The sequence below is a fragment of the Lentzea aerocolonigenes genome (assembly GCF_000955955.1).
GTDB lineage: Bacteria > Actinomycetota > Actinomycetes > Mycobacteriales > Pseudonocardiaceae > Lentzea > Lentzea aerocolonigenes_A.
This window is the reverse complement of record NZ_JYJG01000207.1, coordinates 1-41,842: the sequence shown is the minus strand read 5'-3', so window position 1 is coordinate 41,842 and position 41,842 is coordinate 1. Positions and strand designations below refer to the sequence as shown.

The 41,842-nt window shown below is 68.6% G+C and carries 42 protein-coding genes; 26 read left to right on the top strand and 16 right to left on the bottom strand.

All coding sequences use genetic code 11. The features are described 5' to 3' along the window. Positions 1–148 precede the first annotated feature (148 nt). The 3 genes from UK23_RS25915 (at position 149) to UK23_RS25905 (ending at position 2,729) form a co-directional block, all read left to right on the top strand. Entirely contained in the window at positions 149–802 is a 654-nt protein-coding gene (locus tag UK23_RS25915) for a response regulator (protein WP_181320591.1), read from the top strand. Positions 803–872: 70 nt separating this feature from the next. Further along, positions 873–2,123, top strand: a complete 1,251-nt coding sequence (locus UK23_RS25910; protein ID WP_045314234.1) for a ribonuclease D — start codon at positions 873–875, stop codon at positions 2,121–2,123. Positions 2,124–2,246: 123 nt separating this feature from the next. Then, positions 2,247–2,729 carry a GNAT family N-acetyltransferase gene (locus tag UK23_RS25905; RefSeq protein WP_045314233.1) on the top strand — a complete coding sequence of 161 codons (483 nt, stop codon included), beginning with the start codon at positions 2,247–2,249 and terminating at the stop codon, positions 2,727–2,729. A 70-nt stretch (positions 2,730–2,799) separates the two neighbouring features. On the opposite strand, the gene UK23_RS52935 is transcribed toward UK23_RS25905, so the two are convergent. Continuing rightward, the gene (locus UK23_RS52935) at positions 2,800–3,003 is read right to left on the bottom strand and encodes a hypothetical protein (RefSeq protein WP_045314232.1); all 204 of its coding nucleotides are present in this window, start codon (positions 3,001–3,003) and stop codon (positions 2,800–2,802) included. Positions 3,004–3,172: 169 nt separating this feature from the next. On the opposite strand from UK23_RS52935, the gene UK23_RS51910 reads away from it, so the two are divergent. Together UK23_RS51910 and UK23_RS25890 are read left to right on the top strand one after the other, a co-directional pair. Next, entirely contained in the window at positions 3,173–5,038 is a 1,866-nt protein-coding gene (locus UK23_RS51910) for a discoidin domain-containing protein (RefSeq protein ID WP_052685048.1), read from the top strand. Between the two features lie 34 nt (positions 5,039–5,072). Further along, positions 5,073–8,219 (top strand): S8 family serine peptidase, encoded by a 3,147-nt coding sequence (locus tag UK23_RS25890; RefSeq protein WP_082114981.1) that lies wholly within the window; start codon positions 5,073–5,075, stop codon positions 8,217–8,219. A gap of 37 nt (positions 8,220–8,256) precedes the next feature. Here UK23_RS25890 and UK23_RS25885 read toward each other — a convergent pair whose 3' ends face one another. Genes UK23_RS25885 through UK23_RS25870 form a run of 4 tightly spaced genes read right to left on the bottom strand, consistent with a single transcriptional unit; the run spans position 8,257 to position 11,204 of the window. Beyond that, positions 8,257–9,027, bottom strand: coding sequence for a hypothetical protein (locus tag UK23_RS25885; protein WP_045314231.1), 771 nt, complete (start codon positions 9,025–9,027; stop codon positions 8,257–8,259). Further along, positions 9,020–9,523 (bottom strand): RNA polymerase sigma factor, encoded by a 504-nt coding sequence (locus UK23_RS25880; RefSeq protein WP_196777890.1) that lies wholly within the window; start codon positions 9,521–9,523, stop codon positions 9,020–9,022. The genes UK23_RS25885 and UK23_RS25880 overlap by 8 nt, the downstream gene beginning before the upstream one ends. A gap of 41 nt (positions 9,524–9,564) precedes the next feature. Beyond that, entirely contained in the window at positions 9,565–10,518 is a 954-nt protein-coding gene (locus UK23_RS25875; RefSeq protein ID WP_045314230.1) for a sensor histidine kinase, read from the bottom strand. A gap of 17 nt (positions 10,519–10,535) precedes the next feature. Further along, positions 10,536–11,204 (bottom strand): response regulator transcription factor, encoded by a 669-nt coding sequence (locus UK23_RS25870; RefSeq protein ID WP_045314240.1) that lies wholly within the window; start codon positions 11,202–11,204, stop codon positions 10,536–10,538. A 145-nt stretch (positions 11,205–11,349) separates the two neighbouring features. Here UK23_RS25870 and UK23_RS54645 point away from each other — a divergent pair, with 145 nt between their 5' ends. Both UK23_RS54645 and UK23_RS25865 read left to right on the top strand, forming a co-directional pair. Then, positions 11,350–11,475 (top strand): hypothetical protein, encoded by a 126-nt coding sequence (locus UK23_RS54645; RefSeq protein WP_269112309.1) that lies wholly within the window; start codon positions 11,350–11,352, stop codon positions 11,473–11,475. Between the two features lie 62 nt (positions 11,476–11,537). Continuing rightward, complete coding sequence (locus UK23_RS25865; protein ID WP_052685046.1) at positions 11,538–13,220, top strand: ABC transporter ATP-binding protein; 1,683 nt, start codon at positions 11,538–11,540, stop codon at positions 13,218–13,220. A gap of 105 nt (positions 13,221–13,325) precedes the next feature. Here the strand turns inward: UK23_RS25865 and UK23_RS25860 are convergent, their stop codons facing one another. After that, positions 13,326–13,964 carry a MerR family transcriptional regulator gene (locus UK23_RS25860; RefSeq protein WP_045314229.1) on the bottom strand — a complete coding sequence of 213 codons (639 nt, stop codon included), beginning with the start codon at positions 13,962–13,964 and terminating at the stop codon, positions 13,326–13,328. A gap of 62 nt (positions 13,965–14,026) precedes the next feature. Here UK23_RS25860 and UK23_RS25855 point away from each other — a divergent pair, with 62 nt between their 5' ends. From UK23_RS25855 to UK23_RS25835, 5 genes are all read left to right on the top strand, one after another. Beyond that, positions 14,027–14,932, top strand: coding sequence for a hypothetical protein (locus tag UK23_RS25855; RefSeq protein WP_082114978.1), 906 nt, complete (start codon positions 14,027–14,029; stop codon positions 14,930–14,932). Further along, a complete protein-coding gene (locus tag UK23_RS25850) occupies positions 14,929–15,378 on the top strand; it encodes an ABA4-like family protein (RefSeq protein ID WP_045314228.1) in 450 nt (149 codons plus the stop codon). The genes UK23_RS25855 and UK23_RS25850 overlap by 4 nt, the downstream gene beginning before the upstream one ends. Positions 15,379–15,412: 34 nt before the next feature. Then, a complete protein-coding gene (locus tag UK23_RS25845; protein WP_419503901.1) occupies positions 15,413–16,684 on the top strand; it encodes a thiolase family protein in 1,272 nt (423 codons plus the stop codon). After that, complete coding sequence (locus tag UK23_RS25840; protein WP_045314226.1) at positions 16,681–18,789, top strand: 3-hydroxyacyl-CoA dehydrogenase NAD-binding domain-containing protein; 2,109 nt, start codon at positions 16,681–16,683, stop codon at positions 18,787–18,789. The genes UK23_RS25845 and UK23_RS25840 overlap by 4 nt, the downstream gene beginning before the upstream one ends. 94 nt (positions 18,790–18,883) lie before the next feature. Then, on the top strand, positions 18,884–20,035 hold the full coding sequence (locus UK23_RS25835) for a cytochrome P450 (RefSeq protein ID WP_045314225.1): 1,152 nt from the start codon (positions 18,884–18,886) through the stop codon (positions 20,033–20,035). Between the two features lies 1 nt (position 20,036). Here UK23_RS25835 and UK23_RS25830 read toward each other — a convergent pair whose 3' ends face one another. Further along, positions 20,037–20,357, bottom strand: a complete 321-nt coding sequence (locus tag UK23_RS25830; protein WP_045314224.1) for a hypothetical protein — start codon at positions 20,355–20,357, stop codon at positions 20,037–20,039. A gap of 59 nt (positions 20,358–20,416) precedes the next feature. Between UK23_RS25830 and UK23_RS25825 the strand changes: the two genes are divergently transcribed. Further along, positions 20,417–20,935, top strand: coding sequence for an HAD domain-containing protein (locus UK23_RS25825; protein WP_045314223.1), 519 nt, complete (start codon positions 20,417–20,419; stop codon positions 20,933–20,935). A gap of 120 nt (positions 20,936–21,055) precedes the next feature. Here UK23_RS25825 and UK23_RS25820 read toward each other — a convergent pair whose 3' ends face one another. From UK23_RS25820 to UK23_RS25810, 3 genes are all read right to left on the bottom strand, one after another. After that, a complete protein-coding gene (locus UK23_RS25820; RefSeq protein WP_045314222.1) occupies positions 21,056–21,559 on the bottom strand; it encodes a DUF2199 domain-containing protein in 504 nt (167 codons plus the stop codon). Between the two features lie 64 nt (positions 21,560–21,623). Next, entirely contained in the window at positions 21,624–22,034 is a 411-nt protein-coding gene (locus UK23_RS25815; protein ID WP_052685044.1) for a type II toxin-antitoxin system VapC family toxin, read from the bottom strand. Continuing rightward, a complete protein-coding gene (locus tag UK23_RS25810) occupies positions 22,022–22,309 on the bottom strand; it encodes a type II toxin-antitoxin system Phd/YefM family antitoxin (RefSeq protein WP_045314221.1) in 288 nt (95 codons plus the stop codon). Before UK23_RS25810 ends, UK23_RS25815 begins: the two co-directional genes overlap by 13 nt. 72 nt (positions 22,310–22,381) lie before the next feature. On the opposite strand from UK23_RS25810, the gene UK23_RS25805 reads away from it, so the two are divergent. Both UK23_RS25805 and UK23_RS25800 read left to right on the top strand, forming a co-directional pair. Further along, a complete protein-coding gene (locus UK23_RS25805; RefSeq protein WP_045314220.1) occupies positions 22,382–23,101 on the top strand; it encodes a DUF72 domain-containing protein in 720 nt (239 codons plus the stop codon). Then, positions 23,098–24,810, top strand: coding sequence for a glycoside hydrolase family 5 protein (locus tag UK23_RS25800; RefSeq protein WP_045314219.1), 1,713 nt, complete (start codon positions 23,098–23,100; stop codon positions 24,808–24,810). The genes UK23_RS25805 and UK23_RS25800 overlap by 4 nt, the downstream gene beginning before the upstream one ends. Here UK23_RS25800 and UK23_RS25795 read toward each other — a convergent pair. Then, complete coding sequence (locus UK23_RS25795; RefSeq protein ID WP_045314218.1) at positions 24,765–25,499, bottom strand: arylamine N-acetyltransferase family protein; 735 nt, start codon at positions 25,497–25,499, stop codon at positions 24,765–24,767. The two genes, UK23_RS25800 and UK23_RS25795, sit on opposite strands and share 46 nt — an antisense overlap. Before the next feature lie 17 nt (positions 25,500–25,516). Here UK23_RS25795 and UK23_RS25790 point away from each other — a divergent pair, with 17 nt between their 5' ends. The 6 genes from UK23_RS25790 (at position 25,517) to UK23_RS25765 (ending at position 33,107) form a co-directional block, all read left to right on the top strand. Further along, the gene (locus UK23_RS25790; RefSeq protein WP_045314217.1) at positions 25,517–26,326 is read left to right on the top strand and encodes a DUF72 domain-containing protein; all 810 of its coding nucleotides are present in this window, start codon (positions 25,517–25,519) and stop codon (positions 26,324–26,326) included. 41 nt (positions 26,327–26,367) lie between these two features. Continuing rightward, positions 26,368–26,724 (top strand): peptidase inhibitor family I36 protein, encoded by a 357-nt coding sequence (locus UK23_RS25785; RefSeq protein WP_045314216.1) that lies wholly within the window; start codon positions 26,368–26,370, stop codon positions 26,722–26,724. A gap of 119 nt (positions 26,725–26,843) precedes the next feature. Continuing rightward, positions 26,844–29,249 (top strand): AAA family ATPase, encoded by a 2,406-nt coding sequence (locus tag UK23_RS25780; RefSeq protein ID WP_052685043.1) that lies wholly within the window; start codon positions 26,844–26,846, stop codon positions 29,247–29,249. Further along, positions 29,246–29,632, top strand: a complete 387-nt coding sequence (locus UK23_RS25775; RefSeq protein WP_052685042.1) for a hypothetical protein — start codon at positions 29,246–29,248, stop codon at positions 29,630–29,632. Before UK23_RS25780 ends, UK23_RS25775 begins: the two co-directional genes overlap by 4 nt. A gap of 8 nt (positions 29,633–29,640) precedes the next feature. Beyond that, positions 29,641–30,480, top strand: coding sequence for a metallophosphoesterase family protein (locus UK23_RS25770; RefSeq protein WP_045314215.1), 840 nt, complete (start codon positions 29,641–29,643; stop codon positions 30,478–30,480). Further along, a complete protein-coding gene (locus tag UK23_RS25765; RefSeq protein ID WP_045314214.1) occupies positions 30,477–33,107 on the top strand; it encodes an ATP-binding protein in 2,631 nt (876 codons plus the stop codon). Before UK23_RS25770 ends, UK23_RS25765 begins: the two co-directional genes overlap by 4 nt. On the opposite strand, the gene UK23_RS53935 is transcribed toward UK23_RS25765, so the two are convergent. After that, positions 33,097–33,252 (bottom strand): very short patch repair endonuclease, encoded by a 156-nt coding sequence (locus tag UK23_RS53935; RefSeq protein ID WP_231114667.1) that lies wholly within the window; start codon positions 33,250–33,252, stop codon positions 33,097–33,099. The two genes, UK23_RS25765 and UK23_RS53935, sit on opposite strands and share 11 nt — an antisense overlap. A 285-nt stretch (positions 33,253–33,537) precedes the next feature. On the opposite strand from UK23_RS53935, the gene UK23_RS25755 reads away from it, so the two are divergent. Then, positions 33,538–34,170 carry a hypothetical protein gene (locus tag UK23_RS25755; RefSeq protein WP_045314213.1) on the top strand — a complete coding sequence of 211 codons (633 nt, stop codon included), beginning with the start codon at positions 33,538–33,540 and terminating at the stop codon, positions 34,168–34,170. Between the two features lie 3 nt (positions 34,171–34,173). Here the strand turns inward: UK23_RS25755 and UK23_RS25750 are convergent, their stop codons facing one another. Further along, positions 34,174–34,449 (bottom strand): hypothetical protein, encoded by a 276-nt coding sequence (locus UK23_RS25750; protein ID WP_045314212.1) that lies wholly within the window; start codon positions 34,447–34,449, stop codon positions 34,174–34,176. Positions 34,450–34,543: 94 nt separating this feature from the next. On the opposite strand from UK23_RS25750, the gene UK23_RS25745 reads away from it, so the two are divergent. Both UK23_RS25745 and UK23_RS25740 read left to right on the top strand, forming a co-directional pair. Then, entirely contained in the window at positions 34,544–35,437 is an 894-nt protein-coding gene (locus tag UK23_RS25745; protein ID WP_045314211.1) for an XRE family transcriptional regulator, read from the top strand. Between the two features lie 137 nt (positions 35,438–35,574). Then, positions 35,575–36,495 (top strand): hypothetical protein, encoded by a 921-nt coding sequence (locus tag UK23_RS25740; RefSeq protein WP_045314210.1) that lies wholly within the window; start codon positions 35,575–35,577, stop codon positions 36,493–36,495. Here the strand turns inward: UK23_RS25740 and UK23_RS25735 are convergent. Together UK23_RS25735 and UK23_RS25730 are read right to left on the bottom strand one after the other, a co-directional pair. Next, positions 36,488–39,670 (bottom strand): AAA domain-containing protein, encoded by a 3,183-nt coding sequence (locus UK23_RS25735; protein WP_045314209.1) that lies wholly within the window; start codon positions 39,668–39,670, stop codon positions 36,488–36,490. The two genes, UK23_RS25740 and UK23_RS25735, sit on opposite strands and share 8 nt — an antisense overlap. A gap of 78 nt (positions 39,671–39,748) precedes the next feature. Next, complete coding sequence (locus UK23_RS25730) at positions 39,749–40,549, bottom strand: NAD(P)H-binding protein (protein WP_045314208.1); 801 nt, start codon at positions 40,547–40,549, stop codon at positions 39,749–39,751. Between the two features lie 88 nt (positions 40,550–40,637). Here UK23_RS25730 and UK23_RS25725 point away from each other — a divergent pair, with 88 nt between their 5' ends. After that, positions 40,638–40,997 (top strand): nucleotide pyrophosphohydrolase, encoded by a 360-nt coding sequence (locus tag UK23_RS25725; RefSeq protein ID WP_045314207.1) that lies wholly within the window; start codon positions 40,638–40,640, stop codon positions 40,995–40,997. Then, on the top strand, positions 40,994–41,584 hold the full coding sequence (locus UK23_RS25720; protein WP_045314206.1) for a hypothetical protein: 591 nt from the start codon (positions 40,994–40,996) through the stop codon (positions 41,582–41,584). The genes UK23_RS25725 and UK23_RS25720 overlap by 4 nt, the downstream gene beginning before the upstream one ends. Here UK23_RS25720 and UK23_RS25715 read toward each other — a convergent pair. Next, positions 41,581–41,745: a hypothetical protein gene (locus UK23_RS25715; protein ID WP_156213378.1), complete on the bottom strand. Its 165-nt coding sequence runs from the start codon at positions 41,743–41,745 to the stop codon at positions 41,581–41,583. The genes UK23_RS25720 and UK23_RS25715 overlap by 4 nt on opposite strands. Positions 41,746–41,842: the final 97 nt, after the last annotated feature.

Sequence of the window (41,842 nt, the reverse complement as noted above, 5' to 3'; positions counted from 1 at the left end):
CTCGGAATCCCGGCCTAACAAGCCAAAACGACTTTGCCGGGGCCGTGCGGTCGGGGGGCACGACCGACTCCAGGGAGGTAGTGACGTGGCTGCCGTCGGCTTAGGTCAGGCCGTTCGTACCACGCCAGCCGGCTCGTTGCCGGCGAACATGGTCCCGCACCCGCGGGAAGAGCTTTTTTCAGTGCTGGTGGTCGACGACCACCCACTGCTGAGGGAGGCGATATCAGCTCGGCTCACGCAAATGGGAGCCGGCACAGTGCATGAGGCCGCATCGGTGGCAGAGGCTCGGGCGCGGGCACTTGCAACCGGACCTTGCGACCTCGCGATCCTCGATCTGGGCCTGCCGGATGGCACCGGCATCGACCTGGTCACGGAACTCCGTGCCCAGGGCTGGCCCCGCATCGTGGTCCTCGCATCCTCCGACGACCCCTACGCGGTCAGGTCGGCCTTCCAGGCGGGCGCCCAGGCGTACCTCCTGAAGTCCGCCTCTCCGATGGTGGTCACCGACGGGGTGCGCAGGGTTCTCGATGGCGGCGTTTACGCAGATCCGAGCGTGGCACCAGTACTCGCAGCGGGTACTCGGGTGCCGGGCACCGACAACACGCCGCGGGAACTCTCCGCACGTGAGGTCGAGGTGCTCCAGCTGGTCGCCGATGGCCAGAGCAACAAGGAAATCGGCGAGGCTCTGAGCTTGTCCGCGTTGACGGTGAAGTCTCACCTGTCGCGGATCGGCCGGAAGCTGGGCACCGGGGATCGCGCTCAGATGGTCGCGCTGGCCATGCGTGCCGGCGTGATCCGTTAGATACCGGTTTGAAGCACTGAACCGGCCGAGAACACCTGTGAGTGGTGCGATCGTCGTAGGGTCATCCGCTGTGGATGTACCCGCCGACGAGCCAACCGCACCAACCGGACCAGATCCGGTACCGCTGACGGAACCTGCTGATGGGGTCCCGCCCGTGGTCGCCGATCCTGCTGCGCTCCGGCGAGCCGCTGACGCGCTCGCCGGGGCGAAGGGCCCGGTCGCGGTGGACACCGAGCGAGCCTCGGGCTACCGCTACTCACAGCGTGCCTATCTGGTGCAACTGCGCCGGGAAGGCGCCGGCACATGGTTGGTCGACCCGATCGCCCTGGGCGGACGGCTAGACCCGCTGGTGCAGGCGCTGGAAGGCACTGAGTGGGTGTTGCACGCAGCGTCTCAGGACCTGCCGTGCCTCGCCGAACTCGGGCTGCGTCCCGGCGTGCTGTTCGACACCGAGCTGGCGGGCAGGCTGGCTGGGTTCGAACGTGTCGCACTCGGCACGCTGGTGGAACGGCTACTCGGTTACAGGCTCGAGAAGGGGCACGGCGCGGCCGACTGGTCGCGCCGGCCCCTTCCTGCCGATTGGCTGACGTACGCCGCTCTGGACGTGGAGCTGCTCGTGCAGCTGCGCGACGTTCTCGAAACCGAGCTGGAGCGCCAGGGCAAGCTCGCCTGGGCGCTCGAGGAGTTCGAGGCGGTGCGGACGGCGCCGTTGCCGCGCCCCCGTACCGACCCCTGGCGGCGCACGTCGGGCATTCACCGCGTGCGCAACCAGCGTCAACTGGCCCTGGTGCGTTCGTTGTGGGAAGCCCGCGACGCCGTGGCCCGCGAACGCGACATCGCCCCCGGCCGAGTCCTCCCGGACTCCGCCCTGATGGAGGCAGCCGCCCGCAACCCGGCTTCCGAAGCCGAGCTGCTCTCGTTGCCGGTCTTCCGCGGCCGGGCCCAGCGCCGCATGTCCGGCGTCTGGATGAACGCCCTGCGCAAGGGCGCCGATCTGCCCAAGTCGGAGCTCCCGGAACCCGCCGGCCAGCACGACGGCCCACCCCCGCCCAACCGCTGGGCGGACAAGGACCCGGACGCAGCGGCCCGCCTCACCGCGGCCCGCGCGGCCCTGTCGGCGATCGCCGAGGCCAACACCCTCCCGGTGGAGAACCTCCTGCTGCCCGACCTGGTCCGCCGCACCTGCTGGCAACCGCCGGCCGACCTCTCCCCGGAGTCCGTGGCCACCGCGCTGCGCGACGGCGGCGCCCGCTCGTGGCAGGTCGACCTCACCCTGGAAGCCCTCGCGAAGGCCCTGACGGCAACGGCCCCGCCCTCGTAACCGATATATCAGTCTCACGCTGATATCCGATATATCAGTTCCCACAACCCTTGCTGACCTGCCCCTTAGCAATGAGACTTTGGACGACGTCGTCAAAAGACTCATTGCAAGGGGCAGTTCCGCATGATCCGCACCTCTCGGCTGGACCTGCTGCCGCTGCGGGTTGAGCACGTCCCGGAGATGGCTTCGGTGCTCTCCGACCCGGCGCTGCACACGTTCATCGGCGGCACCCCACTCACCCCGGACGCCCTCCGCGTCCGCTACGAACGACTGGTCGCCGGCTCCCCCGACCCCACCGAGCAGTGGCTCAACTGGGTGATCTTGCTGCGCGCCTCGGGCTGTCTTGTCGGCACTGTCCAGGCGACCATCGCCGACTCGACCGCGGAGATCGCTTGGGTGGTCGGCACGCCCTGGCAGGGCCAGGGCATCGCGGGCGAAGCGGCGCGGGGTCTCGTCGACTGGCTCGCCACCCAACCGGTCCACACCGTCGTCGCCCACATCCACCGGGACCACCACGCGTCGGCTGCCGTCGCCACCTCGGCCGGGCTCACCCCGACCCCCGAGGAGCAGGACGGCGAGCTCCGTTGGCAACGCTCATTGCAATGAGTCTTTTGCGGACGAAGTCCAAAGAGTCATTGCTAAGCACCAGGTTGCAGGGCTTGACGAAACCGATATATCAGTTGGCCATCCGGTTGCCGCGACAGCGGCGCGAGGTGCCAGCGGACGTGCGGTGGGCCTGCTGGCTGCCGAGCGACAACACGTACAGCCGCTCGACCGGCAGCAGCTCGCTCAGAGCGGTACCCGCGGAGTGCACGACTTGTTGGATCGCCGCATGCTCGTCGGGAGTGAAGTCGCCGATGACGTGCTCTCGGAGTCCCACGGCACGCGTGTCGTCATGCGTTCCAGCCGTACCCGAAGCCCAGACGTCGCTGGGAAATTCTGGACCGCCGGTCACGTCCATTGAGCGCATTTCAAGCCTGAACAGCGCCGGTAAACTTCCCGGTACCGCCGCCTTGACAACGTTGTCACGACGGATTGGGGCTCGACCGATGCAGAGATCATCACATCGTCGTCAGATTTCCCGGTTCCTCACCGGCTTCGTCTTGATCATCGGCGCCACCGTCGCCACCGCGCCGCACGCGGTGGCGGCGACCAACGTGGCGCTCAACAAGCCCGCCTCCGGATCCGTGAGCTGCGTCGCGGAGGAATCGCCGGCCAAAGCGGTCAACGGCTCCGTGACCGGCGGAAACGCGGACAAGTGGTGTTCGGGCGCGGCCACGAAGTACCTCCAGGTCGACCTCGGCTCACCACTCACCATCAGCCGGTTCGTCCTGAAGCACGCGGGCGCCGGCGACGAAGGCCAAGACCTCAACACCCGCGCCTTCACCATCCAGACGAGCACCAACGCCACGACCTGGACCACCACCACGACCGTCACCGGCAACACCGCCGACGTGTCGACCCATGACATCGCTGCCACCAGCGCGCGGTACGTCCGGCTCAACATCACGCAGGCCGAGCAAGGCGGGTCCGGCACGGCCCGGATCTACGAGTTCGAGGTGTACGACGCGGACGGCGGACAGCCGTCGGGCAACCTCGCTCTCAACCGCCCGGCGACGAGCAGCACGCCGTGCACCGCGAGCGAAGGCCCCGAGAAGGCCGTCAACGGCAGCGTCAGCGGCGGCCTCGCAGACAAGTGGTGTTCGAATGCCGCGACCAAGTTCCTCCAGGTCGACCTGCAGGCGGGCAGGACTGTCGGCGGCGTGATCATCCGCCACGCCGGAGCCGGTGGAGAAGGAGGCAACACCAGCTCGTTCACCGTCCAGACGAGCACCGACGGCACGAACTTCACGACGGCGTCGACCACGACCGGCAACGCCGCCGACGTCACCCGCCACACCTGGACCCAGCGCACCGCCCGCTACGTCAGGCTCAACGTCAGCGACGGCACCGCACGGATCTACGAGTTCGAGGTCTACCTGGATCCGCCGCCGATCGGAGGCGATCCCGGCACGTGCCACCCCGACGCCCCGCCGACCGTGACCGACTACGTCGCCGAGCACACGCCGTTGATGACCAGGGTGTCGTGCAACGCCGACGTCGCCGTGTACTTCGACCCGGAGCTGCTGAGGCTCCCGCCGGCACAGACGGCGTGGGCGACGCCGTTCGTCACGGAGGTCTGGCGCCACTACCGCGAGACCTACGGCAGCTGCGCGGTCAACCGGCCGCTCCCGGCACCGATCGGGCCGAACTGCACAAGGTTCGGCTACCCCAAGCCGTTGCTCGCGTTCTTCCACGAGGGCAAGTACCACGGCGGCACGGTGGTGAACCGGTTCGACGGCTTCGCCGGGTTCCGCAACACGATCGACGTCGGCGACGACGGGTGGAGCATCAACAACGCGGTCCTGCGCGACGTCATCACGCACGAGGAGTGCCACATCGTCGAGGGCGCGAGTCAGGGCGTGCACGAATCCCCCGCGTACGGCGAGATCTGGGGCGACAGCAAGTGGGCCGAGATCTGCCAGTACGACTTCTACCGCAAGTCGGGCCGCACCGACGACGCGAACCGGGTCTTCAACCAGTACATGAACAATCGCGACGACCTGCCGCAGGGCGCGCGCCAGGCGGCGTGGTTCCGCGACTGGTTCCACCCGCTGTACCAGGAGACCGGCAGCACCATGGCGTTCATGGACCGCTTCTTCGGGCTGCTCAACCAGCACTTCCCGAAGCGGCAGGAGAACGACGACCGCAACCTGATCTACACGCGCCGGATGAACGCCGGTGAGTTCGTCCACTTCATGAGTGGCGCCGTGGGCCGCGACCTCAGCGGCATGGCGCAGCAGGCGTTCAACTCCGGGTTCAACCGTGCCCAGTTCGACCAGGCAAAAGTGAATTTCCCGGGCATCACCTACTGAAAGACCAGGTCCTCCTGACGGACATGTCCCCTGTGTGAAACGAATTCTCCCCCTCGCCGTGGCCGGCGTCGTGCTGGCCACGGCGCTCACACCAGCCGCAAACGCTGAAACAGCCCCGAAAACCACCACCCACTGGATCACCCTCGTCACCGGCGACCGGGTCCGCACGGACGACAAGGGCAAGCCCGCCGAGTTCAAGCCGGCTGCGGGCCGTGAGCGCATCCCCGTCTCCACCAGGGAAGACGGCAAGCACTTCTACGCCATCCCCGCCGACACCGAAAGCCTGATCGCGGAAGGCAAACTCGACCAGCGCCTGTTCGACCTCGCCCTGCTGGGCCGCCCCGAGTACACCAAGCACAACGGCCTCCGCGTGCTCGTGTCCACCGACACCGGCCTGCCAGGAGCGCGTTCGTTCAGCAAGATCGGCGTCGACGCCGTCACGGTGACCTCGCCGAGCCTGTGGCAGTCGCTGGAAACCCACCGCTCAGCGCAGCCCACGATCTGGCTCGACGCGGTGCACAAGGCCGAGCTCGACCGCAGCACCGCGCAGATCGGTGCGCCGCAAGCGTGGCAACAAGGGTTCGACGGCAAGGGCGTCAAGATCGCGGTGCTCGACACCGGCGTCGACAACACCCACCCCGACCTCGCCACCCAGGAGATCGCGGAGAAGAACTTCACCGACTCCCCCGACAACTCAGACCGCGTCGGCCACGGCACGCACGTCGCGTCCATCGCCGCCGGCACCGGGGCGAAGTCGGGCGGCAAGTACAAGGGCGTGGCTCCCGGCGCGCGCATCATCGACGGCAAGGTGCTCGGCGACGACGGTTCCGGTTACGAGTCCGGGATCCTCGCGGGCATCGAGTGGGCGGTGGAGCAAGGAGCCGACGTCGTCAACATGAGCCTCGGCGGCGAGGACGGCCCGTTGCTGGACCCGATGGAGATCTTGATCAACAAGCTCTCCCAGGAGACCGGCACGCTGTTCGTCATCGCCTCGGGCAACTCCGGCCCGAACACCGTCGGTTCCCCCGGCAGCGCCGACGCGGCCCTCACCGTCGGCGCCGTCGACCGCGACGACAAGCTGGCGAGCTTCTCCAGCACCGGCCCGCGCGACGGCGACGGCGCGATCAAGCCCGACATCACCGCACCCGGCGTCGGCATCGGTGCCGCCGCCGCGGGCAAGCTCGGCGAGACGCAGCCCAAGCCCGCCGACGGCTACGTCACGCTGAGCGGCACGTCGATGGCCACCCCGCACGTCACGGGTGCCGCGGCGATCCTGGCCCAGGCCCACCCGGACTGGCGCGGCGACCAGCTCAAGGCCGCGCTGATGGCGTCCGCGAAACCGGGTGCCCACAACCCGTTCGAGCAGGGGGCGGGCCGCACGGACGTCGCCAAGGCGATCAAGCAGACCGTCACGAGCGGCTCGGTCTCGTTCGGCACGGCGCTGTGGCCGCACCACGACGACGCCCCGATCACGCGCGATGTCGTGTACCGCAACGAAAGCGACCAGCCGGTCACGCTCGACCTCGCGATGAACACCTCCGCACCGCAAGGCTTCTTCACCCTCAAGGACACGAAGCTGACGGTCCCGGCGCACGGCACCGCGAGCACGAAGATCACCGCTGACACGAAGCTCGGCGGCGACGCGTCCGGCACGTTCAGCGCGTACGTCAACGCGAGCGGCGGCGGCGGCCAAACCGTTGTCACACCGGCAGCTGTGACGCGCGAACCCGAGCGCTACAGCGTCACGGTCAAGATGATCGGCCGCGACGGCAAGCCCGCCGCGGACTGGCGCACCGACCTGCAGGGTGTCACCGGCGACGCGAAGGGCTCGTTCAACCAGCTCGGCACCGGCCTGGAGACGTTGCGCGTGCCCAAGGGCCGCTACCTGCTGAGCGCCCGCCAGTGGGTCGGCCCCGAACAGCCGAACCCCGGCTACAACTGGTTCAACGGCACCAACTTCGAGATCACCGGCGACACCACGATCACGCTGGACGCCCGCCTGGCCAAGCCGGTCGACATCGCGTTGCCGGACAACCCCGCCGAGCGCCACTCGTACGTCAGGGTCGGCCACGAGGTGCCGTCGATGGAGTACGGCTGGGGCCTGCTCGGCCTGCCGCTCAACGTCCTCAGCACCGCGCACGTCGGCCCGGCCGGCAAGCCCGGCGAGATGAACGAGCTGATCGTCGCCTCGTACACCGGCGCCGACCACGACGAGTACCACCTGGCCGACCAGTCCACGACGCTCACGCAGTTCTGGACCGGCTACCGCAAACACCTGAAGGCCAAGGACCTCGTGACGATCGAGGCTTCCGCGGGTGCCACCGCCGAGGGACGAACGGGCTTCCTGCACGCGGAAGCAGCGCTCGGCGACAACCCGGTGTTCGGCGTCGCGTTCGGCTATGCCCTGCCGCACAAACGAAAGCTGCACCTGTACTCCACGAAGCACACCTGGGGCTTTCGCTTCGAGCAGGACCACGGTGACGCCACCGAGGCGTACTGGACCGCCGCCGAGGAGCAGTTCAAACCCGGCAGGACCTACAAGAAAACGTTCAACACCGGCGTTTTCGGTCCCACGTTGTCCGGTGAACGCCGCGTCGGCCTGTTCCGCGACGGCGACATCCTCTTCGGCAGCCTGCCGTTCTTCACCGACGGCCAGGGCCGCCCCGGCGGCTCGGTGGTGGAGTCGGGGTCGACGGTGCTGAAGCTCGGCGACAAGGTGATCGACTCGACCGGCCGGCCGCTCGACCTCGAGACGTTCTTCTCGATGCCCGAGGCCCCCGGCCGGTACGAGCTGACCACCACGGCGAACCGCTCCGGCGTCGCGGCGATCAGCACCTCGGTCACGACGACGTGGGGTTTCAACTCCGCACGCACCGAGAGCCCGACTCAGGTGCCGTTGTCGATGGTCCGGTTCACACCGGAGCTGGCACTCGACGGAACCCTGCCCGCGCACCGGTTCCAGCGCATCCCGCTGTCCGTCCAGGGTGGACAGAACAAGTCGCTGTCCGCGCAGGTGTCCTACGACAAGGGCGCCACGTGGCAGAAGGCGTGGGTCGTGGGCGACTCGATGTTCGTGACCAACCCGGCCAAGGGCGGGAGCGTGTCGCTGCGAGCCACCGCGGTGAGCAAGGGCGGTGACTCGGTCACCCAGACCGTGATCAACGCCTACCTGACGAAGTAGTGCGAAAGGCCCGGCTTCGGCCGGGCCTTTCCTCGTGTCACCGCTTCGGGAACGCCTCGTCGTAGACCGCGCGCAGGCCGGGCTCGTCGAGACCGCTGTACCCGCAGCCCATCACCTCGGCGTCCGCCGCCGCGACGAGGTACTTCCGGCCCACCTCTGGCGCGAACCCGGCGAGCACCGGCGACGCGGTGGTGTTCCTGACCTCGATGACGTCGGCCTCACCGATCCACGCGTGATGCACCTGCAGCGTCACGACGTTGCCCTCGATCTTCAGCGCGGTCGCCTCGAACGCCATGCCCGCGTTCTCGGCGAGGAACCCGGCCTGGGGCTTGGGGCACCGGACGTCGGGATCCTGCGGGCTGTCCGTCAGCACCGCGACCGTGGTCTTGCGGCCCACCGACGCGCTGGGGCTGACCGGTGGCACGGGCACCGACGTGGTCCCCGCGCTGGGACGCGGCCGGCCGCTGGTCGTCGGCTGCCCGTCACCACTGCCGTCCGGCGCCCCGGAGCCGGTGGCGAGACCTGACTGGTTCGACTCCGAGGTCGGCAGCGCGACCCTCCAGTCCGGCGAGTGCCCGGCACCGGTGTTGGCCAGCACGACCACGCCGGCGGCCAGCGCGACAACAGCCGCAGCACCGATCAGCACTGGTACACGCCTTGTATACGACTTGCGCACGACTGGTAGATCGAGCGCGGCACCGGCCACGAGCCGCCTGGCCTCGTCCTCCGGCAACGGGCGCAACGACGCCGCCGGGTCAGCGCGGCGCATGCGGTCGCGCAGATCCCCGTCGCTCACACCGTCACTCATGGCCGCTTCCTTCCTCATCAAGAACGGACTTCATCTTCTTGCGGGCGCGGTGCAGGCGGATGCTGACCGCGTTGGCGCTCATGCCGACGACCTGGGCGATCTCGGCGGGGCCGAGCTCCTCCCAGGCCCAGAGCCGCACCAGCTCGGCGTCGACGGCCGACAACCGCGCGAACGCCCTGGCGAGCTCCGGGTCGGGGTCGTCGCGGGCGGGCGCGTATTCGGGCGGTCTCGCCACCTGCCAGATCCGCACGAGCAGCCTGTCCTGTCTGCGGCGTGCCCGTTCGGCGTTGGCGAGGCAGTTGCGCGCCACGGCATATGCCCAGGCCAGCGGCTCAGCCGGCATCTCGGTCCGGCGCCGCCACGCGACCAGCAGCGTCTCGGACAGCACGTCCTCCGCGGTCGCCGAGTCGGTCCGCCGGGCCAGATATCGGCGCAACGGCTCGATCAGCTCCTGCGCGACGGCCTCGAATCCCGTTCGGCGCGGTTCCACGTCCACCTGCTCCACCTCGGGACATGTCCGGCAGGACTCCCGCTCTTTCACCCAGCGCGCGGAATTTCCACGGTGACCACGAGACCGCCGCCTTCACGGGGTTCCGCGTGCACCCTGCCGCCGTGGGCCTCCACCACCGCACGCACGATGGACAGGCCGAGCCCGGCGCCGTCCGGCCCGGTGCGCTGCCTCGTCCCGCGGTGGAACGGCTCGAACAGCAGGTCCGCGTCGGTCACGGCCTCGCCGGGATTCTCGACGGTCAGCCTGCCCCAGTGCCCGGAAGGCGTGACCCGGACCGACACCGCCCCGCCGGGAGCGTTGTAGCGCACCGCGTTGTCGAGCAGGTTGTGCACGAGCTGCTCCAGCAACAGCTCGTCACCCAGCACCTCCACCGCGGCCGCGCGCACGTCGATCGGGCCGGCGATCTCGCTCGCGACGCGTTCGGCGACGGCGTCGAACCGCACCCGTTCCCGCACCCGCAGCTCCTGCTCGCCGCGCGCGAGGTGGAGCAGACCGTTGATCAGCGCGATGGACCTGTCGTTGCTGCGCAGGAGCTCTTCCCTGGCGCGCCGCACGCGGCCGGGATCCGAGGAGGACAGTCCGACCTGCACCAGCGTCCTGGTCACCGTCAACGGCGTGCGCAGCTCGTGAGAGGCGTTCGCGATGAACCGGCCCTGCGCCGCGAACGCCGCGTCGACCCGCCGCAGCGCCCGTCCGGTGAGCCACCAGCCGAGCAGCCCGGCGACCGCGCCCATCAGCAGGAACGTCAGCACCGACTGCCACAGCAGCCCGGCCAGCGCGTCGTCCCAGGCCTGGTCGCGCGGCACGACCTCGCCGACCGGCTTCGGGCCGTCCTCGGAGATGTACATCCGCGGCGCCACCGCTCGTTCGAGCCGCAGGATGATCGCCCGGTTCGCGAAGTAGATGAACGTGACGACGATCGTGCTGGCGACGAGAAAAAGTCCGATGTGGACGATCGTCAGCCGGGTCCTGAGCGACATTCTTCGCGTTGTCCGTCTCATGTCTGGTCACCGCGCAGCCGGTAGCCGACGCCGGCGATGGTCTCGATGGCGCTCGCGTCGTCGAGCTTCGCGCGCAGGCGGGACATCGTGATGCGCACGGCGTTCGTGAACGGATCGGCGTTCTCGTCCCACACACTCGTGAGCAGCTCTTCGGCGCTGACCACCGCGCCGTTGGCCGCCATCAACGCGTGCAGCACTCCGAACTCCTTGACGGACAACGACAAGAAGCGCCCGTTCTGCGACGCCTGGCGGAGCGCGGTGTTCATCTCGATGCCGCCGTGCCGCATGACGGGCGGCGCCGCGGGAGTGCTCCGGCGGCCCAGGGCGTCGATGCGCGCGACGAGCTCGTCGAAGTCGAACGGCTTGCCGAGGTAGTCGTCCGCGCCGATGCGCAGCCCTTTGACGCGCTCGCGGACGTCGTCCATCGCCGTGAGCATGAGGACCCGCGTGCGCACACCGGACGCGATGAGCTCGCGGCACACGTCGTCGCCGTGCTTTCCGGGCAGATCCCGGTCCAGCACAACGACGTCGTACTCGTTTCCGGCGAGCTTTTCCGTCGCGGTGAGGCCGTCGTGCGCGATGTCGACGGCCATTGCCAGCTGCCGGAGCCCGTCGGCGATGAAGTCCGCCAGAACGGGTTCGTCCTCGGCGATCAGCACGCGCATCGCCACCTCCTCATGGTTTTCTCACCCTCGCACAACAGTTGTTTCACCGGCATAACGACATTGCGAGACGTCGCTGAAACGGGTGGCTGTTTAACGTTTTCCTCGTCGCCATCAACCGCGATGGCCACAACGGAAAGGAACCACCATGGCTGACACCCGCCCCCGCATCGAAGTCGGTCCGCGCACCAACCCGTGCGACGTCATCCCGCGCAGCGTGCCGCGCCAGTGGGTGACGCCGAGGAACCCCGTCGGCGGCACGCCTCGCGACTAGTAGGCCGACTTGGCCTGCGGCGCCTCCACGCCGCGGGCCTTCTCCCTGATAGGAGCCCTCTCGTGCCGGGAACCGCCCTGTCCGCGCGTGCCGTCTTCCGCCGTTTCTGGCCGTTCACCCGTGGCGACCGGCGCTGGCTCGCCGTCAGCAGCGTTCTGCTCGTGGGCGCGGCCGCGTGCGACGCCTACGCGGTCTCACTGTTCGCGAAAATCGTCGACAACGCACTGCGTTCCGGCGACATCTCAGGATTCTGGCGCCCCGCCGCGACGTGGGTCGGCGTCGCCACGCTGTCGAGTTTCCTCGTATTCGGCGGCACCTATCTGACCGAACGAACCGGTGAACGCTTTCTATTGCGCCTGCGCACAAAAGTCTTCGCGCATCTGCACCGCCAGCCGCCCGGTTTCTTCGAAAGCCGCCGCCCCGGCGACCTGATCGCCCGCCTGACCGACGACGTCGACACGGTCGAACGTTTCGTCGGCTCCGGCGTCGTCCAGGTGATCACCGCGCTGTTCAGCGTCGTGTTCTTCGCCGGCTACGCGCTCTACCTGAGCTGGGAGCTGGCCCTCGCCGCGTTCGTGGTCGTCCCGCTGTTCGCGCTCGTGACCCGCAAGTTCGCCCAGCACATCAACCGCCGCTCCCGCGAGCAGCGCGCGTTGAACGGCGACATCACCGCCATCCTCGAAGAGAGCCTCGCGAACGTCACGGTCGTCCAGTCCTGCAACCGCCAGCCGGCCGAGTCCGCCCGCCTTCGATCCGCCGGCCTCCGCATGCTCGCGACGAACCTCTCGATCGCGCGGCTCAGCGGCCTCTACGCCCCGGTCGTGCACCTCGCCCAGACGGTCAGCGTGCTCGCCGTCATCGGCCTGGGCGCCTGGGAGATCGCTTCCGGCCGCATCAGCCTCGGCGGCGTCCTGGCGTTCGCCGCGATCCTCAGTTCCCTCTACGCCCCGGTCCAGCAACTCGGCCAGCTCCGCGTGATGGCCTCCGCCGCCGCCACGGGTTCCGAACGCATCATCGAACTCCTGGACGCCCAGTCACCCCTCGTCGACGGCCCTCGCAGCCTCCCCCGCGCCCGCGGCCTCATCCGCATGCAGTCGGTCGACTTCCGGTATGCAGACACCCAGTCACCGGTGCTAGAGGGTTTCACCATCGAGATCCACCCCGGCGAACTGCTGGCCATCACCGGCGCGTCCGGCGCGGGCAAGTCGACCATCGCGAAACTCCTGCTCCGCTTCTACGACCCGTCGGCCGGCACCATCACGCTGGACGGCGTCGACCTCCGCGACCTGACCCTCGCCTCGCTCCGCTCGAACATCGCCCTCGTCAGCCAGCAGACGCAGATGTTCCACACGACGATCTACGACAACATCGCCTTCGGCTCGCCCAGCGTCACTTATGACAACGTTGTCAACGCAGCCGTCCAAGCCGACGCGCACGACTTCATCACCGCGCTCCCCGAGGGTTACGAGACGATCATCGGCCAGCACGGTCACGGCCTGTCCGGTGGTCAACGCCAGCGCCTCGCCATCGCCCGAGCCGTCGTCGCCGACACCCCGATCCTCGTCCTCGACGAACCCACCGCGAGCCTCGACGCCGCCTCCGCCGACCGTCTCCTGGGCCCGTTGCGCCGCCTCGCCAGCGGCCGCACCACGATCTTGATAACCCACGACCAGCGCCTCACCGCGCACGCCGACCGCGTCCTCACCCTGCTCGCCACTCCCGCCGCCCTGCGGCCCTTGCAATGAGTCTTTTGCGGACGAAGTCCAAAGAGTCATTGCTAAGCAGCAGGTCGCAGGCCCGCGCGTGAGATCGCCGAACTGATATATCGGCCGATATATCAGTTCCGGGAGCTAGTCCGGGGGCCGCTGACCGAACACTTCGCGCGACACCTGACCGTGTGCGAGCCGCCGCACCGCCTTCAGCACGGCGTCGCCGATCAAGGTGCCCACGACCATGCCCTCGATGATGTCGTCGGGTGAGCCGTGCCGCGTGATGTACTCGAGGTCGGCCCGCGCGATGATCTTCAACCCCTCCAGGTAGGGGTCGAGCAGGTTGCGGAAGTCGTCGTGCCCGACCGAGCGTGCCGCGGACAACGCGGTGGCCAGCATGTGCGTGACGTGGCTTTCGGTCACGTCGACGCAGTCGGTCGCGCCCTGCCGCGCGAAGAACTCCTGCACGTCCTTGACGGCGAGCGGGTCCAGCTCGGCCGAGCCCGGCTGGGTGATGGCCTCCTGCACGGTGCCGAGCTTGTTGTGCAGGGAGTCGTCGCGGGTGTCGACGGCGACGAGAACGTCGCGCACCGAGGCGATGGAGAGTCCACCGACGTCGACGAGCGCCCGCACCAGCCGTAGGCGGCGGAGGTGCTCGTCGTCGTAGTGAGCCTGGTTCGGACTGGTCAGCACGCCGGCGGGCAGCAGTCCCTCACGCAGGTAGTACTTGATCGTCGCCACCGGGACGCCACTTCGCTTCGAAAGCTCGCCAACACGCATATGGATAGTGTACCTTTCCGATAGCGGCGAGCACCGCTATCCATTCCACTGAGGGGACTCAGATGCTGAAGACCGCATACAACTGGCACCGGCCGTTAATGCTCTTCACGCTGTCCATGGCCGTACTTACTCCGATCGCCGCACTCGGCATGCTGCTGGACGACCGGATGCTGCTCGACTCGCCCATCTGGTTCAAGCCGTTCAAGTTCGCCGTGTCGTTCACGCTCTACAGCGCCTCGCTGGCGTGGTTCACCAGCCTGCTCGAAGGTCGCCTGCGCAAGATCGCGTGGTGGCTCGGCACCGTGTTCACTGCAGCTGGCGTCGCCGAGATGGTGATCATCACCGTGCAGGTCACCAGGGGCAAGCGCAGCCACTTCAACTTCGAGACACCGCTGGACACGGCACTGTTCGGAGCCATGGGTCTGCTGGCCATGGTCCTGTTCAGCACGAGCCTGGTCATCGCAGTGCTGCTGTTCCGCAAGAAGTTCGGCAACCCCGCCCAGAGCTGGACGATCCGGCTCAGCCTGCTCATCGCGCTCGCCGGCATGAGCGTCGGCTTCCTCATGACGCAGCAGCGCGCCGGCCAGTCCCCCGAGAAGGGCGTGATCGGCAGCCACTCGATCGGCGGACCCGACGGCGGCTCGTACATGCCCTTCACCGGCTGGAGCACCGTGCACGGCGACCTCCGCATCGGCCACTTCATCGGCATGCACGCGGTGCAGATCCTGCCCCTGCTGATCTTCTTCGCCGGCCGCTGGGCCAACGCGCGCCTCGCGTGGGCGCTCAGTGGCGGCTACCTCGGCCTGACCGTCCTCGTCACCTGGCAGGCGTTGCGCGGGCAGTCCCTCATCCAGCCTGACGCACTCACCCTGATCGTCGCCGCCGCTCTCGTCGCCGCCACCGCACTGGGTGTGGTGTGGGCGCGGCAGCCGCAACAGAACAACAACAAGGAGCTCGTGAACGCATGACCGCCACCCTGTTCAGCCTGACGTTCGTGCTGGCCGCGCCGTTCTGGGCACTCATGATCTTCGCGCCTAAGTGGTCGTGGACGAAGCGGATCGCCGAGTCGTACCTGATCATCCTGCCGGTCGTGGCGATCTACGTGCTGTTGATGATCCCCGTGCTGCCGGAGCTGTTGCCGCTGGTCACACGACCGGAACTGCCCGCGCTGGCCCAGTTCATGAGCACCGAGGTGGGCGCGACGCTGGTGTGGGCGCACATGATCGCGTGGGACCTGTTCGTCGGGCGCTGGATGTACCTGGAGGGGCGTCGACTGAACGTCCACCCGCTGGTGATGGCACCCGTTCTGGTGATCACGATCCTGCTGGCCCCGGTCGGGTTGCCGCTGTTCCTGATCGTGCGCAAGGTGTGTGACGCAACCAACAGGGGTGCCGCAGTGGTTACTCACCAGTAACTAGGGTTAGAGTTGGCGTTACCGACCGGTAGGGATGTCGCGCACCCCCTGCCCGGTGGACAGAGTTGTCACCACAAGTGGAGGAGACGCCGTGGCCGCACCAGCAGCGCCGGCACGCGTTCGGAACGTGGTCTTCGTCGACGGCGTCCGTACGCCGTTCGGCAAGGCCGGCCCGAAGGGCATTTTCGCCGAGACCCGTGCCGACGACCTCATCGTGAAGGTCATCCGTGAGCTGCTGCGCAGGCACCCCGAGCTGCCGCCGGAGCGCGTCGACGAGGTCGCCATCGCGGCGACCACGCAGATCGGCGACCAGGGCCTGACGCTCGGTCGCACGGCGGCGTTGCTCGCGGGCCTGCCGAAGTCGGTCCCCGGTTACTCGATCGACCGCATGTGCGCCGGCGCGATGACCGCCGTCACCACCGCGGCGAGCGGCATCGCGTTCGGCGCCTACGACATCGCCATCGCGGGCGGCGTCGAGCACATGGGCCGCCACCCGATGGGCGAGGGCGTCGACCCGAACCCGCGCTTCCTGTCGGACAAGATCGTCGACACCAGCGCACTGGTCATGGGCCAGACCGCGGAGAACCTGCACGACCGGTTCCCGCACATCACCAAGGACCGCACGGACGCCTACGCGGCCGCCTCGCAGGCCAAGTACGCCGACGCGATCAAGAACGGCAAGATCGGCCCGGAGCTCGTGCCCGTCGCGACCCGCTCCGCCGAGAACGGCTGGGGCCTCGCCACCGCCGACGAGCCGCCGCGTCCTGGCACCACGGTCGAGGACCTGGCCAAGCTCAAGACGCCGTTCCGCCCGCACGGCCGGATCACCGCGGGCAACGCGGCCGGTCTGAACGACGGCGCGACCGGCTGCATCCTCGCCGAGGAGGAGACCGCGCGCGAGCTCGGCCTGCCCGTCGGCATGCGGATGGTCGGTTACTCGTTCCTGGGCGTCGAGCCCGAGGTCATGGGCATCGGCCCGGTTCCGGCCACGGAGAAGGCTCTCGAGCGCGCCGGTCTGTCCATTGAGGACATCGGCCTGTTCGAGGTGAACGAGGCGTTCGCGATCCAGGTGCTCGCGTTCCTGGACCACTTCGGCATCGCCGATGACGACCCCCGCGTGAACCAGTGGGGCGGCGCGATCGCCACTGGCCACCCGCTGGCTTCCTCGGGTGTTCGCCTGATGACGCAGCTGTCGCGTCAGTTCGCCGAGCGTCCGGACGTCCGTTACGGCCTCACCACCATGTGCATCGGCATCGGCATGGGTGGAACGGTCATCTGGGAGAACCCGAACTGGAGTGGCAAGTGACCATCACCGCTGAGGAAGCAAAGGCGATCTTCCCCGACGAGGTCGTCACCGTTGCCAAGACTCGTCTGATCTCGGTGCCGGGCCTGGACAAGCCGGTCGCGTTCATCACGATCGACAACGGCCTGGACCACACGCGTCCGTCGACGTTCGGCCCGCAATCGCTCGTGTCTTTGGGCGCGGCGTTCGACGAGGCTTACGCGGCGTCGCCCGCGGCCATCGCGGTGACCGGCAAGCCGTTCATCTTCGCGGTGGGCGCGGACCTGACCGCCGTCGAGCAGGCGACCGACCGTTCGCAGGGCGTGACGATCGGCAAGCTGGGCCACGAGGTCTTCAAGAAGTTCACCGACTCGGACATCCCGACCTTCGCCTTCGTCAACGGCGCGGTCATGGGCGGTGGCCTCGAGCTCGCGCTGTCGTGCCACTACCGCACGCTGGCGTCGAACGCGGCCGCGATCGCGCTGCCCGAGGTGTTCCTGGGCCTGTTCCCGGGCTGGGGCGGCACGCAGCTGCTGCCGAACCTGATCGGCGCCAACGACGCCGTGACGGTGATCTTCGAGAACGCGTTGAACCAGAACAAGATGCTCAAGCCCAAGGAAGCTCTGGCGCTGGGCATCGCGGACGTGCTGTTCGACTCCGCCGACTACCTGGAGCAGTCGCTGCTGTGGCTGTCCTCCGTGGTGCGTGGCGAGATCACGGTGCCGCGCAAGGAGATCGACCGCGGCGAGGCGTGGGACGCCGCCGTCGCGCGGGCCAAGGCGATCGTGCACGGCAAGACCAAGGGCGCGGCGCCGGGTGCGTTGAAGGCGCTGGACCTGCTGGAGCTGGCGCGCGAGAACGACCTGGACAAGGGCTACGCCGCCGAGACCGAGGGCCTCGCGGACCTCGTCATGAGCGACGAGCTGCGGGCCGGCCTGTACTCGTTCAACCTGGTGCAGAAGCGCGCGAAGCGTCCGGCCGGCGCGCCGGACAAGTCGTTGGCGCGCAAGGTGACCAAGGTCGGTGTCGTCGGCGCCGGTCTGATGGCCTCGCAGATGGCGCTGCTGTTCATCCGCCGCCTGCACGTGCCGGTCGTGCTGACCGACATCGACCAGGCGCGCGTGGACAAGGGCGTCGGCTACGTCCACAGCGAGATCGACAAGCTGGCGTCGAAGAAGCGGATCTCGCCGGACGAGGCGAACCGCTTGAAGGCGCTGGTCTCCGGTTCGCTGGACAAGGCGGCCTTCAGTGACGCCGACTTCGTGATCGAGGCCGTGTTCGAGGACCTGGGCGTGAAGCAGCAGGTGTTCGCCGAGGTCGAGGAGCACGTCTCCCCCGAGGCCATCCTCGCCACGAACACGTCGTCGCTGTCCATCACGGACATGGCGTCGAAGCTCAAGCACCCCGAGCGGGTCGTGGGCTTCCACTTCTTCAACCCGGTCGCGGTCATGCCGCTGCTGGAGATCGTGCGCGCCGAGCAGACCGACGACGCCACCCTGGCGACGGCGTTCTCGATCGGCAAGCAGCTCAAGAAGTCCTCCGTGCTCGTGAAGGACGCGCCCGCGTTCGTCGTGAACCGCCTGCTGACCCGCTTCATGGGCGAGGTCATCAAGTCGGTCGACGAGGGCACCTCGTTCGAGGTCGCGGACAAGGCCACCGAGCCCCTCGGCCTGCCGATGTCGCCGATGATCCTGCTGCAGCTGGTCGGTTCCGCCGTCGCGCTGCACGTGTCGGAGACGATGCACGGCGCGTTCCCCGACCGCTTCTCGGTGTCGGAGAACATGAAGAAGTTCGTCGCCGCGGGCAAGGGCGCCGTCTGGCAGTGGGACTCCACTGGCGCGCAGACGGTCGACCCCGAGGTCCTGGCGCTGTGGGAGTTCGGAAACGCTCCGCTGTCGGGTGAAGAGGTCAAGACCCGCGCGCTGGAGGCGTTGGCCGAGGAGATCCGGATCATGCTCGACGAGGGCGTGGTCGCGGAGGCGCAGGACATCGACCTGTGCATGCTCCTGGGCGCCGGGTGGCCGTTCTGGCTGGGCGGCATCACGCCGTACCTGGACCGTTCCGGCATCTCGGAGAAGGTGACGGGCAAGCGGTTCCTGGCGCCGGGTGTGGCGTCCGTGCCGGCCTAGTGCGTTCGTGAAGCCCCGGCTCCTCCTCGACGGAGCCGGGGCTTTCGCCTGCTCGGACCTGCACGTTCCATGATCACCGGCCTACCTTCGGGGAATGGCCAGAAGTTATCCGTTCGCGGAGCCCGATCGGCTGGACATCGACCCGGCGCTCACCGCGGCACCGCCGTTGATCCGCGTGAAAATGCCCTACGGCAAGGAAACCTGGCTCATCACGGGCCACTCCGAAGCACGCGCGATGCTGAGCGATCCCCGGTTCGTGCGCACCACCGCGGACCCGCTCGACGAACCGCGGATGAGCTCGCAGAACAACGCGCCCGGCATCCTGTCCCTGGACCCGCCGCAGCACACCAGGCTGCGCAAGCTGGTGACGAACGTCTTCACCGTGCGCCGTGTACAGGCTCTGCGTCCCCGTGCCGTCGAGATCGCGGACTCGCTGCTCGACGAGCTGACCCCGCCCGCCGACCTGGTGGAGGGCCTGGCCCGCCCGTTCCCGATGCTGATGATCACGACCTTGCTCGGCGTGCCGCAGGAGGACCACAAGAAGTTCGGCGTGTGGGCGGACAGCTTCCTCAGCACGGGTGCGGTGCCCGCCTCGGTCGCCGGGGAGCACTACACCGCCATCTGCGACTACCTGGCCGCTCTCGCCCGCCATCGCACGGCCGATCCGACCGACGACCTGTTCGGCTCGCTGGTGCGGTACCTGAACGCCGGCGAGCTCACGATCGACGAGCTCGTCATGGTCTCGTTCAGCATCCTGGTCGGCGGCCTGGAGACGGTGAAGACGCAACTGCCCAGCATGGTGTACCTGTTGCTGACTTCCGGCCGCTGGGACTCCCTGCAGGTCTCGCAGCTGCCCGCCGCGGTGGAGGAGATGCTGCGCTACATCCCGCTGCCGACGACCGCCGTCTTCGCGCGTTTCGCCACCGAGGACGTCGCGATCGGCGACGTGGTCATCGCGCGCGGCGAACCGGTGCTGGTGGAGGTGCCCGTGACGAACCGTGATCGACGCGTCTTCACGGATGCGGACGACCTCGACCTCGCCCGCGATCCGAACCCGCACATGGCGTTCGGGCACGGAGCCCACTACTGCCTCGGCGCACAGCTGGCGAGGCTGGAACTTCAGGTGATGCTGGAACGCCTGCTGACCCGCATGCCCGCGCTGCGCCTCGCCGTGCCGGAGCACGAGCTCGGCTGGAACCGCGGCTACCTGGTCCGCGGCGTGACCGCGTTGCCCGTCGTGTGGTGAGTCAGTCCTCGATCTCCGGCTGGTACTGCTCCGCGCTGCCGTCCTGGCGGATGAAGTAGGCCTCGATGTTGGTCGCGCGCAGCGTCACCTCGGACCCGGCCACCAGGTCCCGGTAGCGCAGCAGGTCCGGCAGGCCGATCGCCACGACGTCGAACGGGTGCTTCTGGCGCAGCATCAACGACCTGCGCAACGCCTCGCTGAACGCTCGGCGCGGCGAGTCGTCGTCCTCGGGGACCTCCACCAGCGCGCCTGCGAGCTGACGTTCGAGCGCGGCCCGCACGTGGTCTGCCGTGCACCAGGCCGCGATCTCCGTGAGAGTCATGTGTCCCGTATCGGGAAAAATCGCGGGATCATTAGCGAATTGGATGTTTCGATCAGGTCATGTTGTCCCGACCGGCGATCCTGGTCGACGTCGACGGCCCGCTGAACCCCTATCTGGCGAAGCCGACCCGACGTCCGGCCGGCTACACCACGCACCGCATCCGTCCCGCGGGTTTCGCCCGCCCGCTGCGCGTCTGGCTAGACCCGTCGCACGGTCCGTGGCTGCTCTCGCTCGCCGCCGCGGCCGGTGCGGACCTGGTGTGGGCGACGACCTGGGAGCACGAGGCGAACGAGTTCATCGGCCCGCTCCTCGGCCTGCCCGAGCTGGAGTGGATCGACTTCGGCGGCCGCGGCGCCGACCACCGCGACGGCCACCACGGCAAGGTCCCCGCCATCACCGAGTGGGCGGGCACGCGGCCGATCGCGTGGCTCGACGACGAGTTCCAGCCACGCGACGCGGAGTGGGCGGCGGCGCGCCCCGGCACCCTGCTCGTGCCGGTCGACCCCCGCAAGGGCATCGGCATCGAACACCTCGAACAGACCCGGACGTTCCTCGCCCACGCGCCCGTACGCCCCTGATATATCAGTTGCCGCCATATATCAGCGGCCCCTTGCAATGAGTCTTTTGCGGACGAAGTCCAAAGTCTCATTGCTAAGCCGCAGGTCATAGCCTATAGCCGGAACCGATATATCAGTTGCTCACTGGTGCAACGCCATCTCGGCGAACTCCTGCACCCGCGCGAGAGTGATGCCCTCTCGCTGCTCCACCGCGAGCGGGTGATCAGTGGGCTCGAGCTCGATGAGCGGCCGGACACCGATTTCCTGGGTGTGCAGGTTGGTCTTGAGGTTGAGCGTCGTGGGCTCGTAACCGGGCAGCACCGTCGACAGCCACCCGAAGTACGGCGGCTCCTGAACGCGAGCCGGGTCGTCGAACACCTCGGCCATGCGGTCGAAGTTCGCCTTGGAGAGCGACACCCACACTCCCCACTCGAAGTCCTCGCCGGCGTCGCGCACGGGCAGCACGATCCGGCCGCGCACGAAGTGGTGCTCGTTGTCGATCACGCAGTACTCGTCGCCGAGCACGTTGTCCGGGTTCTCGGCGAGCTGCGGCGACCAGTAGACGGGTGCGGCCATCGCGTAGGCGAACGGCAGGCCGTCGTGCTCGTGGCCGCAACACGTGCAGGTGAACGCCGGCGTGATCATGCCGGGCAGCGTAGAGGTGAACGCTTGCCGCCAAAGGCGTTTCGGCACACTCGCACGGCGCCGCTCAGACCTGACGGACCGGTACGACCTCCACGAGCCGGTCGAGGTCCTTGAAATCCTTGACGTTCATCGTCAGCACGGGCATACGCGCGACCGACGCCGTGGCCGCGATCTGCAGGTCCATCCGCCGCGGCCGGGGACTGCGCCCCGCGCGCCGCACCAGCGAGGCCATCTGCCCGTAGACCTTGGCCTCCTCCACGCCGAACGGCAGCACCTCGAACGTCTGCATCGCCGCGTAGTACCGCTCCGTGCGCGCGGCCCGCTCGACCGGGTCGTCGACGTCGATCCCGAACGCCAGCTCCGCGATCGTGACCGCGCTGAGGAACGGCTGGGCGTTCAGGTACGCGCCCAGATCCGCCCGCTCGAGCCTGATCAGCACACAGGTGTCGAGCAGGCAGCGCCTCACCTCTGCCACGGGTCGTCCAGCGGGTCGTCCGCACCGAAGATCTCGTCGGCCGCCCTGCGGTCCGCCTCCCAGCGCTCCGCGTCGACCGACGGCAGAGTGCCGAACAGAACCTGGATCTCACCGAGCGCCGGCCGCGACGGGACTTCCTCCCGGTACGGCGAGAGCTGGGCGACCGGCTTGTTGTTGCGGGTGACGACGAAGCTCTCACCCGCCTCGACACGGCGCATGATCTCCGCGTTGTCGTTGCGGAGCTCGCGCTGCCCGATGGCTTTGAGCTGCTGCATAGCACCAGCGTAGCCCAAACCCGATAAAAGTGCTACAGAGTAGCTACAGCACGACCGGGATACCCGGCCGACGTGATCAGGATCGGCACGTCGGGCTGGCGCTACCCGGAATGGCGCGACGGCTTCTACCGCAACGTCCCGCAACGGCGCTGGCTCAGCCACCTCGCCTCGCACGTCGGCACGATCGAGATCAACAGCTCGTTCTACCGGCTCCAGCCGCCGTCGAACTACCGCAAGTGGTACGCCGAGACCCCCGCGGACTTCGTCTTCTCCGTCAAAGGCCCGAAGCTGATCACGCACCTCAAACGGTTGCGGCACGTCGAGGAACCGCTCAAGACCTTCCTCGACTCGCTCGCGCTGGGCCCGAAACAGGGCCCGATCATCTGGCAGCTGCCGCCGACGCTGCGCTTCGACCACGCACTTCTGCAGGACTTCCTCGCCACCCTCCCGCCGGGCAGACACGCCGTCGAACCGCGCCACGAGTCGTTCCGCACCAACGCCTACTTCGACCTGCTGCACGCACACAACGTCGCCCACGTCATCTCGGACGCACCGACGTTCCCGTGCATCGAGGCCGTCACCGCCGACTTCGCCTACATCAGGCTGCACGGCCACGACGAGCTCTACATCAGCTCCTACGACGACAGGCAGCTCGACAAGTGGGCGCAGCAGATCCGCGACTGGGACCGCGACACCTACGTCTACTTCGACAACACCATGAAAGGCGCCGCACCGGGAAATGCCCGAACCCTGGCGCAACGCCTCGGCATGCCGCTAACTTCACATACGTGAAATTCACTCGCGTCTCGGCCACCCTGCTCCTGGCCGCGAGTCTCGTTGCTCCCGCGCAGGCGGAACCGGCGTCCTGGACCGGCCCGCTGAGCACGCGCGGACGGTGGATCGTCGACGCCCACGGCGACCGCTTCAAGCTGAAGTCCGGCAACTGGCACGGTGCGAGCGGCACCTGGAACGGTTCCGGCGACATCAACGACCCCGCCAACCACCACGCCGGCGAGAAGGCCGACCAGGTTCCGCTGGGCCTCGACCGCGCGACCATGGCCACGATCATCAGCGGCTTCAAGGAGATCGGCGTCAACAGCGTCCGGCTGCCGTTCTCCAACCAGATGATCAAGGACACCAACCCGGTCAACGGGCTGAAGGACGCGCAGCTCAACGGCAAGCGGCCCCTCGAGATCTACGACGCGGTGGTCAACGCGCTGACGAGCAACAACCTCGCCGTCATCCTCAACAACCACACCACGACGTCCAGGTGGTGTTGTGGTGTCGACGGCAACGAGCGGTGGAACACCAGCCAGAGCACGGACCAGTGGGTCAACGACTGGGCGTTCATGGCCGACCGGTACAAGGCCGACAAACGGGTCGTGGGCGCGGACCTCTACAACGAGGTGCGCCGCAACATCTGGGACGACCCGAACTGGGGCTGGGGCAACGACCACGACTGGCACAAGGCCTCGCAGCAGGCTGCAGACCGCATACAGCAGACCGCGCCAGACCTCCTGGTCATCGTCGAGGGCATCAACTGGACCGGCATCCCGGTCGACGGCTTCGCGCACGGCAGGCCGACGCTGGAGCCCGTCAAGTACCTCAGCCACACGCTCGCCAACCCCGAGAAACTCGTCTACAGCGCCCACTTCTACGGCTACACCGGGCCCAACCACAGCGGTGCCACCGGAATCGGCGAGACGAGCGACCCGCGCTACCAGGACCTGTCACCGCAGGAGCTCGTCGACGTCCTGCAGCGCCAGGCCTTCTACATCACCGAGGCGCAGAAGCACTTCACCGCGCCGTTGTGGATCAGCGAGTTCGGTGTCGGCGGCATCGACGAGTCCAACCAGAAGGCACGCGACTGGTTCGAGCGCTTCGTCGACCAGCTGATCGCCAAGGACACCGACTTCGCCTACTGGCCACTGGTCGGCTTCCACAGCAACAAGACCGGCAACAGCTGGGCACTGCTCCGGTGGGATGCCAACGGAAACCGCATCAGCGTCAACGACGGCGACGACTGGCGCGCCGGAGCGTGGAACAGGCTGATCAACGCGCCCAGCCGCACCGGGCAGGTCCCGCGCGAGACCCGGTGGAACATGCTCCTCAAGGAATCGTGCCCGCAGAACGAGAAGCTCGTCGGCATCAGCCACACGGGCAACCGCGGTCTGTGCGTCAGCAGTCCACAGTGGAGCAACACCACCCGCGTCACCAACGAGCAGCACGTCACCAACGACTGGGCGGCCGGCTACACGAAACTCCAGTGCCCGCAAGGAAACGCGGCCGTCGGCTACGCGAATTTCACGTTGGTCTGCGCGCCGATCGCCACCGGAACGACCACGCGCGTGCTGTGGTTCGACCGCGGCGACAACCGGCCGGACCAGGGCGGCGACTGGGCCAACGGGCACTACAAGGGCCAGTGCGCGCAGGACGAGCACATCGCCGGCGTCGCCTACAACTGGCGCAGGACACCGGACGCGTTGCTCTGCCGGAAGTGAATTCCGAAATATCGCAGGAAAGCGGCCGCAGGATCCTCGACAGGAGTTGAGGTCTTGTGGCCGTTTTTCGTGACCACGACCTTCTCGTTCGTCACCGTGATCCGCCCGTCCAACCGGGCCAGCGTCGCCCGTGGTGCTTTGCGGAAACCCGACTCCGGCGCGCTCTGCTGCCACCAGCACGTCGGCACGAACTCCGCCAACGAGCGCGGCCGCCGCTCGACCCGGTAGGTGGGCGAGCCGTCCATCAGCACGTCCACGTCGTCCCCGTGCTCGACCAGCCGGAACGTCCCGAACGGGTCCTTCTGGTCCTCCCGCGACGTCCACGACAGCGGGTGCAGCGAGAAAGCACCGAAGCCGACGTCGCACAGCCACTCCCCGTCCACCAGCAACGTCAGGTGGTCGAAGGGCGGCCCGAGCGTCTGGCTGTCGCGGAACACCCGCGCGGCCAGCAGGTCGACGTGATGTCCCAAGTCCCGCAACAACTCCGCGAACAGCCCGTTGAGCTCGTAGCAGAACCCGCCCCGCCGCCGCGTCACGATCTTGTCGTACAGCCACGGGATCTCCAGCTCGATCCGCATGTCCATGTGGGTGTCGAGGTTCTCGAACGGGACGCTCAGCAGATGCCGTTCGTGCAGCTCCGCCAACGAAGAGTCCCGCGAGGCACCGATGCGCTGTAGGTAGGCGTCCACCGTGTCAACATAACCACATGGGCGAGGTCAGGATCGGCACTTCGGGATGGGTCTATCCGCCCTGGCGCGGCAAGTTCTACCCCAAGGGCGTCACGCAGAAGCGCGAGCTCGCCTACCTCAGCGAGCGGCTCAACTCGGTGGAGATCAACGGTTCCTTCTACTCGCTGCAACGCCCGTCGAGCTACCAGAAGTGGGCGAGCGAAACCCCGGACGACTTCAAGTTCGCCGTCAAGGGCAGCCGCTTCATCACGCACATGAAGCGGCTCAAGGACGGCAACGAGCTCCTCGCGAACTACCTCGCGTCCGGCGTCCTCGCGCTGGGCCCGAAGCTCGGCCCGATCCTCTGGCAGCTCCCGCCGACACTGCAGTTCGACGCCGGCCTGCTCACCAGCTTCTTCGAAGGCCTCCCCCGCACCACCACCGAGGCGGCCGACGTGGCCAAGCGCCACGACCACCGCGTCGACCCCGCGCACACCACGACCGACGCCGAACGCCCGATGCGCTACGCCCTCGAAGTCCGCCACGACAGCTTCAAGACGCCGGAGTTCGTCGACCTCCTCAAACGCCACGACATCGCGCTCGTGGTCGCGGACGCCGCCGGCAAGTACCCGCTGATCGAAGAGGTGACGAGCGACTTCGTCTACGTCCGGCTGCACGGCCACGACGAGCTGTACGTCAGCGGCTACACCGACGAGGGCCTCGACATGTGGGCGAAGAAGGTCAGGAAGTGGCGCAAGCACGGCGACGTGTTCGTCTACTTCGACAACGACGCGAAGGCCTACGCGCCCCGGGACGCTCAGGCGCTGCAAGATCGTCTCGCCGATTGATCCAAACGGACGCACACTCGTCTTCTGACGGAGGTGCGCCCATGTCGACGAAGAGCCTCATCGCCGCCTTGGTGATCACTGCGGGCGCGGTTGCCTCCAGTGGGATCGCTGTTGCGCAGAGTGACAACGCCTGCGACAAGGGCGAGTTCTGCGTCTGGACCGGGCCCGACTACACGGGCACCGTGCAGCGGCTCGACCTGGAGACCGCGAACCCCGACGAGTGCATCCCGCTCACCCTCACCGGACGGTCCTTCGCCAACCGCCTGAGCAGGGACGCGAGCGTGTATCAGCGCGAGAACTGCTCCACCGAGGCCGAGTTCACCACCTACCCGAAGCACGGCACCTACGTGCCGGACGCCTACTTCGTGATCCGGGCGCTGGAAGTGTGGGGGCCATAACGAGGGACGACTACTTTAGTCACCCTATGTAACACCACCCGATCGTGTGAGTACTCACCAGTAGGTCTCATTTGGAACCTAGGTTGCCGCCCTATCGAGTGGTGGCAGCTGGAGGAAATGTGACCGTGGCGGGTGAAGCCGGGTTACTCGAACTGATGGCCGGGCGACTGGCCAAAGACGATCTCACCCCACGTGCGGCGGAACTGGTGCTGGCGGCGTGCCGTGGCGAAGCAGCGCTGGACCACGCGCTCGCCGGTGCGCCGGCGCGGGAACACGGGACGCCGAGAGAGCGGACCGACGGCCCCGGCCAGGGGATTTTCGTGTCGGAGATCCGGGTGCGCGGCTTCCGGGGCATCGGGCCCCAGGCACGCCTGCCGCTGGCACCGGGTCCAGGGCTGACCGTCGTCACCGGACGCAACGGGAGCGGCAAGTCGAGCTTCGCAGAGGCCGCGGAACTGGCGCTGACCGGCTACAACGCCCGCTGGACCCGTGCACGGCACGACGTGTGGCGGCAGGGCTGGCGCAACCTGCACCAGACCGACACGGCCGTCGAACTGGAGCTCGTGCAGGCCGGGCAGATGGACCGGACGACGATCCGCAGGCGCTGGGACGAGGGCGACGACCTGGCGCAGGGCGACTGGACACAGGACGACGCGCCGTTCGACGACCGCAGGTGGCACGACGCGCTGGAGACCTATCGGCCGTTCCTGCCCTACAGCGAGCTGGGGACCGTCCTCGACGCACAGCCTGAGGACCTCTACGAAGCGCTCCACCGTTTGCTGGGGCTAGAAGCTATAACGGAAGCTCAACAGTCTCTCGCCGAGCACCGCAAGCGACTCGCTGAAATTGTCGCGAGACCCTATGACAGGCGTGAACGGGTGCGCGCGGAGCTGGCGGCGTCGCCCGACGAACGCGCGCGCCGTGCCGCCGAGCTGCTCGGCAGCGACTCCCCCGACCTCGACGCGATCGCCGACCTGGCACTCGGTGCCGATGTCGGCAGCGGCACGAACCTGCTGCACCAGATCATGGATCTGCAGTTGCCGCCCGACGACGAGATCGAGCGGTGCCGCGAGACCCTCGATCTGGCGTTAGGGGCTGTAACCGTCGTTGCAACCGATAACGCGCAGGACTCGCTCAGGTGCAGCGAGATCTTGCGGCTCGCGATCCAGTTGCAGGAGTCCGGTGGCAACCAGTCGTGCCCGGTCTGCGATCTCGGCCGGCTCGACGGGCTGTGGCTGCACAAGGCCAGGGAACGGGCCGAGCACCTCGCCAAGGCCGCCGCGGAGCTGCACGACGCGGCCGACCGCCTCGACGTGGCGGTCGCGGCCGCGCGAGCGTTGTGCCATCCCGCGCCGGACGTGCTGAGGGATGCCCAGGGCGTGCTCGACACGACCGCGGTGCTGCAGGCCTGGCAGGCGTGGGACGACTGCGTCTCGATCGACGACCCGGTACGGCTGCGACATGAACTGTTCGACCGGTATACCGACCTCATACAGGCTGTCGACCAGCTGAAATCCGTCGCACGCGAACAGATCGACCGGCGTGACCTGGTGTGGCGGCCGATGGCGATCGCGTTGTTCGAGTGGCACTCGCAGGCGCAGCAAGCGCTTGCGGACGCCGAAGTGCTGGCCGACGTGACCGAGGCGGAGAACTGGATCCGCAAGACGGCGGCGACGTTGCGATCGGAGCGCATCGCGCCGTTCGCCAAGGAGTCGCAGCGGATCTGGCAGCGGCTGCGGCAGCAGAGCAACGTCGACCTGGGCGCGGTGCGGCTCGGCGGCACCCGCAACGTCGAGCTGGACGTGTCGGTCGACGGCGTCTCGAACTCGGCGCTGGCGGTGATGAGCCAGGGCGAGCTGCACTCGCTGGGGCTCGCGTTGTTCCTGCCGCGCGCGATGGTGGACGAGAGCCCGTTCCGGTTCGTGGTGATCGACGACCCGGTGCAGGCGATGGACCCGTCCAAGGTGGACGGCCTCGCGCAGGTGCTCGCCGACGTCGGGCTGACCCGCCAGGTCGTGGTCTTCACGCACGACGAACGACTGGTCGAGGCGTTGCGGCGGCTCAGGCTCCCCGCCACGGTGTGGGAGGTGTGCCGCGGCGAGGAGTCCGTCGTGCAGGTGCGGATGTCCGACGACCCCGTCGGCCGCTGCCTGAACGACGCCCGTGCGATGCGAGGTGACGAGGACCTGCCAGAGGCGCTGCGCACCGAACTGGTGGCGTCGTGCTGCCGGGCGGCCCTGGAAGCCGCGTCGCACGCCCGGTTCCGGCGCGAACGGCTCGGCCGGGGCATGCCGCACGCCGAGGTCGAACGCGTGCTGGAGTGCGCGCTGACGACCAGGCAGAAGCTCGCGCTCGCCGTGCTCGACGACCTCGGCGAGCCGGGAAAGCTGTTGCCGCACCTGGAGGACGTCGTCGGCTCGTGGGCCGTCGATCTGCTGCAGGCGTGCCGCGTCGGCGGTGACGGCGGCGATCTGGACGTGCTGATCCGGGACACCGAGCTGCTCGCCGGGTGGTTGCAGAGATGACCATCCATTCCGATGTGCAGGACCGGCTGACCTGTGTCGCGAACCTGCTGGCGCGCCCGGAGCAGCTCGACGGCGTGCGAATCCGGTGCTGCGCCGAGCTGTTGCGCACCGCCGTGGAACGGTCGGTAGCCCGTGCTTGTGCGGCCGGGAACACCGACCAGCCCGTGCACGCCTTGCTGATCAGCCTTCCGTCCCATGTGGACGCTGATGTGGCGCACGACGCTTCCCAGCTGTGGCACGCACTGAGCCGCGCGATCCGGCACCACGGCTACGAGCTGACCCCGACCGTCGCGGAACTGCGCGGCTGGCACGCCGACACCGCGTCCGTCGTCGAGGCCCTGCGGCCGACCCTGACCCTGTCCGGCACCATCGACCTCACCTGAAGGCACCGGTGAAACTGCTGCTCTTCGCGGATCTCCACCTGGACACGCGCTTCCCGAACGCCGGTCCCGCGCGGCGTCAGGCGTTGCGCGACACGCTGGGCCGCATCGTGGACCTCGCGCAGGATTCCAACGTCGACGCGGTGCTCTGCGCGGGCGACCTGTACGAGCACGATCGCTGCTCTCCTTCCACCGCCTCGTTCCTGCAGTCGTCGTTCGACTGCCCGGTGCCGGTGTTCCTGGCGCCGGGCAACGACGACTGGTACGGACCGCAGTCCGTCTACCAGCAGGTGGACTGGACGCCGAACGTGCACGTGTTCTCGTCGGAGAACATGACGCCCGTGGAGCTCGCCGACGGCGTCACGCTGTGGGGCGCCGCGCACGTCGGCCCCGGTCCGGCGCGGGACTTCCTGGACGGCTTCGCGGTCAACCGGTCCGGCGTGAACCTGGCGCTGTGCCACGGATCCGCGCCGGACGACGTCGCGATCACCGGCCTGGACCACGCGTTCCTGGGCCACGAGCACACTCCAGAGCACGCCGTGCGCTACACGTTCCCCGGCAACCCGGATCCGTTGACCGCGGGCGAAACCGGTGAGCGCGGCGCCGTTCTCTGCACCGTGCACGACGACGGCACGGTGTCGCGCGAGGTGTTCGACGTGTCCGCCTCGCGCTCGCTGGGGTTGCTGGCCGAGTCGTCGGAGGCTTTTCCGTTGCTGGACTTCGATTCCGTCGCCGCGGAACGAACCGTGCGCGGCCAGTTCGTGCGTGATGTGCTGGCGGATCTCTCTCTGGACACCGGCTTGCGCGGCCGCGTGCTCGCCACCGGCCTGCGGGCGCTGGAGGAACGATGAAGATCGAGTCGGTGACCGCGCACGCCTTCGGGCCGCTGCACGGCCGGACTTTGCCGCTGGCACCGGGCCTGACCGTGGTGTCGGGCGTGAACGAGTCCGCGAAATCTTCTTGGCACGCCGCCATTCGCGCGGCTCTGTGCGGCGAACCATCGTCGCGGCACCGCCCGTGGCACGGCGAGTCGTGGCGGGTGGCAGCGACCGTGTCGTTGGAGTCCGGCGAGGTCGTGTTCGTCGACCGCGACCTCAACGACGACGCTGCTCCCGATGTCGCGCGAAGGGTCGGCCTGGATCGCATGTCGTTCGCCGCCACGGCGTGCGTCGACCAGGCGCAGCTCCTGTCGGTGCTGGACGCGGCCGACGGCCTGCAGACCCATCTGCGCCGCGCCGCCGCCACCGCGGGCACGGACGGCACCGTCGAGCAGGCCCTGCAACGCCTGACCGCACCTGTCGACGCGTTGCGCGATGCCCGGAACCGCTTGCGTGAAGCCGAAACCGACCTGAGCGTGGCCCGCCGTGACCACGAGCGGTACCTGGAACTGAGCACGCAGGCCCGTTCCGCCGCCGCGGCACGCGCCCGCCTGGCCGTCCAGTCGCACGCGGCTTCGTTGGAGGCGCTGACTTCCCGTGCGTCGCGCCTGGCCGAGCTGCAGGAGCGCTTCGGCGACAAGCCGCCGTCCGGCATGGCGGCGCAGGAGGAGCTGACCCAGAAGGTCAACCGCGCTCTGGCCGCGTGGCGCGCCGCCCCGACTCCGCGCGTGCTGACCGGCCCGTCCGCGTCGACGCTGGAGGGCGAACTCGAAGCGCTGCCGGAGTTCCCGGTCGGCGAGACCGCGCTGGACGAGGAACTCCGCGTGGTGGCCAGCGCGTATGAGACTGCTTCGGCCGTTGCCGCGGCGCACAACGAGCGCCGTCCGATGCCCGTGACGTCCGCCGAACCGTCCGTGTTGCGCGGCCTGGCCACTCGCCTGGACCCGGTGAGCGGCTCCCGGCTGACCACCGCGTCCATCGAGGTGGACACCGCGCGCCAGTTCCAGGACGAGGCCGCCGCCAACGCCGCGCGCGTGCAGGTGGAGGCCGACGTGGCGGCCGCGCGGGTGCAGGAGATCGCGATGCCGAACCCGTTCCTGCGCAACACTCTGCTGGCCCTGAGCTGTCTGACCTCGCTGGTCGGCGTGCTGCTGTTCCTGGTGGGACAGCAGATGGCCGCCATCGGCGTGCTGGTCGCCGCCCTGATCGCCGGCGTCGGCGGTGCACTGGCCCGGGGCAATGCACCACAACGCGAAGCCGCCGTCTCGTTCGCCGCAGAACGCGCCGCCGCCGCGCACCAGGCGCGCAGCCTGCTGTTCGTGGCGGACCGCAAGCTGGCCGAGGCCGAGGGCCAGCGCGCGGTGGCGTTGGAGGCCGTGCGCGTGCACGACGAAGCCGTCGCCGGCTGCTCCGCCCTGGGCGTGCCATCGGACCGCGAAACGTTGTGGCGCCTGGCGAACCGCCCCGCCTGGGAAGCCTCGCACCTCGATCTCGTGTGCGACGTCGCGCGCACCGAGAAGGCCGTCCGGGTGGAGCTGGCCGCACGGGGCAAGGTCGACAACATGATGTCCGTGCCGGACCTGTTGATCGACTACGAGACCGACTGCAAAGTCCGCGCCCGCCAAGCACTGATGGCCGCCCAACGCCCTCTGCTCGCCCAGGCCCTGGAGGACCGCCGCCTGGCCGAGGCCACCGTCGCCGAGGCCAGGATCGCCCACAACCGCGCGTTGTTCCTGCTGCGCAACGCCGTGACCGCGATCGGCGGCTCCGGCGAACGCCCGGAGGACCTGCTCCGCTCGATCGCCGAGTGGCAGCGCGGCTGGGACCGCATGCTGCGCAAGGCCGAGGAGGAGCGCAACGCGTGGGCCGAACTGCAATCCCTCCTGGCAGACGGCACTTTGGACGATCTGGAGGCTCAGCTCTCCGCCGCCCAGACCCGGCACGCCGCACTGCTGGAGGAAGCTCTTCGTTACGCCGCTTGCGATCCCGTGGACCCATCGCTCGCCACATCCTGCGAGTCCTTGGCCGCGACGCTCGCCGAGGTCGCACGGGTGCTGCCGAGCGTTCCGGACGCGGAGGAGGCGGTGCAGACGGCCGCCGCCGAGGTGGCCGCCGTGATGGCGGAGGTCGAGGCGAACGACCTGGCCTCGCGCTACCTGACCGCGGCTCGGGAGAAGGTGCACAGCACGATCGCCCCGGCGCTGGAGGACACCCTGCGCTCGTGGCTGCCCGCCGTGACCGACGGGCGCTACGTGGATGCCGCCGTGGATCCCCTGTCGCTGGCCGTGCGGGTGTGTGCGGCTTCCGAGGCGTGGCACCAGGCTTCGCGGTTGTCGCTCGGCACGGCGGAGCAGGTCTACCTGCTGCTGCGGGTGGCGCTGGCCCAGCACCTCGCCACGGAGGCGTGTCCGTTGCTGCTGGACGACGTGACCGTGCAGGCCGACGACGCGCGCACTCGGGCGGTGCTGGACCTGTTGCTGCGGTTGTCGGAGGACCGGCAGATCGTCCTGTTCGCGCAGGAGAGCTCGGTCGTGGAGTGGGCTCGCGAGAAGCTGGGCGAACGGGACGTGCTGCACCAGCTCACACCGGTCACGGCCTGACCCGGCCGAAGTTCACGAGCGCGGCGACCCGGTCGGCAACCTGCTCCGGGGCCTCGTGCTCCCACACCCGCACAACCAGCCAGCCGGCGGCGGCGAGCTGCACATCGGTGTCCCGATCACGGACGACCACACCGTGCAGTTTCACCTCCCACCACTCGCGGTTCGCCTTCGGTACTTGGCCGTGCACCGCACGTCGCCACGTCTGCGGCGATTGGTGCTGGGCGGCGCCACATCCACCAGGTAGCGCATCCCCCGCCGGTGCAACGCACGCCGAACTGCCAGCTCCGGCGCCGTGCCGGTCCGGCGAGTCCTGCGCATCACGCGCGACGTCGCCTCGGAGGTAGCGGGCGGGGCGGGGCCTGCGTCGACGTAGCGGTACACGACCAGCAGTTTCCCGGAATTGTCAGACCCCGTCGCTACCGTCGGACCCATGACCAACGCCGCCTTCCGCAAGCTGACCCCGACCACCGGCGAGAGGCTCGCCGAGCTCGGATTGCGCCTCGCCGTCCTGGACCGCGCGATCGCCGCCGGCATCGACGCGCGGGCTGCGTCGCCGCCGTTCGGGCCGACCAATGCGCCTGGGCTGCTCGACTGGATTCATCGGGTGGGCACGCTCAGGCAGCTGCTCGCGGCGGAGGGATGGCAACGGCTCGACCACTGGAACGCCGGGCTCATCAGGCATCCGTCGCGGCCGATCCTGCTGGGCACCCTCCAGGGCAACAGGGGGACGGGGTCGCCAGAGGCGCCGTTACGCAGTGACTACGCGAAGGGGCCCGCGATCGCGGCGATGATGCGGGACAACGACCACGACCAGTTCGCACTGTTCGAGAACGTGCGGACGGAGGGGCTGAAGTTGTGGTTCCTGGTCACGTATCCGCTGCAGCTGGAGGATCGGCTGGTGGTGTTGCGGGAGGTGTCGCAGCCGGAGCCGACGCCGCAGAACCAGGTCATCGAGCGGTGGGCGCACCGGATTCCGTTGCCGCCGATGGAGTTCGCGCAGACCAGGACGCCCAATGTGGACGGGCCGGAGGAGGTGGACTTCCCGATCGCGCTCAGGCGGTGAGCGTCAGCGGACGATGTCGAGCGCCAGCTCGGCCAAAGCCGCGGTGCCGATCAGCAGCGCCAGTGCGAGCACGCCCAGCAGGATCCGGCCACGCCGGAACCGGTGCGTCGCGGACAGGGCCAGCAGTGCGCACGAGATGGGCGCCAACCACACCGGGTGCGGCCACCTGATCACGCCTACCAGCGCCAACGCCAGCAGCGCGAGGCCGAGGAGCCAGGCGCCGGTGTGGGCACCGCGCAGGATCGAGTCCTGGGCGAGGTCGTCATCCCGGCGGGTCACGTGATCATGCTTTCACCAAGACGATGGGAGCGCAGTCCCACGTACTGAGGCCCGCGTGGCAGCGCGGCGCGGCAGAGGTGACAATGGCCGGATCATGTTCACCCCCTCGCGACTCACGCTCGCCCGAACCCGGCGCGGACTCACCGCGGCCGAGCTCGCGCGCAAGTCCGGTGTGCAGGTCCGGGCGATCAAGGAGTACGAGCGCGGGGTGCGGTGTCCGCGGCCGTCCACAACGGAGTCGCTGGCGGCGGCGCTCGGGTTTCCCGAGGCCTTCCTGACGTTGCCTGAGCCACCAAGGCCGCAGAACGCCCCGCGGGGTGTGCAAGCCACCGCGGCCGCGCAGTTGGCGATCGAGTTCAACGCGTGGCTGGAGCGGCTGTTCGTGTTGCCGCAGCCGGATCTGCCGCCGCCGCGGACGTCGCCGGAGGCCACGCGGCTGGCCTGGCGGCTCGACACGTTGCCGGCGCCGAACATGGTGCAGCTGCTGGAATCGCGCGGCGTGCGGGTGTTCTCGCTGCCGGTCGACTGCGCCGGACAGGAGGCGTTCTCGTGCTGGCACAACGGCACGCCGTACGTGTTCCTCAGCCCGGCGGCGTCGCCGGAGCAGGCGCGGTTCGACGCCACGACGCAGCTCGCGACTCTGCTGGGCCATGACGAGCCGGAGAGCTTCGCCGCCGAGTTCCTCATGCCCGAGAACCTGCTGCACGGCACGAGCCACAGCCATTGGTACGTGTCCAGCCAGCAGTTCGCCACGCGCGCCAACGCACCCGCCCAAGGCCCGATGGCTCGGCGCGAGACGTCGAAGCTGCTCACCAAGGTGTTCAAGGTGCTGAGGGAGAACGGCACGACGCCGCTGCACGTCGCCAAGGAGCTGAACCTCGGCCTGGAAGAGCTCAACGGCCTGGTGTTCGGTCTGGTGCTGACGGCGCTGCCGGGTGGCGGAGAACCCGGCCCGCGAGGCCGCGCGCGCCTCACTCTGGTCCACTGATCAACCTGGAGCCAGCGGCTGGTCACGCGCTGCAGTCCCCTGCGGGTTGTACTAGGCCAAACGAGCGATTTGTGAAACGCATCGCCTGGCATGCCCGACACTGAGAGTGACGGGTAGCCGAGTCGTGAGGACGCCCCATGACGATGCAGCAACGCACAGAGCCCTCGCCCGCAGCTGTTCTCATCGCCGTAGCCGTGCTCGCGCTGGTTCTGACCGTTGCTTTCGGCCCGCTGGGCTTCGTCATCGGGCTCGCGTTGTTCGCGTTGATGTTCATCGGCACCAAGCGCGGACCGGCGGCCGAGCAGATCGCTCCCGTGCGGACCCGGTCCCGCATCCGCCGCCTGTCCACGGCGGGGCGGGTCGCGATCGTCGGCGAGTCGCACTACCAGGACGCCATCGCCGAGGTCGCCAAGCACGCCACGGCGCAGACGCTCGAAGACGCCATTCCGGCGACCGCGGTGCTCGTCCCGGAACCCGTCAACCGGCACGACCACCAGGCCGTGCGGGTCGACCTGCTGCGCGGGGACGGTTCCGCGATCACCGCCGGCTACCTGCGCGGCGACCAGGCCTCCGACTACCAGCCACTTCTCCTCGAACTGGCCGACCGCGGCGAGGTCGGTTCGTGCCCGGCGCGGATCATGGGCGGCGGCCAGCGCTACTACGGCGTGCACCTGCACCTCGGTGCTCCGCGACTGCTGCTGCTCGACCACGAGGCCCTCGGCACCGCCCCGACAATGCCCGCCGAGCATCAGGTCTCCGTCACGGGCGAGGACGCGCATCAGCTCGTGCTGCACCGCGTGGTCAACGGCCGGACGCCCGTCCACGTCATCGCCGAGCTTCGCGACTGCCGGATCGCCAGAGGCTCTCACGTTGGTGAACACACTCTCGAGGTGCTCCTCGAAGGCGAACGCGTCGGCCAGCTCACCTATGCGATGGGGCTTCGCTACTGCGACCTGGCCCAGGAGTGGCGCGCCCGCACGGGGCGGGCGCTCTGCGAAGCCGTGATCACCAACGAAGGCACCCGCGGCCTTCAGGCGAAGCTGCTGCTGCCTAAATGATCTTCAGTTCGGCCTTGCACTGGTAGCACCGCCAGAAGTACGGCATGCCTTTGCGTTGGGCGGCCGACCGCCACAGTTCAAAGTCGCGGCCGCACTGCGAGCAGACCGGCGGGTCGCCGAACTTCTCGGCCTGCAGATCCTGCAGCAACCGCTCGGCGAACGCGGTGCCCTGGCAGGTGATCATCACCTCACGGCTGCGGCGCTGGGACAGCGGGTTGTGGCTGCCCATCAGTACGGTCCGTCGGTCGATGACCACCACCTTGCGGTGCTCGACCTCCGACCGGATCACCTTCGCACCGGTTCGCACCAATTCATCGAGCCAGCGGCGGAAGCTGTCCTTGCGCATGTTCGTGTCCCGCTCGGTGCGCACGAACACCCTGACAACAACCCCTCGCGCCACTGCGTCCGCGATCAGCGGCAGGAACCGGGAGCTCTTCTTCGCCACCCACGGCGACCACATCCACACGGACTTCCGTGCCGCCTTGAGGTGCGTGTCCAGCGCCGTGTCGAACGAGAACTCGTCGTCGATGTCGGTGACCTCGACCAGCCCACGCAGCACGTCCTGAAGTTCGGCCTCGACCCGCGACACCGCGCGGTACTCGACGGTCTCCGCCAGCCCGAGCAGCACACTGGCACGACACCACTGCACCTCGCGCGCTGCCCCCAAAGCCCGTAGCGCCCCGAGCGGCGTCTCGCCCAGCGCGGCTTTCACCGCCAACGGCCCGTTCGCGATCAGGTAAAGCCTCTTGCGCGCGCGTGTGATGCCCACGCCGAACAGCCGCACGCCCGACCGCTCGAAATCGCTGCCACCGCGCCACTTCGCCTTGCTGATCCATCCGCCGCCGTCTTCGACGAGGTCGAACACCACGGTGTCGAACTCCCTGCCCTGGAACGAATGGGCCGTCCCGACCGGCACCTGGAGGTTCTGCCCGGCGTCGCGCAGTGCGGCATGCGCGGCGTCGGCCTGTTGTGCGAACGTCGTCACCACACCGACCGAGCCCTCGACCACGTGGTGCTGGGCAAGGCTGCGCGCCAGCAGCGCGCCCACCGGCCACCACCCGGCCACCGGGCCGGACCTGTGCACCTGGTTGAGCTGCGGCAGCCCGTCCACGTCGATCAGCACGATCTCGGTGTCCTCTGGCGCACGGCCGCCGACCTGGCGGACACCGTCCTCGAGCACCTGGTACACGACGTCGTTGGCGAGCCTGCGCAGGTTCGAGCCGAACCGGAACTGGTGGCGCAGCCCGACGCAGCCGGGGTCGGCCGCGACGTGCTCCGGTGCCCGGATTCCGCAGTGCGTGAACGAGTCCGGCTTGAACCAGCGGCGCACGGCGGCGTTCCTGCTGCGGTCCGCCTCCGGGGTGACCGGCCCGAGCTGCAGGAAGTCGCCCAGCAACGTCGCCGTCGTCGTCGCCCGTGCCACGGCCAGCAGCACCTCGCCGAGCACCGCCGCTCCGGCCTCGTCGACCAAGACCACGTCGAACTGCTGACGCGCCACTGCGGGATGCGCTCGCGAACGCGCCAGCGTCGTCGCCACGACCATCGCAGCCGCGACGATCTCGCCCTCGGCGTCACGGCGCAGCCTGGTGATCCGGGCGGTCAGGTCCCGCAACCGGGCTTCCAGCGCCTCACGGCCGCTCTCCCGCTGCAGCACCCGAAGTCGCTCACGCTTCTCTTGCTTGCCCGGCAGTCCGGCACGGTCCGCGGTCTTGATCAGCGCCAGGTCGTCCTCGGTCACCAGGCCCCGCGCCACCAGCTGGGCGCACAGCTCGCCGAGCTCCCGCACGTGATTCCTCGCCTCGTCACACCGGCGCTGAGAATTGGCCCGTTCACATTGCCGCGCAGCGAACTCGTCCCCAGCCCGCTGCAGATCCCGTTCGGTGACGGGGTGTGCGGTCGCGAGTGCGTGCCTGACCAACGGCTCCAGCGCGTGGTGCTGCTCGGCCACGTGCGTTTCGAAGCGCCCCAGCCGTTCCCGCGACTCAGTCAGCACACGGCGGTTGCGCCGCCGTGTGAGCCACCATCCGCCCGCGTTGGCGACGGTGTACTCGACGTGCGCGAAGCTCGCCCGTTCCTCGACCAGGTCGCGATCCAGCTCGGCGAGCCGTGCCGACATCTCCGCGGCCCGGCGCAATTCCTCCCGTGCCGGAGCGAGCCGCGCGACCTCGGCGGTCGCCGCCTCCAACCGCGCCGCGGCGTCCCGGAGCTCGCGGCCGAGCTTCTCGTGCGCAGCCTTCGCATTCTCCAGGTCGATCAGGCGAGTCTCGTGTGCTTTCGACGTGGCCAGCCGCTGCTGCGCGCGAACGTATGCCTGGTGGTCGTAGCCGGCCAGCACGGTGTCCAGCTCGGCTACCGCAGCGTCGACCTGGTCGGTCTCCGCGATCTCGTCCTGCACGCGCTGCCGCTCGGCGTCCACCTCCGCCGTCGTCCTCGCCGCCAGCCGCTCCAGCTGCACGTCGTCGTTGTTGACCAGCTCCGGCAGATGAGGCGGACCGACCCGGAGCACCACACCCGGTTTCGGGTTCAGGTGCTTGATGACCTCCTTGAGCGCGTTGTCGACCGCCACGTTCGCGGTCGACACCAGCAGCACTCGCTTCCCCATCCCGACGAGGTCTTCGATCGCCCTCGCCAGCACTCGGGTCTTGCCGGTTCCGGGCGGCCCCCACACAGCGTGCAGACCCGGCTCGACGCAGGCGCGGTACGCCTGCCGCTGAGCCGCGAGGAAGCCGGGCGGATAGTCACCGGACCGTGCCGGCACCGGATCCAGCGAGCCGGTCGCCAGCTTGTCCGCGAGCTTCGCGTCTCCGAGCGCCGCGATCCCGTCGCGCAGTTTGCGCAGCAGGTGCTGGGGCGTGAGCCGGACCGTCCACAGCACCTCGCAGCCCTTCGGAAGCGCGCCCTCGGCCTTGACCTTCAGCACCTCGTCGGTGACCAGGGCGCGGGCGACCGGAACCGTCGTGCCGTGCTCAGGTCCCTCGTCGTCCGCGAAGCACAGCTGGTCGAAACTGTCCGCGGTCGGCGCTCTGCGGGATCCGGTGTGCAGGTCGAGCGCATACCAGCCGTCACCTTGCAGAACGGCCTTACCCAGTCGCTTCCACTCACCCTGGGCACTGCGGCCGGTGCGCTGGAGAAGTTCGTCGGCCGCTTCTAGGACTTCGCCGCGCCACCCTGCCATCCCCCACCTCGTTCCTGTTCGAACGAGTAAACCAAGAGTCGCGGAGGCACCACAGGAAGTTGACCGAATGGACCAACGTCAGGCGAACTTGCTGCTCCCCAGGTAGTCGGCGAACGTGCGCGGCTCACGGCCGAGCACCCGCTGCACCCCGTCCGACAGGTGCGCCTCTTCTCCCGTGCGGATGCGGACGAGCAGCATCGTGACGAGGTCCGCGATCTCGTCCGGGTAGCCGAGCTCGCGCATCGACGCGGCGAACTCCTCGGCCGTGACGTCGGTGTAGAGGACGGGGCTGCCGGTCACCGCGACGATCCGCGCCAGCATCTCGGCGAACGACAGCGCCTCGCGTCCGCTCAGGTCGTAGGTCTGCCCGGAGTGGCCGGGCTTGGTCAGTGCCGCGACGGCGACCTCGGCGATATCCAGTACATCGATGAACGGGTGGACGCCCTGACCTGCGGGTACGGCGAGCTCACCGTGCTGGACGGGCGCCGCGAACATGTCCTCGTCGAAATTCTGCATGAACCAGGTCGGGCGCAGGATCGTCCACTCGACGCCCGAATCCTTGACTGCGGCTTCGAAGGGATCGTCGTCAGGAGCACCGCGCATGGACAGCAGGACGAGGCGGGTGACACCGGACTTCACGGCCAGCGGCACGAACTCGAAGAGCAGTGCCGGGTTGTCCGGCGGGACGACGTAGACGGCGGTGGTGCCGGCGAGGGCGGGCTCCCAGGTGTCGGCGTCGGCCCAGTCGAACTTCGTGGCCGAGGACCGCGACGCGGGGCGGGCGGCCTCGCCGAGGAGTGCGGTGACGCGGCGGCCGGTCTTGCCGGTGGCGGCGAGCACGAGGACGGATGCGGGCTTGATCTCGCTCAATGTTGACATGACTAGAGCAAATCAACGTTGACGCGGACGATCCATGCTTGATTGACCGCCATCCTTGCTCGTTCGTCCAGGTGGTAAGTAGTGGGTCATGAGTGAGCGTGATCTCGTGGACCTGAGGGATGCGTTGCGGGCGTTCGCCGCCGCCCGCGACTGGGACAGCTACCACACGCCCAAGAACCTGGTGATGGCGTTGTCCGCGGAGGTCGGCGAGCTCACCGACCTCTTCCAGTGGCTCACGCCCGATGAGGCAGAGAATGCAATGAAAGACCCAGAACTCGCTTGGAACGTGCGGGACGAGCTCGCCGACGTGATGCACTACCTCACCAGGCTGGCGGACAAGCTCGGTGTCGACCTCGTCGAGGCCGCGTTCGCCAAGATCGAACGCAATGAGCGGCGATTCCCCACCGGGAGCCTGCGTCCTGTTCCTCTCGAGAAAGGTGAGCTGTGAGTCTCCAGAGCGTGCAGGCACTGCACGTGCACCAAAAGGTCACGTTCATGTCCAACCGGTACGAGGTCTTCGCCGACAACGCCGGCCAGCCCGGCGAGCTGGTCGGGTATGCGGAGCAGAAGAAGTTCAAGATCAAGGAACGGATCACGATCTACACCGACTCGTCGAAGAGCCAGGTGCTGTTCGAGTTCAACGCCCGCAAGGCGCTTGACCTCGGCAGCGGCTACGACGTGACGGACGCGAGCGGGCGGACGATCGGGTTGTTCCGCAAGGACTTCGCGAAGTCGCTGCTGCGCTCGACGTGGCATCTGGAGCAGCCGGGCTGGGGCACCACGACGGGTGCCGAGCGGAACAAGGTGTTCGCCGTGATCCGCCGGCTGTGGGGGTGGATCCCCTACATCGGCGAAGCGCCGTTCCCCATGAGGTACCACTTCGACTTCACGCAGGAGAACGGCGCTCCCGTGTTCAGCGTCGACAAGAAGACCTGGATCCGCGACCACTACGTGGTGCCCATCCAGGATCCTGGCGTCGACCGGCGGCTGGTGATCGCCCAGGCCGTCGCCCTCGACGCGCTGCAGTCCCGCTAGAGGTACGTCAGCAGGAGGAGGATCAGGCACACCAGCAGCACGACGCCGAGCACTGCGGGCAGGAATGACTGCGAGGACGGCGCGGGCTCGCGGGCGTGCCTGCCCCGCCTCCTGCGCGCTCGCCACCGCAAAGGTGCCTCCCCTGCCCACTGACCGTTCATGACGATCACGGTAGGGACCGGGAAGCCGGGCTTGACTCGCGTCACCCGCTCGCCGGAGACACGTCACCCTGTCGGCCGCTCAAGGTGTCACGACACA

Excerpts from the sequence above, each read along its gene's own strand:
- UK23_RS25915 (WP_181320591.1), top strand. The coding sequence starts at position 149 with ATGGTCCCGCACCCGCGGGAAGAGCTTTTTTCAGTGCTGGTGGTCGAC.
- UK23_RS25905 (WP_045314233.1), top strand. The coding sequence starts at position 2,247 with ATGATCCGCACCTCTCGGCTGGACCTGCTGCCGCTGCGGGTTGAGCAC.
- UK23_RS51910 (WP_052685048.1), top strand. The coding sequence starts at position 3,173 with ATGCAGAGATCATCACATCGTCGTCAGATTTCCCGGTTCCTCACCGGC.
- UK23_RS25885 (WP_045314231.1), bottom strand. The coding sequence starts at position 9,027 with ATGAGTGACGGTGTGAGCGACGGGGATCTGCGCGACCGCATGCGCCGC.
- UK23_RS25875 (WP_045314230.1), bottom strand. The coding sequence starts at position 10,518 with ATGTCGCTCAGGACCCGGCTGACGATCGTCCACATCGGACTTTTTCTC.
- UK23_RS25870 (WP_045314240.1), bottom strand. The coding sequence starts at position 11,204 with ATGCGCGTGCTGATCGCCGAGGACGAACCCGTTCTGGCGGACTTCATC.
- UK23_RS54645 (WP_269112309.1), top strand. The coding sequence starts at position 11,350 with ATGGCTGACACCCGCCCCCGCATCGAAGTCGGTCCGCGCACCAACCCG.
- UK23_RS25860 (WP_045314229.1), bottom strand. The coding sequence starts at position 13,964 with ATGCGTGTTGGCGAGCTTTCGAAGCGAAGTGGCGTCCCGGTGGCGACG.
- UK23_RS25855 (WP_082114978.1), top strand. The coding sequence starts at position 14,027 with ATGCTGAAGACCGCATACAACTGGCACCGGCCGTTAATGCTCTTCACG.
- UK23_RS25850 (WP_045314228.1), top strand. The coding sequence starts at position 14,929 with ATGACCGCCACCCTGTTCAGCCTGACGTTCGTGCTGGCCGCGCCGTTC.
- UK23_RS25845 (WP_419503901.1), top strand. The coding sequence starts at position 15,413 with ATGTCGCGCACCCCCTGCCCGGTGGACAGAGTTGTCACCACAAGTGGA.
- UK23_RS25835 (WP_045314225.1), top strand. The coding sequence starts at position 18,884 with ATGGCCAGAAGTTATCCGTTCGCGGAGCCCGATCGGCTGGACATCGAC.
- UK23_RS25830 (WP_045314224.1), bottom strand. The coding sequence starts at position 20,357 with ATGACTCTCACGGAGATCGCGGCCTGGTGCACGGCAGACCACGTGCGG.
- UK23_RS25825 (WP_045314223.1), top strand. The coding sequence starts at position 20,417 with ATGTTGTCCCGACCGGCGATCCTGGTCGACGTCGACGGCCCGCTGAAC.
- UK23_RS25820 (WP_045314222.1), bottom strand. The coding sequence starts at position 21,559 with ATGATCACGCCGGCGTTCACCTGCACGTGTTGCGGCCACGAGCACGAC.
- UK23_RS25810 (WP_045314221.1), bottom strand. The coding sequence starts at position 22,309 with ATGCAGCAGCTCAAAGCCATCGGGCAGCGCGAGCTCCGCAACGACAAC.
- UK23_RS25790 (WP_045314217.1), top strand. The coding sequence starts at position 25,517 with ATGGGCGAGGTCAGGATCGGCACTTCGGGATGGGTCTATCCGCCCTGG.
- UK23_RS25785 (WP_045314216.1), top strand. The coding sequence starts at position 26,368 with ATGTCGACGAAGAGCCTCATCGCCGCCTTGGTGATCACTGCGGGCGCG.
- UK23_RS25775 (WP_052685042.1), top strand. The coding sequence starts at position 29,246 with ATGACCATCCATTCCGATGTGCAGGACCGGCTGACCTGTGTCGCGAAC.
- UK23_RS25765 (WP_045314214.1), top strand. The coding sequence starts at position 30,477 with ATGAAGATCGAGTCGGTGACCGCGCACGCCTTCGGGCCGCTGCACGGC.
- UK23_RS25755 (WP_045314213.1), top strand. The coding sequence starts at position 33,538 with ATGACCAACGCCGCCTTCCGCAAGCTGACCCCGACCACCGGCGAGAGG.
- UK23_RS25745 (WP_045314211.1), top strand. The coding sequence starts at position 34,544 with ATGTTCACCCCCTCGCGACTCACGCTCGCCCGAACCCGGCGCGGACTC.
- UK23_RS25740 (WP_045314210.1), top strand. The coding sequence starts at position 35,575 with ATGACGATGCAGCAACGCACAGAGCCCTCGCCCGCAGCTGTTCTCATC.
- UK23_RS25735 (WP_045314209.1), bottom strand. The coding sequence starts at position 39,670 with ATGGCAGGGTGGCGCGGCGAAGTCCTAGAAGCGGCCGACGAACTTCTC.
- UK23_RS25730 (WP_045314208.1), bottom strand. The coding sequence starts at position 40,549 with ATGTCAACATTGAGCGAGATCAAGCCCGCATCCGTCCTCGTGCTCGCC.
- UK23_RS25725 (WP_045314207.1), top strand. The coding sequence starts at position 40,638 with ATGAGTGAGCGTGATCTCGTGGACCTGAGGGATGCGTTGCGGGCGTTC.
- UK23_RS25715 (WP_156213378.1), bottom strand. The coding sequence starts at position 41,745 with ATGAACGGTCAGTGGGCAGGGGAGGCACCTTTGCGGTGGCGAGCGCGC.